Source organism: Actinophytocola sp. (assembly GCF_009379765.1).
Lineage (GTDB): Bacteria > Actinomycetota > Actinomycetes > Mycobacteriales > Pseudonocardiaceae > Actinophytocola.
Genome location: NZ_WHTD01000034.1, coordinates 1 through 55,938 on the forward strand (window position 1 = coordinate 1; position 55,938 = coordinate 55,938).

At 72.0% G+C, this 55,938-nt stretch carries 60 protein-coding genes, 1 pseudogene and 1 riboswitch (1 of these 62 only partly in view); of the genes and pseudogenes, 23 read left to right on the forward strand and 38 right to left on the reverse strand.

The annotated features are described in order from the left end of the window. Positions 1–453, reverse strand: a pseudogene (locus GEV28_RS12960) (AraC family transcriptional regulator); the annotation flags it as partial. An 89-nt stretch (positions 454–542) separates the two neighbouring features. Between GEV28_RS12960 and GEV28_RS12965 the strand changes: the two are divergent. From GEV28_RS12965 to GEV28_RS13000, 9 genes are all read left to right on the forward strand, one after another. Continuing rightward, positions 543–998: an SRPBCC family protein gene (locus GEV28_RS12965; protein WP_291412028.1), complete on the forward strand. Its 456-nt coding sequence runs from the start codon at positions 543–545 to the stop codon at positions 996–998. 5 nt (positions 999–1,003) lie between these two features. Beyond that, positions 1,004–1,093, forward strand: a complete 90-nt coding sequence (locus GEV28_RS42280) for a putative leader peptide (RefSeq protein WP_367115096.1) — start codon at positions 1,004–1,006, stop codon at positions 1,091–1,093. A gap of 113 nt (positions 1,094–1,206) precedes the next feature. Beyond that, positions 1,207–2,910 carry a nitrite/sulfite reductase gene (locus GEV28_RS12970; protein ID WP_291412030.1) on the forward strand — a complete coding sequence of 568 codons (1,704 nt, stop codon included), beginning with the start codon at positions 1,207–1,209 and terminating at the stop codon, positions 2,908–2,910. 34 nt (positions 2,911–2,944) lie between these two features. After that, positions 2,945–3,115 (forward strand): Insertion element protein, encoded by a 171-nt coding sequence (locus GEV28_RS12975; protein ID WP_291412032.1) that lies wholly within the window; start codon positions 2,945–2,947, stop codon positions 3,113–3,115. Continuing rightward, positions 3,112–3,810 (forward strand): phosphoadenylyl-sulfate reductase, encoded by a 699-nt coding sequence (locus tag GEV28_RS12980; protein ID WP_291412034.1) that lies wholly within the window; start codon positions 3,112–3,114, stop codon positions 3,808–3,810. The genes GEV28_RS12975 and GEV28_RS12980 overlap by 4 nt, the downstream gene beginning before the upstream one ends. Further along, positions 3,807–4,736, forward strand: coding sequence for a sulfate adenylyltransferase subunit CysD (gene cysD / locus GEV28_RS12985; protein ID WP_291412036.1), 930 nt, complete (start codon positions 3,807–3,809; stop codon positions 4,734–4,736). Before GEV28_RS12980 ends, cysD begins: the two co-directional genes overlap by 4 nt. Continuing rightward, positions 4,736–6,010, forward strand: a complete 1,275-nt coding sequence (locus tag GEV28_RS12990) for a GTP-binding protein (RefSeq protein ID WP_291412038.1) — start codon at positions 4,736–4,738, stop codon at positions 6,008–6,010. Before cysD ends, GEV28_RS12990 begins: the two co-directional genes overlap by 1 nt. Further along, a complete protein-coding gene (locus GEV28_RS12995; protein WP_291412040.1) occupies positions 6,010–6,762 on the forward strand; it encodes a sirohydrochlorin chelatase in 753 nt (250 codons plus the stop codon). Before GEV28_RS12990 ends, GEV28_RS12995 begins: the two co-directional genes overlap by 1 nt. 171 nt (positions 6,763–6,933) lie before the next feature. Further along, entirely contained in the window at positions 6,934–7,563 is a 630-nt protein-coding gene (locus GEV28_RS13000; protein WP_291412042.1) for a cyclase, read from the forward strand. Between the two features lie 321 nt (positions 7,564–7,884). Here GEV28_RS13000 and GEV28_RS13005 read toward each other — a convergent pair whose 3' ends face one another. Continuing rightward, a complete protein-coding gene (locus GEV28_RS13005; RefSeq protein WP_291412045.1) occupies positions 7,885–8,934 on the reverse strand; it encodes an aldo/keto reductase in 1,050 nt (349 codons plus the stop codon). 58 nt (positions 8,935–8,992) lie between these two features. Between GEV28_RS13005 and GEV28_RS13010 the strand changes: the two genes are divergently transcribed. Then, positions 8,993–9,772: an enoyl-CoA hydratase-related protein gene (locus GEV28_RS13010; protein WP_291412047.1), complete on the forward strand. Its 780-nt coding sequence runs from the start codon at positions 8,993–8,995 to the stop codon at positions 9,770–9,772. Here GEV28_RS13010 and GEV28_RS13015 read toward each other — a convergent pair. From GEV28_RS13015 to GEV28_RS13025, 3 genes are read right to left on the reverse strand one after another with little or no spacing between them, the layout of a single operon-like run. Continuing rightward, positions 9,759–10,040 (reverse strand): barstar family protein, encoded by a 282-nt coding sequence (locus GEV28_RS13015; protein WP_367115097.1) that lies wholly within the window; start codon positions 10,038–10,040, stop codon positions 9,759–9,761. The two genes, GEV28_RS13010 and GEV28_RS13015, sit on opposite strands and share 14 nt — an antisense overlap. A 5-nt stretch (positions 10,041–10,045) precedes the next feature. Next, entirely contained in the window at positions 10,046–10,453 is a 408-nt protein-coding gene (locus tag GEV28_RS13020; protein ID WP_291412051.1) for a ribonuclease domain-containing protein, read from the reverse strand. A gap of 17 nt (positions 10,454–10,470) precedes the next feature. After that, positions 10,471–10,842 carry a hypothetical protein gene (locus tag GEV28_RS13025; RefSeq protein ID WP_291412052.1) on the reverse strand — a complete coding sequence of 124 codons (372 nt, stop codon included), beginning with the start codon at positions 10,840–10,842 and terminating at the stop codon, positions 10,471–10,473. Positions 10,843–10,910: 68 nt separating this feature from the next. On the opposite strand from GEV28_RS13025, the gene GEV28_RS13030 reads away from it, so the two are divergent. Together GEV28_RS13030 and GEV28_RS13035 are read left to right on the forward strand one after the other, a co-directional pair. Beyond that, positions 10,911–11,888 (forward strand): zinc-binding dehydrogenase, encoded by a 978-nt coding sequence (locus tag GEV28_RS13030; RefSeq protein ID WP_291412054.1) that lies wholly within the window; start codon positions 10,911–10,913, stop codon positions 11,886–11,888. Positions 11,889–11,894: 6 nt separating this feature from the next. Continuing rightward, the gene (locus GEV28_RS13035; protein WP_291412056.1) at positions 11,895–12,338 is read left to right on the forward strand and encodes an HD domain-containing protein; all 444 of its coding nucleotides are present in this window, start codon (positions 11,895–11,897) and stop codon (positions 12,336–12,338) included. Here GEV28_RS13035 and GEV28_RS13040 read toward each other — a convergent pair. The 5 genes from GEV28_RS13040 to GEV28_RS13060 all read right to left on the reverse strand — a co-directional run bounded on the left by GEV28_RS13040 (position 12,323) and on the right by GEV28_RS13060 (position 17,831). Next, positions 12,323–12,688, reverse strand: a complete 366-nt coding sequence (locus GEV28_RS13040; RefSeq protein WP_291412058.1) for an MmcQ/YjbR family DNA-binding protein — start codon at positions 12,686–12,688, stop codon at positions 12,323–12,325. The two genes, GEV28_RS13035 and GEV28_RS13040, sit on opposite strands and share 16 nt — an antisense overlap. 344 nt (positions 12,689–13,032) lie before the next feature. After that, a complete protein-coding gene (locus GEV28_RS13045; protein WP_291412060.1) occupies positions 13,033–13,608 on the reverse strand; it encodes a Uma2 family endonuclease in 576 nt (191 codons plus the stop codon). Between the two features lie 95 nt (positions 13,609–13,703). Further along, complete coding sequence (gene lepA, locus GEV28_RS13050; protein ID WP_291412062.1) at positions 13,704–15,563, reverse strand: translation elongation factor 4; 1,860 nt, start codon at positions 15,561–15,563, stop codon at positions 13,704–13,706. Positions 15,564–15,714: 151 nt separating this feature from the next. Beyond that, positions 15,715–16,209 (reverse strand): hypothetical protein, encoded by a 495-nt coding sequence (locus tag GEV28_RS13055; protein WP_291412064.1) that lies wholly within the window; start codon positions 16,207–16,209, stop codon positions 15,715–15,717. 215 nt (positions 16,210–16,424) lie between these two features. Then, entirely contained in the window at positions 16,425–17,831 is a 1,407-nt protein-coding gene (locus GEV28_RS13060) for a PLP-dependent aminotransferase family protein (protein ID WP_291412065.1), read from the reverse strand. Between the two features lie 46 nt (positions 17,832–17,877). Between GEV28_RS13060 and GEV28_RS13065 the strand changes: the two genes are divergently transcribed. Further along, on the forward strand, positions 17,878–19,224 hold the full coding sequence (locus GEV28_RS13065; protein WP_291412067.1) for an FAD-binding oxidoreductase: 1,347 nt from the start codon (positions 17,878–17,880) through the stop codon (positions 19,222–19,224). A gap of 4 nt (positions 19,225–19,228) precedes the next feature. On the opposite strand, the gene GEV28_RS13070 is transcribed toward GEV28_RS13065, so the two are convergent. From GEV28_RS13070 to GEV28_RS13120, 11 genes are all read right to left on the reverse strand, one after another. Beyond that, positions 19,229–19,864, reverse strand: coding sequence for a class I SAM-dependent methyltransferase (locus GEV28_RS13070; RefSeq protein ID WP_291412069.1), 636 nt, complete (start codon positions 19,862–19,864; stop codon positions 19,229–19,231). Continuing rightward, the gene (locus GEV28_RS13075) at positions 19,861–20,148 is read right to left on the reverse strand and encodes a helix-turn-helix transcriptional regulator (RefSeq protein WP_291412071.1); all 288 of its coding nucleotides are present in this window, start codon (positions 20,146–20,148) and stop codon (positions 19,861–19,863) included. Before GEV28_RS13075 ends, GEV28_RS13070 begins: the two co-directional genes overlap by 4 nt. Before the next feature lie 135 nt (positions 20,149–20,283). Then, the gene (locus GEV28_RS13080; protein ID WP_291412073.1) at positions 20,284–20,568 is read right to left on the reverse strand and encodes a hypothetical protein; all 285 of its coding nucleotides are present in this window, start codon (positions 20,566–20,568) and stop codon (positions 20,284–20,286) included. 72 nt (positions 20,569–20,640) lie between these two features. Continuing rightward, on the reverse strand, positions 20,641–21,177 hold the full coding sequence (locus tag GEV28_RS13085) for a hypothetical protein (RefSeq protein ID WP_291412075.1): 537 nt from the start codon (positions 21,175–21,177) through the stop codon (positions 20,641–20,643). 131 nt (positions 21,178–21,308) lie between these two features. Next, positions 21,309–22,151, reverse strand: a complete 843-nt coding sequence (locus GEV28_RS13090; RefSeq protein ID WP_291412077.1) for a transglutaminase family protein — start codon at positions 22,149–22,151, stop codon at positions 21,309–21,311. A gap of 73 nt (positions 22,152–22,224) precedes the next feature. Beyond that, positions 22,225–23,172: an alpha-E domain-containing protein gene (locus GEV28_RS13095; protein WP_291412078.1), complete on the reverse strand. Its 948-nt coding sequence runs from the start codon at positions 23,170–23,172 to the stop codon at positions 22,225–22,227. After that, complete coding sequence (locus GEV28_RS13100; protein ID WP_291412080.1) at positions 23,159–24,814, reverse strand: circularly permuted type 2 ATP-grasp protein; 1,656 nt, start codon at positions 24,812–24,814, stop codon at positions 23,159–23,161. The genes GEV28_RS13095 and GEV28_RS13100 overlap by 14 nt, the downstream gene beginning before the upstream one ends. A 66-nt stretch (positions 24,815–24,880) precedes the next feature. Next, positions 24,881–25,741: an EamA family transporter gene (locus GEV28_RS13105; RefSeq protein ID WP_291412082.1), complete on the reverse strand. Its 861-nt coding sequence runs from the start codon at positions 25,739–25,741 to the stop codon at positions 24,881–24,883. Positions 25,742–25,753: 12 nt separating this feature from the next. Next, positions 25,754–25,939, reverse strand: coding sequence for a hypothetical protein (locus tag GEV28_RS13110; RefSeq protein ID WP_291412083.1), 186 nt, complete (start codon positions 25,937–25,939; stop codon positions 25,754–25,756). A 1-nt stretch (position 25,940) separates the two neighbouring features. Then, the gene (locus GEV28_RS13115) at positions 25,941–27,488 is read right to left on the reverse strand and encodes a hypothetical protein (RefSeq protein WP_291412085.1); all 1,548 of its coding nucleotides are present in this window, start codon (positions 27,486–27,488) and stop codon (positions 25,941–25,943) included. Beyond that, positions 27,473–28,228 (reverse strand): ABC transporter ATP-binding protein, encoded by a 756-nt coding sequence (locus GEV28_RS13120; protein ID WP_291412088.1) that lies wholly within the window; start codon positions 28,226–28,228, stop codon positions 27,473–27,475. Before GEV28_RS13120 ends, GEV28_RS13115 begins: the two co-directional genes overlap by 16 nt. 60 nt (positions 28,229–28,288) lie before the next feature. Between GEV28_RS13120 and GEV28_RS13125 the strand changes: the two genes are divergently transcribed. From GEV28_RS13125 to rpsT, 4 genes are all read left to right on the forward strand, one after another. Further along, a complete protein-coding gene (locus tag GEV28_RS13125) occupies positions 28,289–29,224 on the forward strand; it encodes an SPFH domain-containing protein (protein WP_291412090.1) in 936 nt (311 codons plus the stop codon). Between the two features lie 6 nt (positions 29,225–29,230). Further along, positions 29,231–29,452: a hypothetical protein gene (locus GEV28_RS13130; RefSeq protein WP_291412092.1), complete on the forward strand. Its 222-nt coding sequence runs from the start codon at positions 29,231–29,233 to the stop codon at positions 29,450–29,452. 19 nt (positions 29,453–29,471) lie between these two features. Continuing rightward, positions 29,472–30,857, forward strand: coding sequence for an ATP-binding protein (locus tag GEV28_RS13135; RefSeq protein WP_291412094.1), 1,386 nt, complete (start codon positions 29,472–29,474; stop codon positions 30,855–30,857). A gap of 148 nt (positions 30,858–31,005) precedes the next feature. Next, positions 31,006–31,266 (forward strand): 30S ribosomal protein S20, encoded by a 261-nt coding sequence (gene rpsT / locus GEV28_RS13140; RefSeq protein WP_291412095.1) that lies wholly within the window; start codon positions 31,006–31,008, stop codon positions 31,264–31,266. 54 nt (positions 31,267–31,320) lie between these two features. On the opposite strand, the gene GEV28_RS13145 is transcribed toward rpsT, so the two are convergent. Together GEV28_RS13145 and holA are read right to left on the reverse strand one after the other, a co-directional pair. After that, positions 31,321–32,307, reverse strand: coding sequence for a hypothetical protein (locus GEV28_RS13145; protein ID WP_291412097.1), 987 nt, complete (start codon positions 32,305–32,307; stop codon positions 31,321–31,323). Between the two features lie 122 nt (positions 32,308–32,429). Then, positions 32,430–33,407 carry a DNA polymerase III subunit delta gene (holA, locus tag GEV28_RS13150; RefSeq protein WP_291412099.1) on the reverse strand — a complete coding sequence of 326 codons (978 nt, stop codon included), beginning with the start codon at positions 33,405–33,407 and terminating at the stop codon, positions 32,430–32,432. Positions 33,408–33,575: 168 nt separating this feature from the next. Continuing rightward, positions 33,576–33,702, forward strand: a riboswitch (SAM riboswitch). Between the two features lie 11 nt (positions 33,703–33,713). On the opposite strand from holA, the gene thrC reads away from it, so the two are divergent. Further along, on the forward strand, positions 33,714–34,967 hold the full coding sequence (gene thrC, locus GEV28_RS13155; protein ID WP_291412101.1) for a threonine synthase: 1,254 nt from the start codon (positions 33,714–33,716) through the stop codon (positions 34,965–34,967). 88 nt (positions 34,968–35,055) lie between these two features. On the opposite strand, the gene GEV28_RS13160 is transcribed toward thrC, so the two are convergent. After that, positions 35,056–35,670, reverse strand: a complete 615-nt coding sequence (locus GEV28_RS13160; RefSeq protein WP_291412103.1) for a hypothetical protein — start codon at positions 35,668–35,670, stop codon at positions 35,056–35,058. Between the two features lie 96 nt (positions 35,671–35,766). Between GEV28_RS13160 and GEV28_RS13165 the strand changes: the two genes are divergently transcribed. Next, positions 35,767–36,996 (forward strand): serine hydrolase, encoded by a 1,230-nt coding sequence (locus GEV28_RS13165; protein WP_291412105.1) that lies wholly within the window; start codon positions 35,767–35,769, stop codon positions 36,994–36,996. Between the two features lie 140 nt (positions 36,997–37,136). Here the strand turns inward: GEV28_RS13165 and GEV28_RS13170 are convergent, their stop codons facing one another. From GEV28_RS13170 to rsfS, 6 genes are all read right to left on the reverse strand, one after another. After that, complete coding sequence (locus tag GEV28_RS13170) at positions 37,137–39,464, reverse strand: ComEC/Rec2 family competence protein (protein ID WP_291412143.1); 2,328 nt, start codon at positions 39,462–39,464, stop codon at positions 37,137–37,139. An 83-nt stretch (positions 39,465–39,547) separates the two neighbouring features. Beyond that, positions 39,548–40,519 (reverse strand): ComEA family DNA-binding protein, encoded by a 972-nt coding sequence (locus GEV28_RS13175; protein ID WP_291412107.1) that lies wholly within the window; start codon positions 40,517–40,519, stop codon positions 39,548–39,550. A gap of 141 nt (positions 40,520–40,660) precedes the next feature. Then, on the reverse strand, positions 40,661–41,518 hold the full coding sequence (locus tag GEV28_RS13180; RefSeq protein ID WP_291412109.1) for a DegV family protein: 858 nt from the start codon (positions 41,516–41,518) through the stop codon (positions 40,661–40,663). A 6-nt stretch (positions 41,519–41,524) separates the two neighbouring features. Continuing rightward, positions 41,525–42,268, reverse strand: coding sequence for a diglucosylglycerate octanoyltransferase (gene octT / locus GEV28_RS13185; protein ID WP_291412111.1), 744 nt, complete (start codon positions 42,266–42,268; stop codon positions 41,525–41,527). Between the two features lie 4 nt (positions 42,269–42,272). After that, complete coding sequence (locus tag GEV28_RS13190; RefSeq protein ID WP_291412113.1) at positions 42,273–42,887, reverse strand: histidine phosphatase family protein; 615 nt, start codon at positions 42,885–42,887, stop codon at positions 42,273–42,275. Further along, a complete protein-coding gene (gene rsfS, locus GEV28_RS13195; protein WP_291412115.1) occupies positions 42,884–43,285 on the reverse strand; it encodes a ribosome silencing factor in 402 nt (133 codons plus the stop codon). The genes GEV28_RS13190 and rsfS overlap by 4 nt, the downstream gene beginning before the upstream one ends. Positions 43,286–43,416: 131 nt before the next feature. Here rsfS and GEV28_RS13200 point away from each other — a divergent pair, with 131 nt between their 5' ends. Further along, a complete protein-coding gene (locus GEV28_RS13200) occupies positions 43,417–44,163 on the forward strand; it encodes an SGNH/GDSL hydrolase family protein (protein ID WP_291412117.1) in 747 nt (248 codons plus the stop codon). A gap of 3 nt (positions 44,164–44,166) precedes the next feature. Here GEV28_RS13200 and nadD read toward each other — a convergent pair whose 3' ends face one another. Beyond that, positions 44,167–44,757: a nicotinate-nucleotide adenylyltransferase gene (gene nadD, locus GEV28_RS13205; RefSeq protein WP_291412119.1), complete on the reverse strand. Its 591-nt coding sequence runs from the start codon at positions 44,755–44,757 to the stop codon at positions 44,167–44,169. Positions 44,758–44,879: 122 nt separating this feature from the next. Between nadD and GEV28_RS13210 the strand changes: the two genes are divergently transcribed. Then, positions 44,880–46,985: an ATP-dependent DNA helicase RecQ gene (locus GEV28_RS13210; protein ID WP_291412121.1), complete on the forward strand. Its 2,106-nt coding sequence runs from the start codon at positions 44,880–44,882 to the stop codon at positions 46,983–46,985. A gap of 106 nt (positions 46,986–47,091) precedes the next feature. On the opposite strand, the gene GEV28_RS13215 is transcribed toward GEV28_RS13210, so the two are convergent. After that, entirely contained in the window at positions 47,092–48,138 is a 1,047-nt protein-coding gene (locus GEV28_RS13215; protein ID WP_291412123.1) for an FAD-dependent monooxygenase, read from the reverse strand. A gap of 10 nt (positions 48,139–48,148) precedes the next feature. On the opposite strand from GEV28_RS13215, the gene GEV28_RS13220 reads away from it, so the two are divergent. Next, positions 48,149–48,394: a hypothetical protein gene (locus GEV28_RS13220; protein ID WP_291412125.1), complete on the forward strand. Its 246-nt coding sequence runs from the start codon at positions 48,149–48,151 to the stop codon at positions 48,392–48,394. 10 nt (positions 48,395–48,404) lie between these two features. Here GEV28_RS13220 and GEV28_RS13225 read toward each other — a convergent pair whose 3' ends face one another. Then, positions 48,405–49,610 (reverse strand): NAD(P)/FAD-dependent oxidoreductase, encoded by a 1,206-nt coding sequence (locus tag GEV28_RS13225; protein WP_291412126.1) that lies wholly within the window; start codon positions 49,608–49,610, stop codon positions 48,405–48,407. A gap of 71 nt (positions 49,611–49,681) precedes the next feature. Here GEV28_RS13225 and GEV28_RS13230 point away from each other — a divergent pair, with 71 nt between their 5' ends. Continuing rightward, positions 49,682–50,281, forward strand: a complete 600-nt coding sequence (locus tag GEV28_RS13230; protein ID WP_291412129.1) for a TetR/AcrR family transcriptional regulator — start codon at positions 49,682–49,684, stop codon at positions 50,279–50,281. Positions 50,282–50,284: 3 nt separating this feature from the next. On the opposite strand, the gene proB is transcribed toward GEV28_RS13230, so the two are convergent. From proB to GEV28_RS13255, 5 genes are all read right to left on the reverse strand, one after another. Further along, positions 50,285–51,394, reverse strand: coding sequence for a glutamate 5-kinase (proB, locus tag GEV28_RS13235; protein WP_291412144.1), 1,110 nt, complete (start codon positions 51,392–51,394; stop codon positions 50,285–50,287). Positions 51,395–51,411: 17 nt separating this feature from the next. After that, positions 51,412–52,896 carry a GTPase ObgE gene (gene obgE / locus GEV28_RS13240; protein WP_291412131.1) on the reverse strand — a complete coding sequence of 495 codons (1,485 nt, stop codon included), beginning with the start codon at positions 52,894–52,896 and terminating at the stop codon, positions 51,412–51,414. 212 nt (positions 52,897–53,108) lie between these two features. Continuing rightward, positions 53,109–53,366, reverse strand: coding sequence for a 50S ribosomal protein L27 (gene rpmA, locus GEV28_RS13245; RefSeq protein ID WP_291412133.1), 258 nt, complete (start codon positions 53,364–53,366; stop codon positions 53,109–53,111). 13 nt (positions 53,367–53,379) lie between these two features. Next, complete coding sequence (gene rplU / locus GEV28_RS13250) at positions 53,380–53,691, reverse strand: 50S ribosomal protein L21 (protein ID WP_291412135.1); 312 nt, start codon at positions 53,689–53,691, stop codon at positions 53,380–53,382. 167 nt (positions 53,692–53,858) lie between these two features. Then, on the reverse strand, positions 53,859–55,938 hold the 3' portion of the coding sequence (locus GEV28_RS13255) for a translation initiation factor IF-2 N-terminal domain-containing protein (RefSeq protein ID WP_291412137.1). 917 nt of this gene lie beyond the right edge of the window; the window shows 2,080 of its 2,997 coding nt (coding positions 918–2,997); the start codon falls outside the window, past its right edge; the stop codon is at positions 53,859–53,861.

Genomic DNA, 55,938 nt, shown 5'->3' on the forward strand with positions numbered 1-55,938 from the left:
GGGGCGGGCCGGCGTGCGTCCCGGCGCCGGCGCGCCGGCCGTGGCCAGCGCGAGCAGCCCGAGCATCGCCTCGACCAGTGCGTAGTCGATGTCCGCGCCGGCGGCGAGCACCCGGCGGTGGGCCAGCTCCACCCGCGCGTCGACGTACACCGCCGGCCGCGACCCGCCGGCCAGCCGGGCGCCGAGGGCGGGCGACAGGGTGACCGAGGTGCACTCGTCCCCGCCCGCCGGATGGGCGAACCGCTCCTCCTCGCCCGGCGCGCCGAGGTAGCCGACGGCGGGCTCGAGGTCGACCGCCACGCCCGTGTGCCGGCGGAACCTGCCCCGCCGCACGAGGACCAGCCGGTAGTCCTCGCGCACCTCGGGCGCCGACCACCCGGTGTGGTCGTCCGCACAGCGCACGCCCCAGACCGAGAGGCCCGGTCGGGCGGCGAGGCCGACGGAGGTGAGCACGGCCGGGACGCTACGCCGGGGGTCCGACAAGGTCGGCCGCGAGCAAGGATGTTCAAGACGGGCCGGCCGCGGGCGGCGAGGCTGTCCCCATGGCATCACTGCGACAGGACATCGACCTCGACGCCCACCCCGACGACGTGTGGGCCGCCCTCCGCGACTTCGGCGCGTTGCACGAACGGCTCGTCCGCGGCTTCGTCGTCGACGCCGAGCTCGACGGCAGCGATCGGGTGATCACGTTTTTCAACGGCATGACGGCGCGTGAGCGGCTCGTCGGCGTCGACGAGGAGCACCGCCGTCTCGCGTACGCGATCCTCGACGGGTTCGACCATTACAACGGCTCCGCCGAAGTTCACCCGGACGGCGAACGCTGCCGGCTGGTGTGGGTGGTCGACGTGCTGCCCGACGACCGGGCGCCACAGGTCGGCGAGCTCATGGAACGTGGCGCCGAGGCGATGCGCCGCACGCTACAGCGCCGCATGACTCCCGTCACCGCGTCCCAGCATGCGGATCGCGGTGGACCAGTAGGTGGACACGTGGCACGCTGAATCACATGCTCACCGCGACCGAAGTCCTCCTCGTGGCCCGGCGCCACGTGGATTTCGTGCGCGTCTCCAGCGCGATGTGCCGACGGTTCGGGTAACCCGCCGCCGCGTGCGTTGATCATCCAGCCGGCGCCGGGTGCGCCGGCCGACTTCCGTGTTTCTCGGGGTTCACCGGCGCGCGCCGAAGCCAAGAACCTCGGAGGACTGACGGGTGTCATCTCCCACCACACCGCGCACGGCCCCTGCCGCGGCCGGCAAGCGGGCCCACGCACGGCGCGGTGAGGGGCAATGGGCGCTCGGCTACCGCGAGCCCCTCAACCCCAACGAGCGGAGCAAGAAGGACGACAACCCGCTCAACGTCCGCGACCGCATCGAGAACATCTACGCGCACACGGGCTTCGCCGGCATCGACCCGGCCGACCTGCGCGGCCGCTTCCGCTGGTTCGGCCTCTACACCCAGCGCAAGCCCGGCATCGACGGCGGGCGCACCGCCACGCTCGAGCCGGAGGAGCTCGACGACGAGTACTTCATGCTCCGCATCCGCATCGACGGCGGCGCGGTCACCACCGAGCAGCTCGCGGTCATCGGCGAGATCTCGCAGACCTACGCTCGGGACACCGCGGACATCACCGACCGGCAGAACATCCAGTACCACTGGATCCGCGTCGAGGACATGCCGACGATCTGGGCGAAGCTCGAGGGCGCCGGCCTCACCACGATGGAGGCCTGCGGCGACAGCCCGCGGGTGATCCTCGGCTCGCCGGTCGCCGGCATCGCCACCGACGAGGTCATCGACGGCACCCCCGCGATCGAGGAGATCAGGCGCCGCTACGTCGGCGACCCGTCGTTCGCGAACCTGCCGCGCAAGTTCAAGACGGCCGTCTCCGGGCTGCCGGACGTGGCCCACGAGGTGCACGACGTCGCGTTCGTGGGCGTCGACCACCCCGAGCACGGCCCCGGCTTCGACCTGTGGGTCGGCGGCGGGCTGTCCACGAACCCGATGATCGGCCAGCGGCTCGGCACCTGGGTGCCGAGCGACGAGGTGGCCGACGTGTGGGCGGGCGTCATCAGCATCTTCCGCGACTACGGCTACCGCAGGCTGCGCCACCGCGCGCGGATCAAGTTCCTGGTCAAGGACTGGGGCGCGGCGAGGTTCCGCGAGGTGCTGGAGACCGAGTACCTCGGGCGCCCGCTGCTCGACGGCCCGGCGCCCGAGGTGCCGGACCGGCAGCACGACCACGTCGGCGTCCACCCGCAGCGGGACGGCAAGTTCTACGTCGGCGCCGCGCCGATCGCCGGGCGGGTGTCCGGTTCGGCACTCGTCGCCGTCGCGAAGGCGGCCGAGCGGGTCGGGTCCGGCCGGGTCCGGTTCACCCCGCTGCAGAAGCTGATCGTGCTCGACGTGCCGAAGTCCGAGGTGGACGGTCTGCGGGCGGAGCTGACGAGGCTGGGGCTGCACACCGACCCGTCGCCGTGGCGGCGCGGCGTGATGGCCTGCACCGGCCTCGAGTTCTGCAAGCTCGCGATCGTCGAGACCAAGGCCCGCGCGGTCGAGCTGGTGTCCGCCCTGGAGGAGCGGCTCGCCGACATCACCGGCGAGATCACCGCACCGATCAGCGTGCACATCAACGGCTGCCCCAACTCCTGCGCCCGGATCCAGACCGCGGACATCGGGCTCAAGGGCCAGATCGTCACCGACGCGGAGGGCAACCAGGTGGAGGGTTTCCAGGTGCACCTGGGCGGTGGGCTCGGCCTGGACGCCGGGTTCGGCCGCAAGCTCCGCGGGCACAAGGTCACCGCCGACCAGCTGACCGGCTACGTCGAGCGCGTGGTGCGCAACTTCGTCGTCCAGCGCGAGCCGGACGAGCGGTTCGCCCAGTGGGTCGGCCGCGCGGACGAGGGTGACCTGAAGTGACCCGGCCGACGTACTTCCCGCCGCGGAGGCTGCCATGACCGAGCGCGCGACGCCCTTCTACTGCCCCTACTGCGGCGACGAGGACCTTCGCCCGCGGGAGGAGCCGCACGCCGCCTGGCTGTGTACCGGCTGCCGGCGCGTGTTCACCGTCAAGTTCGTCGGCCTCGACCTGCAGGCATCCGAGCACGCGGAGGCAACCCAGTGACCACCACCACCCGAACCGGCCTCGAGTCGCTCGCCGAGCGCGCGTCCGCGGAGCTCGCCGACGCGAGCGCGGCCGAGGCCCTTGCCTGGACCGCCGAGACGTTCGGCGACTCCTGGATCGTGGCGTCCAACATGCAGGACGCCGTGCTGATCGACCTCGCCGTGCGCGCGAGGTCCGATGTGGACGTTCTGTTCCTGGAGACCGGCTACCACTTCGCCGAGACCATCGGCACCCGTGACGCGGTCGCGTTGACCTACCCGCGGATCCGGATCGTCGACGCGGCGGCCGAGCAGTCGGTGGCCGAGCAGGAGGCGGAGTTCGGGCTGCTGAACAAGACCGCCCCGGACCGCTGCTGCCACCTGCGCAAGGTGGTGCCGCTGCGGCGCACGCTCTCGCGCTACGAGGCCTGGGTCACCGGCGTGCGCCGGGTGGACGCGCCGACCCGGGCCGACACCCCGATCGTCCAGTGGGACGAGCGCAACGGGCTGGTGAAGGTCAACCCGATCGCGCCGTGGTCCGACGAGGAGCTCACCGGCTACATCGAGGCCAACGGGATCCTGGAGAACCCGTTGGTGAGTGAGGGTTACCTGTCGATCGGCTGTGCGCCGTGCACCGCGAAGCCGCTGCCGGGCGCCGACCCGCGCAGCGGCCGGTGGGCCGGCCTCGCCAAGACCGAATGTGGGTTGCACGGATGACCGCCACCATCGACGAGCCCGTCCGCACCCCCGCACCCCTGGACGCGCTGGGCCGCCTCGAGTCCGAGGCCGTGCACATCATGCGCGAGGTGGCCGGCGAGTTCGACCGGCCGGTGATCCTGTTCTCCGGCGGCAAGGACTCCACCCTGCTGCTGCACCTCGCGGTGAAGGCGTTCTGGCCCGCACCGGTGCCGTTCCCGCTGCTGCACGTGGACACCGGGCACAACTTCGGCGAGGTCATCGAGTTCCGCGACCGGATGGTCGAGCGGTACGGGCTGCGGCTGGTGGTCGCGCACGTGCAGGACTGGATCGACGACGGCCGGCTGACCGAACGCGGCGACGGCACCCGCAACCCGCTGCAGACCGTGCCGCTGCTCGACACGATCACCGAGCACAAGTTCGACGCCGTGTTCGGCGGCGGCCGCCGGGACGAGGAGCGGGCCAGGGCCAAGGAGCGGATCTTCAGCCTGCGCAACGCGTTCGGCCAGTGGGAGCCGCGCCGGCAGCGCCCGGAGCTGTGGAACCTCTACAACGGCCGGCACCGCCCCGGCGAGCACGTGCGGGTGTTCCCGCTGTCGAACTGGACCGAGCTGGACGTGTGGCGCTACATCGCGCGCGAGGACATCGACCTGCCGTCGATCTACTACGCGCACGAGCGGGACGTGTACTCCCGGGACGGGATGTGGCTCACCGAGGGTCCGTGGGGCGGGCCGAGGGACGGCGAGTCCTTGCTGCGCAAGACGATCCGCTACCGCACCGTCGGCGACGGCTCATGCACCGGCGCGGTGGAGTCCACCGCGACCACGCTGGCCGAGGTGATCGCCGAGGTCGGGGCGAGCAGACTCACCGAGCGCGGCGCCACCCGCGCGGACGACCGGCTGTCCGAGGCCGCCATGGAGGACCGCAAGCGCGTGGGCTACTTCTGATGTCGGACCTTCTGCGGTTGGCGACCGCCGGCTCGGTCGACGACGGCAAGTCCACATTGGTCGGACGGCTGCTGTACGACACCAAGTCGGTGCTCGCCGACCAGCTCGACGCCGTGCACCGCGCGAGCGTCGACAAGGGCCTGTCCACACCGGACTTGTCACTCCTCGTGGACGGGTTGCGCTCCGAGCGCGAGCAAGGCATCACCATCGACGTGGCGTACCGCTACTTCGCCACGCCCACGCGGACCTTCGTGCTGGCCGACACCCCGGGGCACGTGCAGTACACCCGCAACACGGTCACCGGCGCGTCCACCGCGCAGCTCGCGGTCCTCCTCGTGGACGCGCGCAAGGGCGTCGTCGAACAGACCCGCCGGCACGCCGCGGTGCTCGCGCTGCTGGCCGTGCCGCGGCTGGTGCTGGCGGTCAACAAGATCGACCTGGTGAACTACGACCAGGAGACGTTCGAGGTGATCGCCAAGGAGTTCGCCACGCACGCGGCCGCGCTCGGCTACCCGACCGGCTCGGTGCTGACGATCCCCGTGTCGGCGCTGCGCGGCGACAACGTGGTGGACTCCTCGGCGAACACCCCGTGGTACGCCGGGCCTACGCTGCTCGAGCACCTGGAGACCGTGCCGGTCGAGCCGGACCCGCACGAGGGGCCGCTGCGCTTCCCCGTGCAGTACGTGATCCGGCCGCGCACCGACGAGCACCCGGACTACCGCGGCTATGCGGGCCAGATCGCCGCGGGCAGCGTGCGGCCGGGTGACGAGGTCGTGGTGCTGCCGGCCGGCGTGCGCACGCGGGTCGAGCGGATCGACACCCCGGACGGCTCGCTGTCCGAGGCCACCGCGGGCCGGTCGGTGACGCTGCTGCTGGCCGACGACATCGACGTCTCCCGCGGCGACCTGGTGGCCGGCGCGGCCGACCCGCCGGTGATCACCGACGAGCTGGACGCGACGCTGGCCTGGCTCGCCGACAAGCCGCTGCGCGCGGGTGCCCGGGTGCTGGTGAAGCACGGCGCCCGCACGGTCCAGGCGATCGTGGGCGAGCTGCGCACCCGGTTCGACGAGCAGAAGCTGTCGACGACGGACGCCCCGGAGTCGTTGGAGCTCAACGAGATCGGCCAGGTCACCCTGCGCACGGCGGAGCCGGTCCCGGTCGACGACTACCGCACGCACGGCCGCACCGGCGCGTTCCTGGTGATCGACCCTGGTGACGGGACGACACTCGCCGCGGGGCTCGTCGGCGCACCGCTTCCGTTGCTGGAGCGTTGATGGCGCCACCACTCGTCGTCGTCGCGCACGGCAGCCGGGACCCGCGCAGCGCCGCCACGGTGTCCGCGCTGGTGGACGTGGTCCGTGCGGTGGAGCCGGCGCTGGACGTGCGCACCGCGTTCCTGGACCTGTCCGCGCCCCGGCTGCCGGACGTGCTGACCGCGCTGCACGGCGCCGGTCACCGGGACGTGGTGGTGGTGCCCTTGTTGCTGGGCAACGCTTTCCACGCGCGGGTCGACCTGCCGTCGATGGTCGCCGATGCGACCGCTCGGCTGCCCAGGCTCTCGGTCTCGGTGTCCGGCGTGCTCGGCCCGGACCCCCGGCTGCCCGCACTGGCGTTGCGCCGGCTGGTCGCGGCCGGCGCGCGGGTGGGTGACCCGGACCTCGGCGTTATCCTCGCCGGGGCGGGGTCATCGCACGCGCCGGCCAACGCGGCAGTGTCCACTGTGGCCGGTGAGTGGGCGCGGTCGCTCGGCTGGGCGGGTGCGGTGGCCGCGTTCGCGAGCGCCGCGCGGCCGGACGTGCCGGCCGCAGCGGCACTGCTGCGCGCCCGCGGCGCGCGGCGGCTCGCGGTGGCGTCGTGGTTCCTGGCACCCGGACGGCTCCCGGACCGGATCACGTCGCTGGCCAGGGCCGGCGACCCGGCGGCGATCGTGGCCGACCCGCTCGGGCACTCGCCGGAGCTCGCGTCGCTCGTGCTGGACCGCTACGCCGACGCGGCGGTGGTCCACTCGGGTGTTCGTTACGCCTGAACGGTCACGTGGCGTTAGTCCGTTCGGCCGTTCGTGGGAAAGCAACCAAATGTCCCCACCCGGCAAACGTGAATGCTTGACGGTGATGCTACTCGGGAGTAGGAACAGAAGGGCCGCGGCGTTACTGGTTCCGGAACCTCTTGCCCTGCAAGCAAACTTGAGGTGAGGACAATGAAGTCTGCCCTGCTCCGCGCGGGTACCGGCATGCTCGCTGCCGCCGCGCTGGCGGTCGCCATGGCGCCACCGGCGTCCGCGGCCGCGTTCGACATCGTCTACGACTGCCAGGCCGACACCCCGCTCGGCGCCGAGAACCTGACCTTGAACCAAGCCGTCGACGCGACCGCGCCGGCCACGGTGGCGCCCGGTGGGGCGCTGGACGTCGTGGTCGACCCCGGTCCCAACCAGGTGCCGGCCGAGGCCGCCGGCTACGACGTCAAGGAGGTCCACACGTTCGCCCTGAAGGTGCCGGTGCCGTCCAACGCGACGCTCACCGGTGTCGACCTGACCGGCGGCTCCGGCCTCGGTCCGACCCCGCCGGCTTGGTCGGAGGACGGCGGGATCGTGACCGTGACCTTCGCCGGTCCGATCGCCGGCGGCGCGACCTTCGAGCTGCCGACCGTGACCGCGCACCTGACCGCGGGCACGTCCGGCACGGTCGACTCGACGCTGTACGGCTCGAGCTACGACGACGCCGGCCTCACCTTCACCGCCGTCGTGTCGACGTTCCTCGGTGACATCTCGGCGCCGACGGCGTGCTTCCCCAACCCCAACCCGGTACTGACGTCGACGACCATCGGCTGACCTGACCGGGCGCGAACGGCACTCCCCACAACGGCGTGGGGAGTGCCGTTGCGTTGCCTGCGTCGGCCGCCGGCCCCCGGTACCAACTCTACCGGCGACCACCGACGCTCCAGGCTGACCCGAATCCTCTGTGGACAACGTGCCCGACCCCACCGCCTGTCCACAGACCACCACCGACGACGCCCGGAACTGTCGGCACCGGCCCGTAGACTGGATACCCGGGGGGCGGCGGCCGACAGGAGGCCCCGACCAGGAGACCTACGGGTGGGACGCGCCGGACGAGTACGACCACGTGCCGATCCACCGCGACCAGCCGCGCGCCTAGCCGGCCGCGCGCTCGGCCACCGGGCGGCGGCGCCGGGTCGGCTCTGCCAGCGAGGGTGGCAGCGAGGCGCCGTCCGCGCGGTAGAGGTCGGTGCCCGGCGGGACGATCTCGTCGATGCGGTCCAGCGTGGCGTCGTCGAGGGTCAGGCCGGCGCCCTTCAGCGTCGCCTCCAGGTGGTCCATCGTGCGCGGGCCGACGATCACCGACGTGACCCCGGGGTGCGTCGCGCTGAACGCGACCGCGAGCTCGGGCAGCGTGGCGCCGATGTCCGACGCCAGCTCGACGAGCTGCTCCAGCGCGTCGAACTTGGCGGCGTTGCCGGGGATCGACTCGTCGAAGCGGCCCGGGGTCAGCCCGGCCCGACCGCTCGTGAGGTCGACCGGTTGGCCGCGGCGAACCTTGCCGGACAGGAACCCGGACGCGAGCGGGCTCCACACCAGCACGCCCATGCCCAGCCGCTGGCAGGTCGGCAGCACGCCGCGCTCGATCCCCCTGGCCAGCAGCGAGTACGGCGGCTGCTCGGTGCGGAACCGGTAGAGGCCACGGTTCAGCGACACGTGGTGGGCCTCGACGATGTCCTCGGGCGGGAACGTCGAGTGGCCGAACGCGCGGATCTTCCCCTGCCGCACCAGGTCGGTCAGCACCGACAGGGTCTCCTCGATGTCGGTCGTGTGGTCCGGCCGGTGGATCTGGTAGAGGTCGATCCGGTCGGTGCGCAGCCGGCGCAGGCTCTCCTCGACCTCGCGGACGATCCAGCGGCGCGAGTTGCCGCCGAGGTTCGGCCCGTCGCCGATCGGGAAGTGGACCTTGGTCGCGAGCACGACGTCGTCGCGGCGACCCTCGAGAGCCTTGCCGACGATCTCCTCGGACTCGCCCGCGGAGTACATGTCGGCCGTGTCGACGAAGTTGATGCCCGCGTCGAGCGCGGTGTGGATGATCCGGACGCAGTCGTCGTGGTCGGGGTTGCCGACCGAGCCGAACATCATGGCGCCCAAGCAGTGGACGCTTACCTCGATCCCGGTCCCACCAAGTGTGCGGTAGCGCATGCGGGCCAACGTACGTGCTGGAGCAAGCTCCAGGTCAAGACCCGTTAGGGTCGCTGGCATGGCTGAGCTGGTGCACTACGTGTCAACAGACAACGGCGTCGCGACGATCACGCTGGACTCCCCGCACAACCGCAACGCGCTGTCCGCGCAGCTTCGCCGCGAGCTGCGCGACCACCTGGCCACCGCTGCCGGCGACGACGCGGTCCGGGTGATCGTGCTCGACCACACCGGCCCGGTGTTCTGCGCGGGCATGGACCTCAAGGAGGCCGGCGGCGCCGGCTCCAGCACCGACGGCGTCAACGAGTTCCCCGAGATCCTCACCCGGATCTGGACCAGTGAGAAGCCGGTCGTCGCCAAGCTCGCCGGCCCGGCCCGCGCGGGTGGCGTCGGCATGGTCGCGGCCGCCGACATCGCGGTCGCGGTCACCGACGCCACGTTCGCGTTCACCGAGGTCCGGCTCGGCCTCGTGCCCGCGGTCATCTCGGTGACCGTGCTGCCCCGGCTGCTCCCCCGCGCGGCGCACGAGCTGTTCCTCACCGGCGAGAAGTTCACCGCCGAGCGGGCCGTCGCGATCGGGCTGCTCAACGCGGCGGTGCCGGCCGACCAGCTCGACGCCGAGGTGAACCGCTACACCGGCATGCTCGCGCTCGGCGGCCCGACCGCGCTCGCGGCCACCAAGGAGATGCTGCGCCGGGCCCGCTCCGCCGACCTGGCCGACGACTTCGCCGACATGCTCGAGCTCTCCGCGGGGTTCTTCGCCGGCGCGGAGGGCCAGGAGGGCATCGCGGCGTTCGCACAGAAGCGGGCGCCCACGTGGGTGCCGGTCAGCGAGGGCTGAGCTCGAAGGTGAACCGGCCCGGCTCGCTCGCGTCGCGCAGGACGTCGACGATCGTCTGGTAGGCACGCGGGTCCGCGGCCTGGAGCACCTCGGGTGCCGACCACACCAGCACGTGCTCGCCCGCGGGCAGCCAGGACAGGTCACGAAGACTGTCGTACAGCGCGTCGAGGTTGCGGCCGAACCAGTCCGGGAAGGACATCGCCGCCGCGATCGCGTCGAGCGCCTCCACCTTGCCGCGGACACCCGTGCCGTCGACCTCGTGCCGCACGCCGCTCACCGCTGCGGGTCCACGACGACGAACGACGTGTAGTGGTCCTCGGTGTAGTACAGCTCGCCGTCCGAACCGGTGACCATCCGGCGCTGGCCGCGGTCGTCGCTGCCCGGGGTCTCCACCGTGTACTCGTGGTAGTACCCGGTCTTCTCCGTGGGCAGCAGCCGCTCGCGGTTGCCGAAGGTCGCGCCGTCCTGCTCGTGCGGGTACGGGCCGCCCCGCTCGATCAGCCGCCAGGTGCCGTCCGCCTCGTCCGGCAGGTCGGACAGCGCGCGGACCGGCAGCCCCGAGTCGGCGCCGGGCACCGCCGCGGTGTCGTCCCCGCTCGTGACGTCGCGGACGAACCAGCCGGCGAGCACGAGCACGACGAGCCCGACGAGGGCGACCGTGATACGACGTGACGAACCCACCCGCTCAGCCTAGGAACTCATCGGCCGCTGGATTCGGCGGGCACCCGCTCGCCGCGGGCCGGTGGCGCCGCGGCGACCTCCGTGTCGGCGCCGGCCTCGATGTCGGCGTCGGTCCTGGCGTCGGCGTCGGTCCTGGCGTCGGGCGTGGCGTCGACATTCGGGTCGGGCTCGGCCTCCTCGGCCGTCTCCGCGACCGAGTCGGTGCCGAGCGGACGCTCATCGCCGCCCGACGGACCGAACAGGGCCGCCGCGTGGTCGACGATCCGGTCGATCAGCCACGCGACGACCAGGCATATCGGTGCCAGCACGGTGATCACGAGCGCGAACTGCAGGGGGAACGCCAGGCCGCTCACCCACAGCTCGACGCCGTTCCACCAGTCCGACAGCATGACTTCGAGAGTAGACCTACGCCACTCCGCCGGTCCGCCGGATGGGGAACGTAGGTAAGTTGCGAAGCATGTTCGCCGTGTACGCCGCCGAGCCCAACCCCGACAAGCCGCTCGAGGCGCTGCGGGTGGGCGAGCGACCAGATCCCGAGACGCCGGCCGGCTGGGTGGCGGTGACCGTGCGTGCCGCGAGCCTGAACATGCACGACCTGTGGACACTGCGCGGCGTCGGCATCAAGTCCGAGCAGTTCCCGATGATCCTGGGATGCGACGGCGCCGGCGTGCTGGCCAGTGGCCCGGATGCCGGGTCCGAGGTCGTCCTGCACGGCGTCGTCGGCGACGCGTCGGCCTACGGTGACGAGACGCTCGACCCGAGGCGCACCCTGCTCACCGAGAAACACCAGGGCACGTTCGCCGACTCGGTGATCGTGCCGGCGCGCAACGTGCTGCCCAAGCCGACCGGGCTGTCGTTCAGCGAGGCCGCGTGCATGGGGACCGCCTGGCTCACCGCGTACCGGATGCTGTTCGCGAAGTCGAGCCTGCGACCAGGTCAGACGATGCTCGTACAGGGCGCGTCCGGCGGTGTGTCGACCGCGCTGGTCGCGCTGGGCAAGGCGGCCGGCATGCGGGTGTGGGTCACCGGGCGGACCGAGGAGAAGCGGGCGCTCGCGTCGCGGCTCGGCGCGCACGCGACGTTCGAGTCCGGCGCGCGGCTGCCCGAGCGGGTCGACGCCGTGTTCGAGACCGTCGGCAAGGCCACCTGGGCGCATTCCATGAAGTCGGTCCGACCGGGCGGCACGATCGTGGTGTCCGGTTCCACCAGCGGCCCGGACCCGAGCGCCGACCTGCAGCGGCTGTTCTTCCTGCAGATCCGGGTGGTCGGCTCGATGATGGGTACCCGGGACGAGCTGGCCGGCCTGCTGAAGTTCTGCGCGCTGACCGGCATCCGGCCGCAGATCGGGAGCGAGCTGCCGATGACCGATGCGGCCGACGGGTTCGGCCAGATGCTTGCCGGCGAGACCGCCGGCAAGATCGTCTTCACTCGATGAGGTCCCATGCCGCGTACGTTCACGCTCGATGACGCAATCCAGCTCGCCCGCCGTGCCCACGAGGGGCAGCTGGACAAGTCGGGCCGGCCATACATCGCGCACCCACTGCGCGTGATGGGGCAGGTCAGAGGCGATCACGAACGGATGACCGCCGTGCTGCACGACGTGGTCGAGGACACCGGCGTGACGCTCGACGACCTCACCGCCGTCGGCTGCCCGCCCGAGGTGCTCGACGCCGTCGCGGCCATCAGCAAGCGTCCCGACGAGCCGCAGGCCGACTACCTGACGCGGGTGATGGCCAACCCGATCGCGCTGGTGGTGAAGCGGGCGGACATCGCGGACAACATGTCCGAGGACCGCATGGGCCGCCTCGACGCGCCGACCCAGGAGCGGCTGCGGGTGAAGTACGAGGCGGCGTTGCGGCAGCTCAACGGTCACTCCCCGAGCTGAGCGACGAGCTTCCTGGGCGCCACCGCGCGGTAGGCGTCCTGCACGATCTCGGCGATCTCGGTCCAGTCGACCGGCACGTCGAGGTACACGCCGAGCCAGCCGCGGTGGCCAACGTACGGCGGGCGGAAGAACCGCTCGGGCTCCTCGCCGACGAGCTCCTCCTGGACCCCCGGCGGCGCCGCGCACCAGAACCCGAGCCGGTCGTCGTGGTGGTGGTTGGCGTACATGACGAACGTCTTGCGGATGAACCAGGTCGGCTCGCCGTGGCTCAGCTTCTCGGTGACCTCCGGGAGCGCGAGGCACAGCGCCCGCAGGCGCGGCAGCGGGTCGGGCACAAGGTCGTCCGCCATGCCTCGGCACCTTAGACGGTCCCGCCCGGCCACCGCTTGGACGAATGAGAACGCCCCGCAGCCACCCGTCGCCCGCGTCGCCCTGTGGCGTAGCCGTGTCACCCCGTGACATCGCCATGCCGACCCGTGGCGGCGCCGTGCCGACCCGTGGCGGCGCCGTGTCGTCGTCTGGCGGCGCCATGCCGACCCGTGGCGATCACAGCAGGTGGTGACGCCACGCTCATCCAACCCGGCCGGACGACGACGCCAGACGACGACACAGCCACGCCACAGGACGACACGACCACGCCAGACGACGATACGGCGACGCCACCGGACGACACGGCTGTGGCTTGGTGGGCTGGCTATTTCCCGGCTAGCTTGCCCAGCAGCTCCACCGGCACGACCCGCACGGGGAACGGCCGCGTCGCCTCGAACGCGTCGGCCCCCTTGACCTCCGCCACCTGCTGGTAGACGCCCGCGTCATCGAGCTCGAACACGGTGAGGGTCGGATCCTCGGGATCGATCGCCCAGTAGCTCAGCACGCCGAGCCGCTGATAGGCGGCCTTCTTGTTGTTGAGGTCGTTGAGCACGCTGCTCGGTGAGAAGATCTCGACCGCCAGCACCGGCGCGACTGGGAGGAGCTTGTCGGTGAAGTCCTCGTCGCGGCCGACCAGTACATCCGGCTGCAGCTCGGTGGTCCGTGACGGACGTACCGAAAAGGGCGCGCCCAGCACGTCGAACTCGTCCGGGCATGCCTGTTCGAGCACGTTGTAGAGGCGATAGGCGACCTTCTGATGGCGCCGCCCAGGTGCCGGACTCACGATGAGCATCCCGTCGAGGAGCTCGTACCGGTTGCCGTCATCCGGCATCGCCTCCAGGTCGTCCACGGTGAACGGGCGTCCGTGGGCGAGCCGAACCGAACCGGCTTCCGCTGTCATGGCCCCCATGGTGCCCCCCTTTCTGTCGAGAGCCAACTCAACCATGGGTAACCGACAATTCACGGAAGGTCAGTCACGAGCCGTAGCGAAGGGGGCTACTTCTTCGCCTTGGTCTTGTCCGGAGTCTCGTCGGTGGAGAGCGCTGCGACGAAGGCCTCTTGCGGCACCTCGACCCGGCCCACCATCTTCATCCGCTTCTTGCCTTCCTTCTGCTTCTCCAGCAGCTTGCGCTTGCGGGTGATGTCACCGCCGTAGCACTTCGCGAGCACGTCCTTGCGCATCGCGCGCACGGTCTCGCGGGCGATCACCCGGGCGCCGATGGCCGCCTGGATCGGGACCTCGAACTGCTGGCGCGGGATCAGGGTGCGCAGCTTCGCGGCCATCTTGGTGCCGTAGCCGTACGCGGACTCGCGGTGCACGATCGCGGAGAACGCGTCCACCGGCTCGCCCTGCAGCAGGATGTCGACCTTGACCAGGTCCGCGGACAGCTCGCCCGCTGGCTCGTAGTCCAGCGACGCGTAGCCGCGGGTGCGCGACTTCAGCGTGTCGAAGAAGTCGAAGATGATCTCACCGAGCGGCATGGTGTAGCGAAGCTCCACCCGGTCGGTGGACAGGTAGTCCATGCCGCCGAGCACGCCGCGCCGGCTCTGGCACAGCTCCATGATCGCGCCGATGTAGTCGCTCGGCGCGATCACCGTGCACTTGACCACCGGCTCGAACACCTCGCCGACCTTGCCTTCCGGCCAGTCCGACGGGTTGGTGACGGTCACCTCGCCGCCAGACCCGTCGTTGCTGTCCAGCTCGACCCGGTAGACGACGTTGGGCGCGGTGGAGATCAGGTCCAGGCCGGCCTCGCGCTCCAGCCGCTCGCGCACGATCTCGAGGTGCAGCAGACCCAGGAAGCCGCACCGGAAGCCGAAGCCGAGCGCCGCCGACGTCTCCGGCTCGTAGCTGAGCGCGGCGTCGTTGAGCCGCAGCTTGTCCAGCGCCTCACGGAGATCCGCGTAGTCCGAACCGTCCACCGGGAACAGTCCCGAGTAGACCATCGGGCGCGGCTCGCGGTAGCCGGCAAGGGGTTCCGTGGCGCCGCGCCGCTCGCTGGTGACCGTGTCGCCGACCTTGGACTGGCGCACGTCCTTCACACCGGTGATCAGGTAGCCGACCTCGCCGACGCCCAGGCCGGCGCTCGGCTTGGGCTCCGGCGAGATGATGCCGACCTCGAGCAGCTCGTGGGTGGCGCCGGTGGACATCATCTTGATCCGCTGCCGTGGGGTGATCTTGCCGTCCACCACCCGGATGTAGGTGACCACGCCGCGGTAGGTGTCGTACACCGAGTCGAAGATCATCGCCCGCGGTGCGACGTCGTCCCGCCCGGTCGGTGCCGGCACCAGGCGGACGATCTCGTTCAGCAGCTCACGCACGCCCTTGCCGGTCTTGGCCGACACCCGCATCACGTCGGACGGCTCGCAGCCGACGATGTGCGCGAGCTCGGCGGCGTACTTGTCCGGGTCGGCGGCCGGCAGGTCGATCTTGTTGAGCACCGGGATGATCGTGAGGTCGTTCTCCATCGCGAGGTACAGGTTCGCGAGCGTCTGCGCCTCGATCCCCTGCGCGGCGTCGACCAGCAGGACGGCGCCCTCGCAGGCCTCCAGCGCACGGGACACCTCGTAGGTGAAGTCCACGTGGCCGGGGGTGTCGATCATGTGCAGCACGTGGTTCTGCCCGCCGACCTGCCAGGGCAGCCGGACGTTCTGCGCCTTGATCGTGATGCCGCGCTCGCGCTCGATGTCCATCCGGTCGAGGTACTGAGCACGCATGGCCCGTCCCTCGACCACGCCGGTGAGCTGCAGCATGCGGTCGGCCAGGGTGGACTTGCCGTGGTCGATGTGCGCGATGATGCAGAAGTTCCTGATCAGCTCAGGATCTGTGAACGTCGTGTCGGCGAACGTAGTCACTCAGGTTCCTCGCGGTGTCATATGGATACGACACATCGTCCCATGCGCCCCGATCGCGCCCGTGTGAGCACGTCCACGGTGGGGAAGTAGGTGCGATACCGGGCCGCGTCCCGGGTGAGCAGCCTCAGCCTGCTGATCGCAGCATGTGCGCCTATGAAGACGTTCGGTAGTGGCGACCTCGCCGTCCCACCCCGCTTGCGATGGTCGAGGTGGCACTTGCCCGCGAGGAACGTGTCAGGCCACGGTACTGGTCGTCCGCCGCAGGCGGCCGGTCCAGGTCTGAGTCGGCGGTACCGGCGGCGGGCAGGTCACCCGCCGCCGGTGCGGCCCGGGAGCGCACGCGCCGGACGGCGACGAGCCCGGTGCCAAGCACCAGCACCACCGCGACCACGCCGATGAGCCACCAGTACCAGGTCGCCGCGGTGTGCCCGGAGACCGTGACGATCGCGCCCTCGCCCGGCACGGCGGTGATCTCCCGCGGCGCGAGGATCAGGTCGTCGGAGCCGAGCAGGTCGTTGTTCTCCCGGAAGTCGTCCAGGCCGCCGGCGTAGGTGGCGCCGGTGGCGTCGATCAGCTCGGCCGACTTGTCGGCCCTGTGTGCCACGTACAGGGTGATCAGCTCGAGCGAGCCGTCCTCGTGCTTCACCAGGACGGAGCGCTGGAAGATCTCCCCGCCGGACCCGGCGAAGTCCCGGGCCGCCTGCCTGGCCGCCCCGACCAGCTCGCAGTCGGCGCCGGGGTCGCACGGGGTGGCCGACAGCAGCTCGGTCTGCAGCTGCTCGGGGGAGTAGTGGGCGGCGAAGGTGGCGAGCCGGTCCGCGCTCGACGCGCCGTCGCCGGGTGGCCCGAAGCTGCCACCCGTCAGCCACGCAGCTCCGCCACCGCCGTGGCCAGCAGGTCGACCCCCTCCACGATGGTCCGTTCGCTCAGCGACGCGTAGCCGAAGATCAACCCGCCGCGGCCCGCCGACGACAGCCGGTACGGCGAGACCCCGTACACGCCGACGTCGTACCGGGCCGCCGCGGCCGTCACGGCCGCTTCCGAAAGGTCCGGCGGCAGCCACGCCACCAGGTGCTGCCCCGCCGCCCGACCGGTGGCCTCGAAGTCGGGAAGCTTCCGGTCCAACGCGAACAGCAGGGCGTCACGCCGGCGGCGGTAGAGCGGACGCATCCTGCGCAGGTGGCGGTCGAACTCGCCGCGGCGCACGAAGTCCGCGAACGCCAGCTGGTCGATCGCCGGCGAGCCGCGGTCCGCCGCGACCTTCGCCGCGGCCACCGCGGCGGACAGGTGCGCCGGCACCACCAGCCACCCGATCCGCAGGCCCGGCGCGAGCGTCTTGCTCGCCGACCCCGCGTACGCGACCAGGTCCGGCGCCAGCCCCTGGATCGCGCCGATCGGCGTCCGGTCGTAGCGGTACTCCGCGTCGTAGTCGTCCTCGATCACCAGGGCGCCGGACCGCCGCGCCCAGCGCAGCACCGCCACCCGTGACCGCGCGGTCAGCACGCCGCCGGTCGGCCACTGGTGCGACGGCGTGAGGATCACCGCGTCCGCGCCGGAACGCTCCAACGCGGCCGCCTGGATGCCGTCCGCGTCCACCGGCACACCGACCACCTCGAGCCCCAGCCCCTCGGCGACCGGACGCGCGTCGTCGCCCGACGACGGGTCCTCCACCGCCAGCCGCCGCGCCCCGGCCGCCGCCAGCACCTGGATCAGCAGCGCGCTTCCCTGCGCGTACCCGTTGCAGATCACCACGTTCTCCGGCCGGGCCGACGTCCCGCGCACCCGGTTCAGGTACTCCGCCAGCGCCTCCCGCAGCTCCGGCATCCCGTGCCCGGACAGGTAGCCGAACCGCTCGCTCGGCGCGTCGGTGAGCACCGTCCGGATCGACCTCAGCCAGGCCGCACGGGGGAAGTGCGTCACGTCGGCCCGCCCGTAGCCGAAGTCGATCCGTGGCTTACGCCGGACGGGCGGGGCGGGTGCGGCGGCGGCCTCGGCGCCCATCGCGACCTGGGTGTAGCCGCCGGTCCGGCTCGTCAGGTACCCCTCGGCGACCAGCTGCTGGTAGGCCTCGACCACCACACCGCGCGACACCCCGAGGTCCGCGGCGATCGCCCGGGTCGGCGGCATCGCGCTGCCCTGCCGCAGCCTCCCGGCGCGGATGCCGTCCCGGACGGCCGTCTCGATCTGCCGGTGCAGCGGTTCGCCGCCGTCCCGCCGCAGCTCGACCAGCAGCGCGGCGACCGGCGAATTGGTACTGGCGACGGTCATGGAATCGGACCTTAATCCATGGACCGATTCCTGTCACCGTTCTTCCATGACCACAACGACGAAACCAGCGGCGATGAACCTCGACGGACGACTCCTACTGCCGGGCGACGGCGGCTACGACCAGGCCCGCGCGGTCTGGAACGCGATGGTGGACCGGCGGCCGCGGATGATCGTGCGCTGCGCGAGCGTGACCGACGTGGTCACCGCCGTGCGCACCGCGCGCGAGCTGGACCTCGAGATCGGCGTCCGCTGCGGCGGGCACAGCGGCGTCGGCCACGCCGTGCCGGACGGCGGGCTGATGATCGACCTGACCCCGCTGAGCGACGTCGCGGTGGACCCGACCCGGCGGCGGGCACACGTGCGAGGCGGCGCCCTGCTCGGCGCGCTGGACCGGGCGTCCCAGGCGCACGGCCTCGCGACCACCGCGGGCAACGTCTCACACACCGGCGTCGGCGGCCTCACTCTCGGCGGCGGTATGGGCTGGCTCGCCCGCCAGTACGGGCTGGCCTGCGACAACGTCGAGTCCTACCAGGTCGTCACCGCGAGCGGCGAGGTCGTACGGGCCAGCCGCGACGAGCACCCGGACCTGTTCTGGGGCCTGCGCGGCGGCGGCGGGAACTTCGGCATCGTCACCGGGTTCGAGTTCCGGCTGCACGACACCGGCACCCGCACCCTGGTCGCGGCGTACGACTTCCCCCTCGACCGGGCCTTCGCCGCGCTGAGGGCGTGGCGCGACCTCAACGCCGAGGCGCCGCGGCAGGCGACGTCCACCGCGTCGGTCGGCCGCGACGGGCTCACGACGCTCGGGTTCGTCTGGGTCGGCGACCCCGCGGCGGGCCGGGCGTACCTGCCGGCGCTGCGCGCGCTGGGCCGCCCGGTGGCCGAGCGGGTCACCGAGCCGTCCTATGTGGAGCTCCAGACCCGCGAGGACTCGGTGCAGGGCCACACGTACCGCCGCTACGCCAAGGGCCACTACCTGCGCTCGTTCCCGGACGAGGCGATCGAGGCGTTCCTGTTGCGTGGCACCGGGAACGGGCACGGCGCGTACCTGCCGAACGCCGGCCTGCAGGCCTACGGCGGCGCGATCGACGAGGTCCCGGACGAGGACGCCGCGTTCAGCCACCGGGGCACCCTATTCGAGTGGGGCACCGGCACCCGGTGGACCGACCCGGGCGAGGACGACGCGCGGATGGCGGCGTCCCGGCAGGCCGCGGCCACGCTCGCGCCGCACGCCAGCGGCGTGTACGTCAACGCGCTGAGCGACGAGGGTGCCGAGGGCGTGCGGCGGGCCTACCCGCCGGCCAAGCTCGCGAAGCTGACCGCGGTCAAGGACCGCTACGACCCGGACAACGTGTTCCACCTGAACCAGAACATCCGCCCGAGCGGCCGGTGACGGCTCACCGGGTGGCGGCGAAGTGCGCGACCGCGCCCGAGACCTCGAGGCGGTCGACCCGCAGGCCGGCCTCCTCGAGCCAGGTTCGGAGGTCGGCGGCCGTGCCGCCGGCCCCGAACAGCCCGGCCCGCCGGAACAGCGAGATCGCGACGTCCTGGCGCAGCCCGGCCCGCACGACGATGGCGTCGCCGACGAGCCGGCCGCCCGGCTTCAGGCAGCGGGCCAGCTCGCCGACGGCCGCGGCCGGGTCGGGCAGGCAGTGCAGGCCGTTGAAGCACACGCAGACGTCGAACTCCGCGTCGGTGAGGGGAAGGCGGGTGATGTCCGCCTCGACGGTCTCGATCCGCCGCCCGAGCCGCGCCGCCCGCCTGCGGGTCCGGCCGAGCATCGCGGGCGAGAGGTCCGCGGCGACGTACCGGACACCCGGACGCATCCCGCGCAGCACGACCCCGCCGCCGCACGGCACGTCGAGCACCGCGGCGCCGTCGGGCAGGTCGCCGAGCGCGCGGATCTCGCGGTACAGCAAGGATATGTCGGTGCCCCAGAGCACCCAGCCGGTGGGGCGGGCGAGCCACTCCCGCTCGACGCCGAAGTCGTAGAACGCGCCGCCGAGCCACCCGATCGGGTCGGTCCACCTCATCCGGCCGCCGCCACCGCACCGAGCGCCGTCACGAGCGCGACCACGTCGGGCGAGGCGAGCCGGTAGCGGACCACCCGCCCCTCCCGCCCGGAGTCGACGAGCCCCGCCGAGCGCAGCACGGCCAGGTGGTTGGACACATTGGGCTGGCTCGCCCCGGTGCGCGACACCAGCTCGCCGACCGATGCGGCACCCGTGGCCAGCGTGCGCAGCACGGCCAGCCGCACCCGGCAGCTCAGGGCGCGACCCACGTCGTGGAGCCGGTCGTCCAGCTCGTTGCCATCCATCAGTCCCCGATGATACGTTGCCGCTGGCACATCAGCGATCAATGATGTATCGGAGTCGGCCATGACGATGGTGTGGAGCCACGTGGACGACGTGCCGACCCGGTCGCTCGGCGAGGGCTGCCGCCTGTTCGTCTGCTACCCCGAGGGCTGACGCTCGACCGACGCGACCGCGTCGAGCGCCCGCAACAGCGCCACGACGTGCAGCGAGGCGAGCCGCACCCGGCCCGCCAAGCCGGTGTCGACCAGCCCGGCCGCGCGCAGCACGGTGAGGTGACCCGGCACCGTGCCACCCATCCGCTCGACCAGGTCGGCCACCGGCACGTCGCCGGCCGCGAGCGCGCACAGCACGGCGAGCCGCACCCGGTTGTCCAGCGCGCGGCTCACGTCGAACCGCCGCTCGGCCACCTCGTCGTGGTCCATGGCGCCGTCCAAGGGCTGAGCCCCGGGCGACGCGGTGCCTGTGCGTCGCCCGGGGCGGTCCGGTTACGGGGGTTACTTCCAGCCCAGATCGGTGATGTCGACGACGACGGTCGCGGCCGGCTTGTCGCCGCCGTCCTTCGAGACCACCACGACCTGCTCGTCCGTGGCCACCGAGTCGATCTTCTCGGCGCCGTTGACCTTGGTCTCAGCGTTCACCGTGTAGCTCTTCGCGTAGCCGTCGGCGCTCTTCACCGCGATCGAGCCGCCGTCGACGGAGGTCACCGCGCCCTTCTGGACGAGGACGGTCTGCGAGCCGCCGCCCTCCTTGGCGAGCACCACCTCGGCGTGCGAGATGTCGGCGATGTCCATGTCGCCGAACGCCTCGAACACGCCGAACGGGCCGCCGCCACCCCAGTGGCCGCCACCCCAGTCACCGTCGGACCACGGCGGGCCGCCGTGCTCCTCGGCGGGCGGCGCGGGCTCGGCGGAGGGCTGCCCGGACGTCGCCGCCGCGATGCCGATCGCTCCGGCGCTCGCGAGGCCGACCACCGCCACGCCCACCCCGACGCGCCATCCGAACCGGCGCTTGCTGGCAGGACTGTCGCTCATCGTTCGCTCCCATCGGTATCGGTGCCACCCATGGTCGCGAGAAACGGCACGGAAAACGTCGGACGGGCGACTGGACCTCGGCTACGCGCGCGGCGGTACCCAGTCGGGGTGGGACTACTCCCCGGGGAGTATCAGGCGAGTCTCGTGACGTCCACGGAGACCTCGATCGCGGTCGCCGCGCCGCCGGAGTAGGTGCCCTTGAGCGGCGACACGTCCGCGTAGTCCCGGCCGATCGCGACCCAGATGTGCCGCGGCCCGATCTCCACGTCGTTGGTCGGGTCGAAGCCCCACCAGCCGCCGGTCCAGGCCTCGATCCACGCGTGGCTCTCCCCGCGCACGGTCTCGCCGATGGTCGCCTTCGGCTTGGTGTGCAGGTATCCCGACACGTACCGGCACGGGATCCCGATGGACCGCAGCATCGCCAGCGTCAGGTGCGCGTAGTCCTGGCACACACCCTCGCGGGCGTGCCACGCGTCGACCGCGGAGGAGTGCACGCCGGTGGTGCCGCGCTGGTAGGTGAGCTTGTCGTGCACCCACTCCGACACCGCGAGCACCGCGTCCACGGGGCGGCGGCCCTTGCGCAGCTCGCGGGCGATCGCGCCGAGCTCGCGGTTCTTGGGCACGTAGCCGGTCCACTCCAGGAACTCCGCGTACCGGTCGACGAGCTCCGGCGAGCGCAGGTCCGTCCAGGCCGCGCCGTTCACCGGCATGGCCACCTCGCCGGTCTCGACCACCGACGAGGACACGATCTTCAGCTCGGTGTGCGGCGCGTGCAGGTCGAACGCGGTGACCTCGGTGCCCCAGTAGTCGGTGTAGCGGTAGGACCGCGTCGCCGGCGTGGTCTCCACCCGGCTCACCACGAGGTTCTGCCGCCGGTCGCTGCGCGGGGTCAGCCGGGCCTCGTTGTAGGACTGGGTGACCGGCGCGGCGTAGCGGTACCCGGTCGTGTGCACCACCCTGATCCGCCAGTTCACGACGCCCCCTCGCAAGCTCCGGGGCACCGATCACGGTCGCCCTGTGTCTGATGGTTCGCTCCGCGGGCTCCGCTCACAACGACACCCCGGCGTTCGTCCACGCCACCCACGGCACCGAGTGGAAGTACTGCAGCGCAACGGCTTCGCCCACGTCCCGCACGGTCTTCTGCAGCGCCGCGAGCCGGTCGGTGAGGTCGTCGAGCAGCTCGTCGTCGCGCAGGAACTCCAGGTCGCTGCGGGCCTTGCCGAGCAGCCGGATCGCCTCGCCCTTCGCGCCGACCCGCGCGGTCGGGCGCAGGTCCAGCTGCTCCAGCACGGCCTCGGCCTGGCGCAGCGCGTAGAACACCGAGCGCGGGAAGAGCCGGTCCAGCAACAGGAACTGCACCACCCGGCCGGAGTCCAGCGCGCCGCGGTAGGTGCGCAGGTAGGTGTCGTGGGCGCCGGCCGAGCGGAGCACGGTGACCCAGCCCGGCGAGGACGGCTTGTCCCCCGCCCGCGACATCAGCAGGCGCACGACCATGTCGACGCGCTCCACCGAGCGGCCGAGCACGAGGAACCGCCAGCCGTCGTCGCGGCTCATCGTGGAGTCCGCGAGCCCGGCGAACATCGCCGCGCGCTCCTCGACGAAGGAGAAGAACTCGTGCGGCCCGAGGCGTTTCGCCGCCCGCTGCCGCTCCGGCACCGCGTTCCACATCGCGTTGACGCACTCCCACAGCTCGGTCGAGACGACCTCACGCGCGACCCTGGCGTTCTCCCGGGCGCTGGAGATCGACGACACGATCGAGCCGGCGTGCTCGCGGGAGAACGCCACCAGGTCGGTGAGCGGCCGCACGTCCAGCGCGGTGCCCTTCGGCGGGGTGATGCCGAGGACGCCGAGCAGCTGGCGGCTGGTGGCGTCCGGGTCGACGGTGGCGTCCTCGAGCAGGTGGTGCACGGACACGTCGAGGATCCGCGCGGTGTCGTCGGCCCGCTCGACGTAGCGGCCGATCCAGTACAGCGACTCGGCGTTACGCGCCAGCATCGAGCACCCCCTGCTGCTGTTGCTGTTGCTGCTGGCCCAGGGTCAGCTCCGGGCCGCGCTCCGGCGCGATGTCCTCCATGCCCTGCCCGGCGCCGCCCGCGAGGCCGGGACCGGCGAGCTCCGCGTCCGCCGTGGACGACCGGGCGGCGAGCACCCAGGTGTCCTTGGACCCGCCGCCCTGCGAGGAGTTCACGATCAGGCTCCCCTCCGGCAGCGCGACCCGGGTGAGCCCGCCGGGGAGCACGAACACCGACCTGCCGTCGTTGACCGCGAACGGCCGCAGGTCGACGTGCCGGGGCTTGAGCCGCTGCCCCACCTTCGTCGGCACGGTCGACAGCTGCACCACGGGCTGGGCGATCCAGCCGCGCGGGTTGTTGCGGATCCGCCTGCGCAGCATCGCGAGCTCGCGCTGGTTGGCCGACGGGCCGAACACGATGCCGTAGCCGCCCGAGCCCTCGACGGGCTTGACCACAAGCTCGTCGAGGCGGTCGAGCACCTGGGTCTGCTCGTCGGGCAGCCAGCAGCGGAACGTGTCCACATTGGGCAGCAGCAGCGACTCGCCGAGGTAGTACTTCAGGATGTCCGGCAGGTAGGTGTAGACGAGCTTGTCGTCGGCGACGCCGTTGCCGACCGCGTTCGCGATCACTACGTTGCCCGCGCGGGCGGCGTTGAGCAGCCCGGCGACGCCGAGCACGGAGTCCGGCTTGAAGTGCACGGGGTCCAGGAACTCGTCGTCGATGCGCCGGTAGACCACGTCGACCGCCCGCTCGCCCTGGGTGGTGCGCATGTAGACGGCGTTGTCCCGGCAGAACAGGTCGCGGCCCTCGACGAGCTCGACGCCCATCAGCCGGGCGAGCAGCGAGTGCTCGAAGTAGGCGGAGTTGTGCACGCCCGGGGTGAGCACGACGACGTTCGGGTCCGCGACATTGGCCGCGGCGGCCGCCCGCAGCGCGCGCAGCAGGTGCACCGCGTAGTCCCCGACCGCGCGGACCCGGTGCTTGGCGAACAGGTCCGGGAACACCCTGGCCATCGTGCGCCGGTTCTCCATCACGTAGGACACCCCGGACGGGCTGCGCAGGTTGTCCTCCAGCACCCGGAACACGCCGTCCTCGTCGCGCACGACATCGATGCCGGCGACGTGCACCCGCACCCCGTTGGGCGGCGTGAGCCGGGCGGCCTGGCGGTGGAAGTGGTCGCAGGAGGTGATCAGCCGCTTCGGCAGCACGCCGTCGCGAATGATCTGCTGGTCGCCGTAGACGTCGGCGAGGAACGCCTCCAGCGCCTTGACCCGTTGCACGATGCCGCGTTCGAGCCGGGCCCATTCCGACGCGGTGATCACCCGCGGGATGAGGTCGAGCGGGAACGGCCGCTCCTGGCCGGACAGAGAGAACGTGATGCCCTGGTCGACCAGCGCCCGGTCCAGTGCCTCGGCCCGCGCGCCCAGCTCGGCGGGCGCGGCCGGGGCGAGCGACTCGTGCAGCCGCCGGTAGGCCTGCCGCGGCGTCCGGTCCGGCGCGAACATCTCGTCGTAGGCGCCGGCGTACGGCCGCGTGGGATCGAGGTAGCCGTCGAACAGCCGGCCGTCCCGGCTCGCTGTCCTGGCACGTGCCGACGATCGGGCCGACGTCGCTGAGCGCTCCATCCGCGCATCCTTACCCACGACCGCCACGTCGCGCACTACTTGGCAGATCAACAACCGGTGACCCGGTCAGCCGGCGGCGATGGCCGCGACCCCCGCGAGGACGATCACCGCGCCGGTCAGGCGGCGCGGTGCGTTGGGCTCGCCGAGCAGGAGCCAGGCGCCGACGCTGCCGATCACGATGGACAGCTCCCTGGCCGGCGCGACCAGGCTGACCGGCGCGTGCCGCAGCGCGAACAGCACGAGCACGTAAGCGACCGGCGACAGCACGGCCACCGCGAGGATCGGCGTCCGATGCGCCCGCCACAGGTCCCCGAGCTCACCACGGTGGGCCAGCGCGTACGGGCCGAGCAGCACGGTCTCGGTGAGCGCGGAGCCGGCCATGAGGATCAGCGGCGGCACCGCGAGCGTCGTGACCGCGTGCGCGTCCCACAGCGTGTAGGCGGCGATCGTCACGCCGCAGACGAGCCCATACCCCACCCCGGCGGCCCAGGAGCTGGACCCCGACGAGCCGAGCCCGCCGATCACCCACACCCCGAGCACGACGGCCGCCGTGCCGGCGAGGGCAGCGAGCCCCGGTCGCTCGTCGAGCAGCCAGACCGCCGCGATGACCGACAGCATAGGCCCGGTGCCGCGGGCGAGCGGGTAGACCACGGACAGGTCGCCGACCGCGTATCCCCGTTGCAGGATCACGAAGTAGCCGGTGTGGATCATCCCGCTGACGAGCAGCGCGAGCCACCAGACGCCCGGCACCGACCCGCCGTTCGCGACGACCGTGCCGATGGCGAGCGGCAGCTGGAACAGCGCCGAGAACACCGCGGCGAGCCAGACGAACAAGGCGCCGCCGCCCGGGACCTGCTTGGCACACAGGTTCCACCCGGCATGCGCCACCGCGGCCCCGACCACGAGCGCGATGGCGGCGGGGTGCATGCCGCCACCTTGTCAGACAGCCGCCCCGCGCCGGTCGGGCCTGCTCGCCAGCACGGCCAGCAATGCCGACCCCCACGTGCCGAACCAGTCGAGCGCGCTGCGGGCGCCGACCCCCAACCCCACCGGCACCCCGGCCACCACCGCCGCGAGCACCACCACGGCGAGGACCAGCGCGAGGACCACCACCCGGGGTCCCATGTCAGACCGGCTTCGCGATCTCGGCGAGCAGCTCCGGCCCTCGGCGGTCCAGCCGATGCCGGGCGATGCCGCCCCACCACCACCAGCACAGCACGCCCAGGCCGATCCCGACCGGCACGCCGAGCCACTCGAGCGCGGGCGCCAACCACACGAGCAGCGCCACCGGCGCGGCCACGACGGCCAGCAGCAGCGCGATGGCGATCTGCAGCAGCACACGCAGGAGGCCCGGGTTCCCGCCGGAGGAGAACGGGTTGGCCCGCTGCGCGGGCATCGGGTAGGCGACGAACACCGACAGCAGCACCACCAGCCCCGCGCCGGCGCCGAGCAGCGCCGGCGTGAGGCCGAGCACCAGCGGGTACGTGCCCGGGTCGGTGATGCCGGGCAGCACGACGGCGAGTACGAGCACGACCGGCCCCATCAGCAGCAGCCAGGCCAGCTGCCGGCCGCGGACGTCGGCCGCCGCCGCACCGGGGACCACCAGCGTGTGCCACAGGGCACTGCCGTCCATGCCGTAGAGGTTGCCCGCGAACACGGCTCCGATCGCGACCAGGACCAGACCGGAGGTCGGGACCGCGCCGGTGCCGCCGCCGTTGGCCACGGGCGCCACGGTGACGATCACCGCCGTGATCACGGCCGAGAGCAACGCTACCCGGCGGCGGGCGTCGCGGCCCCAGGTGCGCAGCTCCTTGCCCACGACCGCGCCCACCGGTGTGGCGGGCAGCCTGCTCCCGAGTGGGGTCCGCCCCGCCCGCGTTCTGACCGGGCCGCTGGCCGGGACCCTGGTGGTGCGCCGGACCAGGAGTACGCCCCAGACCGCGAGCAGCGCGGCGATCACGGCGACCAGCCCCGCCAGCGCGCCGGCCGCGACGAGCCAGTCACCGTGCCCGGCCGCGTCGACCGCGGTGACCCCCCAGCCGGACGGCAGCGCCCGCAGCACGGTGGACAGCACCGCGGACCGGCCCTCGACCAGCACCGGCCCGACCGCGCGCCCGACGACCTGGAACAGGAAGCCGGACAGGCCGACGAGCGCGACGAGCAGGACGCCGAGGTCGCGGCCGCGCCGGGACTGCATGGCCGCGCCGAGCCCGGCCATCACGACCCGGGACAGCACGACCACGAACGTGAGCTGCAACGGCACGGCGAGCACCGCGACCACCACGGCGGCGGCACCCGAGGCCTGCACGACCAGGCCCCAGGACGCCAGGAACGTGACGATCGCGGGCACCCCGACGAACGCGGCGCCCAGCAGGCCCGCGGCGAGCCGGCGCGGCGGGATCGGCAGCAGCGCGAAGTGCTCCGGGCGCAGCGTCTCGTCCCCACCACCGGTGAGCACCGGCCCGAGCAGCCAGCCGATCGTCCACAGCAGGTAGACCGCGGCGAGCAGGTCGACCGCCGCGCCGGGCCGGTCGAGCGACACGGTGGTGGCGAGGACGGTGCCGAGCGCGGCCAGCAGCCCGAACACCGCGCCGCCCGCGGTGAGCGCGGCCTGCTTGCCGCGCAACGAGTGCCGCAGCACCCGCCACTTCATCCGGATCAGGACGCCAACCACGACAACCCCTCCGCACCGCCGGTACGCCCGCCGACGATGTGCACGAACGCCTCCTCGAGGCTCGTGCCGCCACGCACCTGCGCCACCTCACCCGCGGCCACCACGCGGCCGCGGGTGATCACCGCGACATGCGTGCACAGCTGCTCGACCAGCGCCATCACGTGACTGGACAGGACGACCGCGCCGCCGGAGGCCACGAACCGCAGCAGGATCGTGCGGATCGTCGCCGCCGACACCGGGTCGACGGCCTCGAACGGCTCGTCGAGCACGAGCAGCCGCGGCGCGTGCAGGAGTGCGACCGCGAGGCCGATCTTCTTGCGCATGCCCGCGGAGTAGTCGATGACGAGCTTGTTGCGCGCGTCGTCGAGCTCCAGCACGGCGAGCAGCTCGTCGACCCGCTGCGCCACCGTCACCTTGTCCAGTCCGCGCAGCAGGCCCATGTAGGTCAGGAGCTCCGCGCCGGTCAGCCGCTCGGGCAGCGACAGCCCGTCCGGCAGCACGCCGACCAACGCCTTGGCCCGCACGGGATCGGCCCACACGTCGACGCCGAAGATCGTGGCCGTGCCGCCGTCGGGCCGCAGCAGGCCCACGGCCATCGACAGCGACGTGGTCTTGCCCGCGCCGTTCGGCCCGACGAGGCCGAAGAACGAGCCGGCGGGCACCGCCAGGTCGACGTGGTCGACCGCGATCGTGTGCCCGAACCGCTTGAACAACCTGGACAACCCCAGAGCCTCGGTCATGGCGCCAGACTACTATAAAGTGATATCACTTTGATAGTCACTACGAGCCGAGGAGACGCCATGGCCGAGATACTCGAGTCGCCGATGCCGGAACCCCACCTGCGGGAGCGGGTCGCGTTCGGCACCCATGGGATGCCCGTGCTCGCCGTCGCGGTGGTGCTGACCCTCGCCGGGGTGGCGATGCTGCTCGTCGGGGTCCTCCGGCTGGCGACGAACAGAGACGACTCCGCGGTGGGGATGGTCGTGCTGGTGGTCGCCAGCAGCGTGGTGATCGCGGCCGGCGCCATCACCGGCGGCGGGCTGATGATGGTGGCGCCCGGCGAGGCGCGGGTGGTCCAGTTCCTCGGCCGCTACGTCGGCACCGTGCGCGAGGACGGGCTGCGCTGGGTCAACCCGTTCACGGTGCGGCGCAAGATCTCCACCCGGATCCGCAACCACGAGACCGCGGTGACCAAGGTCAACGACGCGGACGGCAGCCCGATCGTGATCGCGGCGGTGGTGGTCTGGCGGGTCACCGACACGGCGCGCGCGCTGTTCGAGGTGGACGACTACCACGAGTTCGTGAACATCCAGACCGAGACCGCGGTCCGGCACATCGCGACCACCTATCCCTACGACGCGCACGGCGACGAGCAGCTCTCGCTCCGGCAGAACACCACGGAGATCACCGACCAGCTGTCCGCGGAGATCGGCGCCAGGGTCGAGGCGGCGGGGGTCGAGGTGATCGAGTCGCGGCTCACGCATCTCGCCTATGCCCAGGAGATCGCCGGCGCCATGCTGCGCCGCCAGCAGGCGGGGGCGGTCGTCGCGGCGCGGCACCGGATCGTCGAGGGCGCGGTCGGCATGGTGCAGATGGCACTCGACAAGCTGGCCGAGCAGCAGGTGGTGGACCTCGACGAGGAGCGCAAGGCCACGATGGTGAGCAACCTGCTCGTCGTGCTGTGCGGCGACCGGGACACCCAACCCGTGGTCAACGCCGGCTCCCTCTACAACTGAGGCCCCGTGCCCGAGCGCAAGAAGCTGTTGCTGCGCCTGGATCCCGCGATCCACGACGCGGTCGCCAGGTGGGCGGGTGACGAGCTGCGCAGCACCAACGCGCAGATCGAGTTCGTGCTGCGCCGGGCATTGGCGCAGTCCGGTCGGCTGCCGGACAACGCCGGGCGGCCGGCCCGGCGCGGCCGCCCGCCAAAGGATCAGCCGTCCGAGCCCGACGCCGAAGCGTGATTTCTGGCACGTTGGTGAGGTGACCCTGCCCCCCGAGGACGCCCGCGGGCTGGCCCGCGCGTTGACCGAGCTGCTCAACGTCAGCCACCAGACCCTGGTGGACTCCGGCTCGCCGCTGTCCGCCAAAGTCACCGAGCACGTCGGCTGCCCGCTCGCCGAGATCCCGAACGTGGCCGAGCACATGCCGAGCTGGGACCACGCCAACCTGCAGCGCGGCGTCGACGCCTACCTGGCCCGCCACTCGCCGGACGCGGCGTGGTTCGGCATCGCCGGCAGCCGGCATTTCTCGTCCGTGATCGACATGCTGACCTCGGCGGACACCAACAGCGCCCACCGGCTCGGCGCGGTGGACTACACGACCGTCGCGACCGGGCCGTCCTCGTCCAGCGAGGCGGTGCAGCTCGGTCTCGTCTGCACGGTGGCGCCGGACGGCATGCCGGTGGTGCTGGCGATCCAGGGCGCCGAGGAGGACCGCGGCGAGGAGCTTTGCCACCTGCAGGTGCTCGCCGCGGACCGGCACACCGGCGCCACGGTGCGCGAGGAGATCCTGGGGCTCGTGCGCGAGCACGACGTGTTCCGAGGGCAGCTGCTGTCGTTCGGGATGAGCGAGCACCGCGGCAACCGGCTGCTGTCGTTCCTGCCCCGGCCGTCGATGCGGGCCGACCAGGTGGTGCTGCCGGACGGGGTGCTCGCGTCGATCGAGCGGCACGTGGTGCGCTCGGCGGAGCAGACGCGGGCGCTGCGGGCGCACGGGCAGCACCTCAAGCGTGGGCTGCTGCTGTACGGGCCGCCGGGGACGGGCAAGACGCACACGGTCCGGTACCTGCTGAGCAGGTTGCCCTCGTGCACGGTGTTCGTGCTGTCCGGGATGGCGATGATCCGGTGGCTGCGGACCACGGCGGCGCTGGCCAGGCGGCTCGAGCCGTCGGTGGTCGTCGTCGAGGACGTGGACCTCATCGCGGAGGACCGCGCGCGGTCGATGTCCGGCAACCCGGTGCTGTTCGAGCTCCTCGACGAGATGGACGGGATCGGCTCCGAGGCGGACGTCACGTTCGTGCTGACCACCAACCGGGTGAACGCGATGGAGGAGGCGCTCGCGCAGCGGCCCGGCCGGGTCGACCTCGCCGTCGAGGTGCCAAGGCCCGACGCCGAGTGTCGCGAGCGGCTGCTGCGGCTCTACGCCGGGGCCGCGCTTCGGACGCCGGACGTGAGCGACCTGGTGGCGGCCACCGACGGCGTGACCGCGTCGTTCGTCAAGGAGTGGGTCCGGCGCGCGGTCCTGCGCTCGCTCGACGACGGCGTCGGCGACGGTCGCGGGCTGGACGAGCCGGCGCTGCGGGTGTCGCTGGACGAGCTGCTGTCCCAGCAGCAGGCACTCACCCGCAGCATGCTGGGTGGCCGCTGACCGGGCCGCGGTGACGCGCTGTTATCCTCAGTCCTCGTGCCGTGTGGCATTCCGTCATGGAGGAAGCTCACCGGTGTTTCGTATCGGCCTCGGTGGGGCCACCTGAACGCGGCGCAGACTTCCGTGATCGACATCGAGGAGCACACGCGTGGCGAACATCAAGTCCCAGATCAAGCGGATCACGACGAACGAGAAGGCGCGGCTGCGCAACAAGTCCGTCAAGTCCTCGGTGAAGACCGCGATTCGCAAGTTCCGCGAGGCGGCCGACGCCGGTGAGAAGGACAAGGCGATCGAGCTGCTGCAGGACGCCAGCCGCAAGCTCGACAAGGCGGCCGGCAAGGGCGTGATCCACGCCAACCAGGCGGCGAACAAGAAGTCCGCCATGGCCAAGCGCGCCAACCAGATCTGAGCGTTCTCCCCGGCAGGTGCCGGCCGCCCACTCCGGGCGGCCGGCACCTGTCTTTCAGCCGACGTCCACCCGCGGGCCCGCGTGGTTCAGCCACGTGTGGTCGTCGGGCGCGCCGGACGAGTCGATGGCGAACACCTCCACCCGGTAGCGCCCGGCCGCGACCCCTTCGAGTACGGCGGTGAAGCCGTGCGCGGCGCCGTACCGCGGGTGGGTCCGGGCGATGTCGGCGCGGTCCTCCTGGGCCGGCAGGTTCGCGACCAGGGTGCGGCCGCCTGCCGGCGCGGTGAGGTACACGTGCACGGACGTGCTGGTCGTGGGGGTGTCCGGGTCGGCCGCCCAGCCCCGGACGGTGATCATCCCCTCGCCACCGGTGAGTTTGTCGACGTCGCCCACCGGCTGTGCGACGTCGGCCGGGGCACCCGTCAGGTCGACGACGACGTCGTAGCGGTAGGGCAGGTACTCGCGGCTGTCGCCGTCACGTTCCACCCGGTAGACGCCGTATTTCACGGATCCGTCGCCGTGGTCGTACGCCCAGTAGGTGGTCATGGTCGCGTCCGCCCACCTGTCGAAGATCGCGACGTGGCCGTACCGGTGGCCGGCATCCTTCCGCGCGAGCAGGATGTCGCCGCGCCGCAGCTCGGCGAGGGAGCCCAGCGGGTGGGAGACCTCGGGCAGCGTGCCGGTCGAGTAGCTGAGGGGCAGCCGCCATGCCATGGAGACGAGGCCGGAGCAGTCCGACCGGTAGCCCTTGCCGTCCGGGTCGGGCGGGTAGACGCGGAGGTCGCGGACGAAGCCGGGGTCGCTGTTGCTCGCCTCGTACCAGAACCGCGCGCGGGCCATGATCTCGTCCCGGCTGACCGAGGGCAGCGCCGTGTCGGCGGAGAGCAGCCGAGCCTCGCCCTCGTTCTGGCTGTCCTCGGCGACCGCGTGTCGCTCGCCACCCACCTGGTCACCCGTGGGAAGCGCGACCACCGCCCCGACGACCACCGCGCATGCCACCGCGAGTTCGATCTTGTTCCTGCCGGTGCGCAGGATGGACATGGCAGCTCCTCGAATCGCCCGCACGTCGCCGCTCGGACGATCTCCGGAGCACCCCGCGTTCCGCCGGCCGGCCCAACCGTCGCGGATGCGAACATCCGGCCCAGCGGACAGCCGGTCCGCGGTCAGCTGCGGCGGCGGGCCTCGGCCAGCCGGAGCACCGCGCGCTGCAGCGCGTAGTCCGCGTCCGCCGCGACGCCCTTGACGTCCGCGTTCACCTCGGCGACCACCTGCATCGCGACGACCAGCCCCTCCGGGTGCCAGCCGCGGGACTGGGACAGCGCCTTGCGCACCTTCCACGTGGGCATGCCGAGCTCGGTTGACAGCCGGTACGGGTCGACGCGGCCGGCGCCGGCGACCCGGGCGACCGTACGCACGGCGTCCGCGAGAGCGTCGGCGACCAGCACGTGCGGGACGCCGAGCTGCATCGCCCAGCGCAGCATCTCCAGCGCGCCGGGCACGTCGCCGGTGACGGCCTTCTCGGCCACCGCGAACCCGGTGACGTCGGCACGGCCGCGGTGGTAGCGGCGCACCTCGTCGGCGGTGACCTGCCCGCCGGTGTCCGCGACGAGCTGCGCGGCGGCCGACGCCAGCTCACGCAGGTCCGAGCCGACCGAGTCGATCAGCACGGCCACCGCTTCCGCGTCGGACTTGCCACCCGCGCGGCGAATCTCGTTGCGCACGAACGCCTCGCGGTCCGCGGGCTTGGTGATCTTGGGGCAGTCGACGACATCCGCGTCGGCCGAGCGGAGCGCGGTGATCAGGTCCTTGGCGGGCTTGCGGCCACCGCCGGTGTGCAGCACGACGAGCTGCACACTTTCGGCGGGCTCGCGCAGGTAGGAGGTGATCGCGGCGGCGATGTCCTTGCCGGCGTCGTGCGCGCCCTCCAGGACGATCACCCGACGCTCGGCGAACAGCGACGGGCTCACCAGCTCGGCGAGCTCGGGCGGGCTCAGGTCGGACACCTTGACCCGGGTCAGCTCGGCGGTCGGGTCGGCGAGCCGGGCGGCGTCCACCGCGGCCCGGACCGCGCGTTCCATCAGCAGCTCCTCCTCGCCGAGCACGAGCTGGAGGGCCGGCGGTGTCACGGCGGGTGACTTCACGCCGCCATCCTCGCACCATCGGCGCGGGCGCGCCGCCGAGACCCGCCGGACCCGTTCGACGCGGGACGCCCTGGCACCAACTCGGCTGAAGGCTCTCTCGAATGGTGGACCTCACATTGGCCGAGCGACCGGATCGTGCCGTAACGTGTTCGACAGACAACTGAATACAGCTCATCCAGAGGGGCAGAGGGATCGGCCCGAAGAAGCCCCGGCAACCGGCGTCAGCCATTCGCTTTCCGCGAGGACGGCTACGACCACGGTGCCAATTCCGACCCGCTCGCGGGACAGATGAGGAGATACCTCGCGATGACGATTACTGCCGCCGGCACCACACTCGACCTCGGGCCCGCACGCGCCCTGACCTGTCGGGAGTGTGGCAACCAGGTGCCACTCGCCGCCGAGTTCGCGTGTGCCGAGTGTTTCGGTCCGCTCGAGGTCGCCTACGACTTCGGCGACATCACCCGGGCGGACATCGAGTCCGGCCCCCGCTCGATCTGGCGCTACCGCCGCCTGCTGCCCGTACCGTCCGATGTGGACAAACACCCGAACACCGAGCCCGGCCTGACCCGCCTCGTGAAGGCCGACCGGCTGGCCGCTGTGCTCGGCGTGAAGTCGTTGTGGGTCAAGGACGACACCGGCAACCCGACGCACTCGTTCAAGGACCGGGTCGTGGCCGTGGCGCTGGCCGCCGCCCGTCAGCTCGGTTTCACCGTGCTGGCCTGCCCGTCCACCGGCAACCTGGCCAACGCCGTCGCCGCGGCCGCCGCCCGCGCCGGTTGGAGGTCGGTGGTGCTCATCCCGTCGTCGCTGGAGCGGGCAAAGATCCTGACGACAGCCGTGTACGACGGCGCGCTGATCGCCGTCGACGGCAACTACGACGACGTCAACCGGCTCGCCACCGAGCTCGCGGCGGAGCACGAGGACTGGGCGTTCGTGAACGTCAACGTGCGGCCGTACTACGCCGAGGGTTCGAAGACGCTCGGCTACGAGGTGGCCGAGCAGCTGGGGTGGCGCCTGCCCGACCAGGTGGTCGTCCCGGTCGCGTCCGGCGCCCAGCTCACCAAGGTGGACAAGGGTTTCCGCGAGCTCACCGAGCTGGGCCTCGTGGAAGGCAAGCCGTACCGGGTGTTCGGTGCCCAGGCCACGGGCTGCTCCCCCGTGTCGGCCGCGTTCAAGGCGGGCCTGGACGTCGTGCGCCCGGTGAAGCCCGACACGATCGCCCGCTCCCTGGCCATCGGCGCCCCCGCGGACGGGCCGTACGTGCTCGACGCCGTCCGCCGCACGAACGGCGCGGTGGAAGATGTGTCCGATGACGAGGTGGTGGAAGGAATCCGCCTGCTGGCCCGCACAGAAGGCATCTTCGCCGAAACCGCGGGCGGCGTGACCGTGGCAACGGCCAAGAAGCTCATCGACACGGGCCAACTGGACCCCGAAGCCGAGACCGTACTGCTGATCACCGGCGACGGCCTCAAGACCCTGGACGCGGTCCAGGACAAGATCGGCCCGAAGGCCACGGTTCCCCCGTCGGCAGCCGCGGTCCGCGCGGCCCTGGAGTCCTAACCGGACGGACACCCCGGCCGGCCGGGTCTGCCCGCCACGCCCGCGACCATCCACCGGTGGTCGCGGGCGCGCGAGCCGCGATCCGCGGTCAGGGCAGGTTGGCGAGCAGGTTGCGGATGAAGCCGGGTGCGCCGACGCCCAGCACCATCCCCAGCGCCACCCCCACGCTCGCGTCGGTGGCGTCCGCGGATGGCTGGTACACCGCGGACATCGAGCGACCGTGGTCGGATGTGGACAGACGGGCCACCGGTCGGCCGTCGCGTTCCAGGCGGGCTCGCCAGCGGCGTTCGTGGCGCAGCAGGTACTCCCGACCGGCGATCGTCGCTCGGGCGTCGTAGGTCGCCCGGCGCATCGCGCGGCGGCCACAGTCCAAGGGCGCCTGCCGGCCGTCGACGTCCAGCCGCACGGCGTCGCGCCTCATCGGCGTGATCCGCGGCGGTGGGACGTTCCAGATCAGTCGCCGCTTCAGCGCGTTCGGCAGTGCGAGCACCGAGCTCAGGGTCAGCACGGCCCGCCACGGCCCGGTGATCGTCACCACCCGCGGATCCCATTCGCCTGTCACGGTGAACATGCCGAACCGCTGGTCTGGCAGCCGGATCAGCACGGGCTCGGTGGGGATGTCGGCGCCGATCACCGTCTTGCGCAGCCTGTCGAACACGAGCCGGCACGCTATCGGCTCGCCGCCGATCGGTCCAACCGACATGTGTGACAAACCCCGAGGAAATGTCAGGGTGCACCAGGGTCGAACCCGGGCGATCACCCGATGCCCGCGATGATCACCGCCAGCACGCTCATCCACATGACATCGACCAACCGCAAGACCTCCCGCCGGGTGGCACTGGTGACCTCGACCGTGACGGTCGCGTTGGCCGTCGGCCTCGGCGCCGCCACACCGGCCGTAGCCGCGCCGGCCGCGCCCCACGCGCCACTCGAGTCCGCCCAGGCCGACGAGTCCCTGCCGCCGCTGGATCCCGAGCTCTTCCGCAAAGCGATCGGTGGCCTGCCGGACGACGAGGTGACCGGCGCGCTCGTGCAGGTCCGCGGTTCGGCCGGCGAGTGGGAGGGCACCTCCGGGGTCGGCAACATCCACACCGGTCGGCCGGTACCGCAGAACGCCCGGTTCCGCATCGGCAGCGTCACCAAGACGTTCACCGCGACGGCCGTGCTGCGGCTCGCCGGCCAGGGCAAGATCGACCTTGACCGCCCGGTGCAGGACTACCTGCCGGGTGTGCTCCCCGCCGACTACCCACCGGTGCCGCTGCGCACGCTGCTCAACCACACCAACGGCCTGCCCGGCCTCGAGATCCCGCACAAGGACCCGACGTGGTTCCTCGCGCACCGGTTCGACACGTGGACTCCCGACCAGCTCGTACGCGGCGCCACCCAGGGTGTGCCGATCCGCTTCGCGCCGGGCACCAAGCAGGAGTACGGCAACGTCGGCCTGCACGTCGCCGGCATGCTGATCGAGAAGGTCACCGGCCGCCCGTACGCCGACGCGATCCGGAACGGCATCATTCGTCCACTACACCTGACCAACACCTTCCTTCCTGGGGCGGACGTGAGGATCCCCGGCCCGGTCTCCCGCGGCTACGAGGCCATGGACATCGGTGGGCACACCGTCTACGTCGACGTCACCGAGGCCAACCCCACGCTCCAGTGGTCCGCGTCGGAGATGATCTCCAACGCGCCCGACCTGGACCGTTTCGCCGTGGCCCTGCTCGGCGGTCGGCTGACGAAGCCCGAGCAGACCGCCGAGCTGTTCACCGTCCCCGACGTCCCGATGTACGACGGCGACGACGATCCGTCCAACGACCAGCCCGCGGTGTACAGCGTCGGCATCACCCGCTACCACGTCGGCCCGTACGAGTTCTGGGGCAAGACCGGCGACCGGCCCGGCTTCGCGTGCGCCTTCGGCGCGACCCGCGACCTCGCCCGCCGCGTGGTGTTCTCCGCGAACAAGATCCACATGGCGGCCGACCAGCCCGCGATCGCCGAGCGCATCATCGCGGCGTCGGCCGGCATCGGCTGACCCACGGCCGACCCACGGACCGACCCGCGGAGCCACGGGGATCACCGCACAGCCGGTGGTCCCCGTCGGCGCGTGCCTCCTGGTTCGAACCCGCCCAGCCACAGGCCCACATCGCCGAGCCGAGGTTCTCGCACCCGTCCTCACGGTCGGCCGGCACCGGGTGGGCCTCTGGCCGCGCCGCGGGTGACCGCACGTGGGCCGGAGTCGCCCGGCACGATTGCCGCGTCGCCGCCCGTGTCGGTGCGGATCACCAGCGTCCCCAAGTGGCCGAGCGCCCGCAGTGTGATCGGGCTGGGGTGGCCGTACCGGTTGCCGGCACCCACACTCACCACCGCGATCCGGGGCCGGATCGCCTCGAACAGCTCCGGCGTCGTGTGCCGGCTGCCGTGGTGCGGGACCTTGACCACCTCCGCGGACAGGTCCGCCCGCGAGCTCAGCAAGTGCGCCTGCGCCGCCAGCTCGACATCGCCGCTGAGCAGGATCCGCCCCGCCGGCGTGGCGGCCCGGATGACCACCGACGCGTTGTTGATCTCGGTGCCATCGGCCTCGGCCGCCGGCATCACCTCCTTTCCTCCTGGTGCCAACACCTCGAGCGAGAGCCCTGGCCAGTCCAGTCGCCGCCCGGCATCCAGCTGCACGATCGGCACGCCGGCCTCGGCGGCCTTCGCTCGCACCTCCTTCCAAGCCCAGTCCGGCGCCCGCGCAGGGCCCACACCCACCGCGCCGACCGCCCGGTCGTCCAGCACCGCGTCGAGCCCACCGACGTGGTCGGCGTGCAGGTGGGTGAGCACCACGAGCGGCACCCGCGACACGTCGAGCCGTTCGAGGCACCCGGCCAGCGGACCCGGCTCCGGACCGGTGTCCACCACCACCGCACGGCCTTCGTCGGCCGTCGCAAGCACCAGAGCGTCACCCTGGCCGACGTCGCAAGCGACCATCGCCCACCCGGGCGGCGGCCACCCGGGAGCGATCACCCGCACCGGGATGACCACGACGAGCAGGCCGGCCAACGCCGCCCCGACCAGCACCCGCAGCCGCCGGTGACGCAACGCGGCCACGAGCAACACCACGCAGGCCACCAGCAGCAGCCCGCCCCACCACCCGTCCGGCCAGTCGATCACGGCGCCCGGGACACGCGACGCCTGCCGGCCGACCAGGATCAGCCAGTCGGCCTCCGGCCCGGCAAGCCGAACCAGCAGCTCGGCCAACCACGGCATCACCGGCGCGGCCACAGCCGCCAGCACACCCAGCACCGTGGCCGGCGCGACAACCGGCGCGGCCGCGAGGTTGGCGACCACTGCCACGAGGCTGACCTGCCCGGCCATCCCGGCCACCACGGGCGCGGTGACCAGGTGCGCGGCCGCCGGCACCGCGAGCGCCTCGGCAAGCCCACGCGGCACTCCCCGCGCGGCCAGCCGATCGGCCCACCGCGGCGCGAGCAACACCAGCCCGGCCGTGGCCAGCACCGACAGCGCGAACCCGAAGCTGACCGCCATCGCCGGGTCCCACAGCACCAGCAGCACCACCGCCGTACCGAGTGCTGGCAGCGCCGCGCGCTCTCGTCCGATGGCCAGGGCCAGCAGTCCCACCGCGCCCATCACGCCGGCCCGCAGCACGCTCGGCTCGGGCCCGGCCAGCACGACGAACCCGATCAGTGCCAGCATGGCGCCCGCCGCAGCGCCCCGAGGCCCGACCCGCAGCGCCCGCAGCAGCAACAGCACCGCCACGCACACGATCGCGAGGTTCGCGCCGCTGACCGCCAGCAGATGTGTCAGGCCCGCGGTCCGGAACTCCTCCTCGACCTGCCGCGACAGCCGGTCGGTGTCGCCGACGACCAGACCGGGCAAGAGCCCGGCGGGCTCCGGATCGAGCACGCCGGCGGCGTCTCGCAGCCCGGACCGTAACTCCTGCGCGACGCGCTGCCAGACGGCCGCCCCGGTGACCTCGTCCGGCGGCCCGCGGACCCGCAACATCGCCACGGTGAGCTCGCCGGTCCGCGCGGGCGCCAGCCGCGCGGTGGCGGTGACGTCCTGCCCGGGGAGCAGCGACGACCACCCGTCCGCCGGCGCGATCAGCACCACCCGGCCGGTGGTCGCCACCGCCGCCCGGCCGACCATCGCGTCCCGCACCCGCGCCGGCAGCACGACCGCACGCACCCCGCCCTGCTGCCCACCGAACCCGGCGGAGAACACCGGCCGGGGGCGCTCGGTGATCGTCACCCGGAACACTCCCGACGCGCCGCCATCGGCATGGGCCCGCAACGCGTCGTCCGCGGCGTCCCGCAACCGGCCGGTGTTGCCTACGGCCACCAGAAGCCCGCAGATGACCAGTGACCAACCCACCCCGAGGCGCCACCACCGCACCACGGGCGGCCGCCCCCGCGCGGCCCGCAACACGACCGTCCCGCAGGCGATGGCGACGACACCGACGGTCGCGACCCACCACCAGCCCACCAGCAGCCCGAGCATCGTCGCGAGCCACACCGCCAGCGCCGCCGGCACGAGCCGCCAGTCCGGTCCCGCGGCGAGGTCGAGATCGCGGTCCACGAGACTCACCGGGCCACCACCATGTCCTTGAGCTTGGCGAACCGGGACGGGCCGATCCCGTCGATCTCGCGGAGCTGCTCGACCGAGGAGAACCGGCCGTGCTCGGTGCGCCAGTCGACGATCCGCTGCGCGGTCACCGGTCCCACCCCGGGCAACGTGTCCAGGGACATCAGGGACGCGGAGTTGAGGTCGACACGCTCGGCCCCCGGCCGGCCGTTGCCGGAGGCCGCGCCCGGCGGCTCGGCGTTGGGCGGGGTCGGGACGCCGACATAGATCTGCTCGCCGTCGGTGAGGCGCCGGGCGAGGTTGAGACCGCTCAGGTTCACCCCCGCGGCCGGACCACCGGCCGCCTTCAGCGCGTCGGCGACCCGCGCGCCGCCCGGCAACGTGACCAGACCGGGCGAGGCCACCCGGCCGACCACGCTGATGACGATCGACCCGCCGGCATCGGGTGGCGACGCGACGCTCGACGCCAGGCCCTCGCTGACCGCCGCGGCCGGCAGGGCGGGCGGCACCTCGGTTTCGTAGCCGCGACCGGACATCACCAGCCCGACCGCGACCGCGATCCCGAGCAGGACGGCACCGACCGTGGCCGCGACGGCGAGTCGCCTGCGCGGGCGCGCCGCCGCACGGTCGGGCAACCAGCGCTCGAGCGCCCGGTCCACCTGCCTGCGCCACCACGGTTCCGCGGCGGGCAAGGGTGCGCCGAGCAACACGCGCTCGGCCTCCACCGGCTCGGCGCCGTCCGATGGCGGTGGGTCGGCTCCGGTGTCGGGCGGCGGAGGCGCCACCTCCGGCCGCCAGTCGGGCTCGGCACGCGGCGGGCGTGCGTCGAGCGAGACGTCGAGCCATGGCTGATCGGCGGGCAGCGCCACGGATTCCGCGGGGCGGTCGGCTCTGGCCTGGCTGATCAGCCGGTCGAGTCGGCCCCAGGCTCGGGCACTGCGTCGGTCGTGTCGGGAGGTTGTGTCGATCACGCCTTCGACGCTATGCCCGGTCACCCCCGCGCCGGGCCGGTCGCCGCTCCGCTGTGGACAAGTGAGTCGGGTGTGGACAACCGGCGCGGGAATCCTTGCTGTGCGGCGGAGTTGTCGGTCCGGTGTGCGAGGCTGGCGGGTTCATCGTTCGGCCGGGCACACCACGACGCCGAGCATCCCGGGACCGGTGTGCGCACCGATGGCCGCACCCAGCTCGGACACCACACAGCCCGACGCGGGCGAGATCCGCTCGTCGAGCAGCGTGGCCAGCTCCGCGGCCCGCTCATGGGCGGCGAGGTGGTGCACGGCGAGCTCGACGGCGGTCACACCTGTGGCCTGCGCGGCCTGCTCGGCGAGATCGACCAGCCGCAGCACGGCCCGATGCGTCGTCCGCACCTTCTCCAGCGGCACGATGCGCCCGTCCTCGACATGCAGCAGCGGCTTCACGGCGAGCGCGGTCCCAAGGAACGCGGCCGCCGGCCCGATCCGCCCGCCGCGCCGCAGGTACTCCAGCGTCTCCAACACGAAGAACGTCGTGGTCCGCCCCGCCGCCTCGACCGCCGCGTCCTCCACCGCCGCCCCCGTGGCGCCGCCGATCGCGGCCGTCGCCGCGCGCAACACCGAGAACCCGAGCCCCATCACGGTGGTCCGGGAGTCCACCACGCGGACGTGATCCACCCCGACCTCCTGCGCGGCCAGCCGCGCGGACTCCCAGGTTCCGGACAGCTCGCGGGACAGGTGCACCGACACGATGCCGTCGGCGCCGCGGTCGAGCAGCCGCCGGTAGAGGTCGAGGAACTCGTCCGGGTTTGGCCGCGACGTCGTGACCGCGCGCCGGCCGGTGAGCGCCGCGGCGATGTCCGCCGGGCCGATGTCCACGCCGTCCAACCCGGACTCGTCGTCGATGAGCACGTGCAGCGGCACGACGTGCACCTCGTGCCGGGCGGCGAAGCCGTCCGGCAGGTAGGCGCTGGAATCGGTGACCACGGCGACCGGCACGGTCGGTCAGCCTACGTGGTATTCGTCCGCTTTCCGGGCAAGCAACGGCCCGACCACGTCGGCCAATGCCTTGCCGACCCGCTCGTGTCCCTCCCAGCCCCAGTGCATCCCATCAGGGTTGCCGCGCCCGCTCAGCACGTGTTCTCCGACCAGATCCGCGAGATCGAGCAGCGGCACCCCGGCACCGTCGCCCCAGGCGCGGATCACGCGCGTGGCGTCGGTCCGACCGGTGTGCACCAGCCCGTAGGACGCCGCGCGATGCACCGGCGGAAGGACTCCGACACACGGCAGGTCCGGCCGCAGTGCGCGGATCGAGGCGAGGGTTCGGTCCAGGTAGCGGACGGTCAGCGCGGCCGGCAACGCCACCGGCCGGCCCCGGGTGGCCTTGGCGAGCCACGGCTGAGCGGCCAGGTAGCGGGCGCGGACGAACCTGCGCAACGCGTCCGGGCGCAGGTAGCGCAGGCCTTCTCGCAGGTAGGTGGGCAGCGGGGAGGGCAGCGTGTCCATGCTGCCGACCGCCAGCACCAGGACGTCCACCTTGGGCAGCAGCGACCACACCCGCGGGTCGCCGGCCAGTGCCCAGAACGCGTCGCGAGCGGTCCAGCCGAACCCGGCGAACAGCTCGGTCCGGCCACCGAGGGCCGCCGCGGCGAGGTTGGGCCACAGCCGCTCGTCGTCGGCCGGGTACGGCCCGTCGGGACCGTGGAAGCTGAGGGAGTCCCCGAACGTCAGCAGCGTCGGCGCGCCCATCGGCTCAGCCGGTGATCCCGGCGTTGTACACGCGCAACCGCCAGGCCAGGCCACTCGAACCGCGCCGGGCCAGCACCGTCCAGTGGCAGTTGCCGATGCCGCCCAGCTTCGCCCACGCGGTGATCGGCAGTTCCAGCAAGTGCCCGGTCAACGCGGTGATCAGGCCGCCGTGCGCGCACAGCACCGCGGTCTCCTCGTCCGACCCGTCGAGGTCGGCGACCACCTCGGAGGCCCGCGCGGCGACCTCCAGCCGCGACTCGCCGCCGGGCGGCGTCCAGGTCGAGTCGGTCTGCCAGATCTGCCGCGAGCCCGGCCACTGCTCGTCGATCTGGGCGCTCGACATGCCCTGCCAGAGTCCCAGGTTGGTCTCCCTCAGCCGCTTGTCCACCCGCAGCGTGACACCCGTGGTCTCGGTGAAGGTGGTGGCCGTGTCCATCGCCCGACGCAGGTCCGAGGTGACCACGATGTCCGGGGAGAACCGGGCGAGCGCGGGCACGGCGAAACGCGCCTGGTTGCGTCCCACGTCGGTGAGAACGGCGTCCAGGTGGCCCTGCATCCTGCCGGTCGCGTTGTAGTCGGTCTCGCCATGCCGCCACATCACGAGCCGGCCCAGGGTCACGTCGCCCCGCCGTCGGTGCCACCCGACTCGGCGACGACCGCGGCCGGGTCGAACTCGATCCGCGGGCAGTCCTTCCACAGCCGCTCCAGGCCGTAGAACGTCCGCTCATCGGCATGCTGGACGTGCACCACGACGTCCACGAAGTCCAGCAGCACCCACCGACCCTCGCGGGCACCCTCGCGGCGCACCGGCTTGGTGCCGGCGTCGCGCATCTTCTCCTCGACGTTGTCCACGATCGCCCCGACCTGCCGCTCGTTGGGCGCGGAGGCGATGACGAAGCAGTCAGTGATCACCAGTTGCTCGGAGACATCGAGCACGATCACATCGCTGGCCTTCTTGTCGGCGGCGGCGTTGGCCGCGACCAGTGCCAACTCGCGTGCGTCGTGCGTTGCGACCACGTCACTCCTCGATCGGTCGAACCTGCTCATTCCGGGCCGTGAACCCCACGAGAGTACCCGGGCCGGCCAGCTCACAGCGCATTCGCGTGGCGGTGCGACACGTCGGCACCGCGTCACGCGACGATACCGTCATGTTGAAGCGATTACTTCTCGTCCTCGCGGCGGCGTCCCTCACCACCGTCACGGTCGCCGCCGCGGCGGACTCGACGACGACCTCGGCCCAGAACGACACCTGGTGCACCGACCGGGACTCGATCGTCGTGCTGGGCGACTCCCTGTCCACCGGTCATGGCGCGAGCGACCCGGCCAACGCCTGGGTCCGGCGGACCCAGGCCGCCCTCCCCGACACCGATGTCACGAACCTGTCCGCCGACGGAGCACTGACCAGCGACTTCCTGCCCGCCGGGGTGGGAGTGCAGCGCCGTCCGGCGGGCAACCTCGTGCCGACCGCGGTGAGCCGGATCCAGACGATCCAGCCGTCGCTGGTGATCATCGAGGTCGGCGCGAACGAGTACGGCACCGACCGCGACCCGGTAACCACCTACCGGGCCAACCTCACGAACCTGACCGACCGCATCCAGGCGGCGAGCCCGGACTCGACCCTGCTGTACATGCACACCACTGGGTTCGACTACCGCTGGGCCACCCCGCCGATCGACCACGCGTGGACGGCCTACGACGCGGCGATGACCACGGTGGCCACCACCGAGTCGGCGCCGTACCTGGACCTCACCGAGTTCCTGCCGTGGGCCGACACCGACACCGCGGGGCTGTACGTGGAGAACGAGTTCGGCGCGGGCAACACGGTCCACTGGGCCGACGCCGGGCACGTGGCCACCGCCGGTGTGATCCAGCAGCAGCTGCTCATGTGTGGCTGACGGTCAGGACTCCCGGTAGAGATCCCTCTTGCTGATGTACTGCACGACGCCGTCGGGCACCAGGTACCAGACCGGCTGCCCGGCGGCGACCCGTGCCCTGCAGTCGGTCGAGGAGATGGCCATCGCGGGCACGTCGACCAGGCTCACCGAGCCGCTCGGCAGGTGCCCGCTGGCCAAGGGGTAGCCGGGCCGGGTCACGCCGACGAAGTGGGCCAGCGCGAACAGCTCCTCGGCCTGCCGCCAGGACAGGATCTGCTCCAGCGCGTCGGCCCCGGTGATGAAGAACAGGTCCGCGTCGGCGTGGGCGGTCCGCAGGTCGCGCAGCGTGTCGATGGTGTACGTGGGGCCGACGCGGTCGATGTCGGCCCGGCTCACCGAGAACCTCGGGTTGGACGCGGTCGCGACCACCGTCATCAGGTACCGGTCCTCGGCCGCGCTGACCACGCGACGGCTCTTCTGCCACGGCTGCCCGGTGGGCACGAAGATCACCTCGTGCAGGTCGAACCTCGCCTGGACCTCGCTCGCCGCCACGAGGTGTCCGTGGTGCACGGGATCGAACGTGCCACCCATGATCCCGATTCTTCGACCCGACATAGCTGGTCAGCGTACGTGAAGCCGGGTTCGTGATCTTGACGCGCCAGACTTTTTCCGTGCGAAAGGACCATTCGCACGGGTTCGTCCTGGCACGTGTCGGCGTCATAGGTCAGGGTGGAGACGTGGACCAGCAAGCCCTTCGAACCTCAGCCGAACAACGCCTCCGCGCCCTCGCCGGCGACGGTGCCGCTCTGCGCGAGGACCAGTGGACCGCCATCAAGGCCCTGGTCGTCGACCGCAGGCGGGCACTCGTCGTGCAGCGCACCGGGTGGGGCAAGTCAGCCGTCTACTTCATCGCCACCGCGCTCTTACGAGAGCTCGGCCAGGGTCCGACGGTCATCGTCTCGCCACTGCTCGCGCTGATGCGCAACCAGATCGAGGCGGCGGGCCGGGCCGGCGTGCACGCGGCCACCATCAACTCGGCCAACATCGACCAGTGGCACGAGGCCCAGGAGGACGTCCTCGCCGGCCGCACCGACGTGCTGCTGGTGAGCCCGGAACGGCTCAACAACCCCGAGTTCCGCGACACCGTGCTGCCCGAGCTCACCGCGTCGGCCGGCATGCTGGTGGTCGACGAGGCGCACTGCATCTCCGACTGGGGCCACGACTTCCGGCCGGACTACCGCAGGCTCCGCACGCTGCTGGGCGAGCTCCCCTCGGGTGTGCCGGTGCTCGCCACCACGGCCACGGCCAACGACCGGGTCGTGCGTGATGTCGCCGACCAGCTCGACCTCGGGGCGCGGGACACGTTGGTGCTGCGCGGCGAGCTCGACCGAGAGAGCCTTCACCTGGGTGTGCTGCGGCTGCCCACCGCGCAGGCCCGGTTCGCGTGGCTGGCCGAGAACCTGGGCAAGCTGCCCGGGTCGGGGATCATCTACACGCTCACGGTCGCCGCGGCCTCTGAGGTGTCCTCGTTCCTGCGCGACCACGGGTACTCGGTGTCGGCCTACTCCGGGAAGACCGATCCCACCGCCCGCGAACGCATCGAGCAGGACCTGTTGGCCAACCGGATCAAGGCGGTGGCGGCCACGTCGGCGCTCGGCATGGGTTTCGACAAGCCCGACCTGGGTTTCGTCATCCATCTCGGCGCGCCGCCGTCGCCGATCGCCTACTACCAGCAGATCGGCCGCGCGGGCCGCGGCGTGGAGCGCGCCGAGGTCCTGCTCCTGCCGGGCACGGAGGACCAGGACATCTGGGCCTACTTCGCGTCGCTGGCGTTCCCGGCGGAGCGGGTCGTGCGGCAGGTGCTCGACGTGCTGGCGGAGGCCGACCGGCCGCTGTCCACCGCGGCCATCGAACCGCGGTGCGACCTGTCCCGCAGCCGGCTCGAGATGGTGCTCAAGGTGCTGGACGTGGACGGCGCGGTGCACCGGGTCAAGGGCGGTTGGGTCGCGACCGGCCAGGGTTGGGTGTACGACGAGGAGCGATATCTCGGCATTGCCGGTGCCCGGAGGTCCGAGCAGCGGGCGATGCTCGAGTACCAGCGCACGGACGAGTGCCGGATGGAGTACCTGCTCCGCCAGCTCGACGACCCGCACGCGGTGCCGTGCGGGCGGTGTGACAACTGCGCCGGACCCCGGTGGAGTACGGAGGTCTCGGACCCCGCGGTCGCGAAGGCCCGGGAACGCTTACGCAGACCAGGGGTCGAGGTCGATCCTCGTCGTATGTGGCCAAGCGGTATGGCCGCGCTCGACGTTCCGCTGTCCGGAAAGCTCGGCGCTGGTGAGTTGGCCGAGTCGGGCCGGGCGCTGGGTCGGCTCACCGACATCGGCTGGGGCAACCGGTTGCGCGAGCTGTTCGCGCCCGGCGCGCCGGTCGACGGTCCGGTACCCGACGACATGGTCGACGGCTGTGTCGCGGTGCTGGCGTCGTGGGGCTGGGCGGCACGTCCCGTCGGCGTGGTCACCATGGGCTCGGTCAGCCGGCCGAAGCTGGTGGCGAGCCTGGGCGAACGGATCTCTGCCATCGGCAGGCTCCCGTTCCTCGGCGAGATCGGTGTCCGCGACTCGGGTGAGCGCCAGGCCAACAGCGCGCGCCGGCTGGCCCAGGTGTGGCGGTCCATCGAGATCGGTCCGGCCCTGGCGGCGAGTTTGTCCACTGTGGACGGACCGGTGCTGCTCGTGGACGACCGGGTGGACACCGGCTGGACGGCGACCGTGGCCACCAAGCTCTTACGCGACGCGGGCGCCGCCGCGGTCCTCCCGTTCGCCTTGGCCACCACCACCTGACCGCCCGCGGTGGTGCTTGGTCCGCCGCACCGGACCAAGCACCACAGGGACGATCATCAGGGCGATCATCAGGGCGACGGCGGCTGACGGTGGCCGACGGTGGCCGTCACTTGCTGCTCAGGTCGCTGAACACCTTGCGCTTGAGAGGAGGGATCACCGAGAACACACGCAGCGCTGCCTTGAACATCGAGCGGCCGACTCGGTTGGTGGAGATCGTCTGCTCGGCGGTACGGAGCGACCGGCGCACGGCGGCGAAGCCGTAGTCGATCATCCGGGTCTCGTAGTCGTGGATGCCGTCTAGGAGGTCGACCTCGCCTCGGGACGCGGCGATCAGGCTGCGGGCGAGCAGTTGGGCGTCGCGCAGGGCGGTGTTGGCGCCGATGCCGCGGAACGGCGTCATGCTGTGGATCGCGTCGCCCAGCAGGGTGATGTTCGACGTCTCCCACTGCCGCACCGCCACCGAGGTGCGGATCGGCAGCAGCGACACGCTCTGCGCGGGTGACTCGGCGACCAGTCGTCGCAGCGACGGGTGCCAGTCCGCGATGAGGGTGCCGACCATATCGCGCAGGCGTTCACCGCCCATGTCGGACAGTTCGGCGTCGCCGTGCGGGTACTTGGCGCTGGAGGCGGTGTAGGCCCACATGACGTAGCTGCCGGTGTTGTCGAACAGCACGGCATCCCGCGCCGCGGTCTCGTCGTTGCCGCCGATGCCGCGCTCGGTCGGCGCGTAGTTCGCGCCGAGCTCGTGCGGGGCGATGAACATGCCACACCCGGACGGCGGGAGCACGCTGTGCGGCCCGTCCTGCAAGCGGGTCGGCAAGCGGCGCTTGGTCTCCTCGGTCAGCGGGTACTTGCCGGCGATCGCGCGGATGCCGGTGTCCACCCGCGTGGCGTCCGGCAGGTACTGGCGGCACACCCGCGAGTTGGCGCCGTCCGCGGCCACCAGCACGTCGGCCGTCGCGGTGGTGCCGTCGACGAAGTGGAGGGTGACCGTGCCGTCGGCGGCGCGCGCGTAGCGCTCGAACTCCTTGCCGTGGTGCAGCGCACCCTCCAGGCCGGCGGACAGCACCTGGTGCAGGGTGATCCGGCTGACCGAGTGGTGCGCTCCGGTCGGGTCGCGCTCGGTGCCCGACGTGAGCTCGTCCTCGACCACCAGCAGCTCCGTGAGCTGGTCGGTGACGAAGCCGAACGCGGATCTGCGGCGGCGTCAGCAGGTCGGCGAACTACCCGCCGACCTGGACCCGGCGTGCTTGCTGCTGGCCCTGTTCGCCGCGGCCAGTGCGACGGTCACGCTGCCGCGGATCGCGACGGCGATCTGCGACGAGGATGTCGAGTCGGAGGAGTTCACCCGGCGCTACGCCGACCAGCTGGCGAAACTGGTTCGCCACCTCGCCCACGGTCAGGCGTAGGCGTAGTCGCTCACCGGGAAGCGGCCGGCGGCGCGCCGGGCGTTGATCGTCGACGTGGGGTGTAGCAGGGCGGCCTCGCCGTGCGGGTTGAAGTAGTAGCTGTGCGAGGTCGCGCAGCTACCCAGCTCGAACACCCAAGTCGCCCAGCCGGTCGGTCATCTCGGCGAGGAACTCGTCGTTGGCGGCCGACGTCACCTCGAACGTCGTCGCGCCGCGGTGGCGGAGCTCGCCGAACAGCCACGCCATGTGCCGCATCTGCGCCTCGATCGTGGTGAAGTACGACAGTCCGCTGTAGGAGCACGGACTGTTGAGGCTGATCAGGTTCGGGAAGTGCGGGAACCCCGTGGCGAGCAGCAGGGTGTCGATCTCGGTTCGGCGGCCGTCGACGGTGACGATGCCGTTCGGCTCGACACGCTCGATCGGCCTCGTCTCCAACCGCACGGTTGGTCAGTCGCGCCTGCCGGTAGTGCAGCACACCGGTGACCATGATCGCTTCGAGTGCGGCCGAGTTGACCAGGCGCGCGGCGCGCTGGGCGAGCGGCATCCGCGCGACGAGTCGCTGCACCGGGCGTGGGATCGGTCCGTCGAGCTTGGGCGTCACCCAGATCGGCGTGCGTTGGTACACGGTCAGCTCCGCGACTTTCCTGGCCACCTCGGGCACCAGCTGCACGGCCGTCGCGCCGGTGCCGATGACCGCGGCGCGGCGGGCGGTGAGGTCGTAGCCGTCGTCCCAGGCCGTGGAGTGGATGACCTTGCCGGCGAAGCCGTCGATGCCCGGGATGTTCGGCATCCGCGGCTGCGACAGGAACCCCGTGGCGGTCACCAGGTACCGGGCGGTGACCGGCGCGCTGCCGCGAACGCGGACGGTCCAGACCCGCTCGGCATCGTCCCATCGCGCGCCGTCGACGACCGTGCCGAAGCGCATGTAGCGGCGCAGGTCGTACTTGTCCGCGACGTGCTCGGCGTAGCGCTTGAGCTCCGCGCCCGGCGCGAACATCCGCGACCAGTACGGGTTCGGCTCGAACGAGTAGGAGTAGGTGACCGACGCGATGTCCACCGCCAGGCCCGGGTACCGGTTGACGTGCCAGGTCCCGCCGAGGTCGTCCGCACGCTCGAGGATCGCGAGGTTGTCGACGCCGAGCCGGTTGAGCTGGATCGCGGCCCCCATGCCGCCGAAGCCGGCGCCCACGATGATCGCGTCGTAGTCGGGTGTCACGTCAGACCTCTCATTCGACATACTCTTGGTATTTAAATTCTGTAGGGATGCCAAGGGCTACGCTGGCCGCCATGACGCGACTCAGCCGCGCGGAGAGCCAGGCCCGCACCCGGACGCGGCTGCTGCGGACCGCCCGCGAGCTGTTCCTGCACGACGGCTACCAGGCCACGTCGCTGGACAAGGTCGCCGAGGCCGCGGGTTTCTCCAAGGGCGCGGTGTACTCCAACTTCCGCAGCAAGAACGAGCTGTGCCTCGCCGTGCTGGACGAGATCCGCGCCGGGCGCACGGGTGAGATCACCGACCTGCTGCGGGCGCCGACCACCGAGGAGCGGCTGCGCCGGTTCGAGAAGTGGGCGGAGCGGGTGATCGGCGATCGTGAGTGGACGGCGTTGGAGTTCGAGTTCGCGGTCCAAGCCCGGCGCGACGAGGAGCTTCGGCTGGCGATGGCCGATCGGATCGCCGCGGTGAGCCGGGGCATGGAGTCGGCGGTGGCAGGCGTCGCGGACGGCGACGACGCGCTGCCGCCGATGGCGTCCGGCGAGGCGGCGGTCGCGCTGCTCTGCCTCGGTGTCGGCCTGGGCCTGTTCCGATCCATCGACCCGCGGATGCCGGTCAGCGCCTTGGTGAACACCGTGCGCGTGCTGACCGGCGTACCCGCGGCCGGCGACTAGAGATCACTGGCGGAGGGGGACCAGGTCGTCCGCGTGGACCACCTCTCTGCGGTGTTCCGGGGGGAGGTCCCTGGTCTTGCGGCCGATGAGGGTTGGTAGCTCCGCGGCGTCGAAGGCGACCACTCCCCTCGCCACCGTGCGGCCGCTCGCGTCGGCCAGCTCGACCACGTCGCCCGCTTCGAAGTCGCCTGTCGTCTCGGTGATTCCGGCGGCGAGGAGGGATCGGCGGCGGCCCACCACCGCAGCCACCGCGCCGTCGTCCAGGTGCAGTCTGCCCTTCGGATCGGCGGCATATGCCAGCCAGAAACGGCGTGGGGTCAGGCGGCGGGGGCTCGCCGCGAACGCTGTACCGACATCCGCGGGGCCGAGAGCCTGGGCAGCGTCGGCCGCCGCGGCGATGAGTACCGGCACGCCCGCCGTCGAGGCCAGGCGGGCCGAGGCCAGCTTCGACGCCATGCCGCCGGTGCCCAGGTCGCCCGTCGGCTCGTCGGCCTGGATGTGTGCCACGTCGGACTCGTCGGCCACCTCGTCGATTCGTCTTGCGTTGCCCCGTCTCGGGTCGCCGTCGTACAGACCGTCCACATCGGACAGGAGGACCAGGGCGTCGGCACCGACGAGGTACGCGACCAGGGCGGCCAGGCGGTCGTTGTCGCCGAAGCGGATCTCCTCCGTGGCCACCGTGTCGTTCTCGTTCACCACCGGCACCACGCCCAGGGCCAACAACCTGGACAGCGTCCGCTGGGCGTTGCGGTAGTGGGCCCGGCGAACGACGTCGTCCGAGGTGAGGAGGACCTGGCCGACGTTCAGGTCGTGGCGGGCGAACGACGACACGTACGCGTGGCCCAGGACCAACTGGCCCACGCTCGCCGACGCCTGCTGGGTCGCGAGGTCACGGGGGCGGCGGCCCAGCCCCAGCGGCGCCAGACCGGACGCGATGGCGCCCGAGGAGACCAGGACCACCTGGCTGCCGGCGGTTCTGCGGGCGGCGAGGGCGTCGACGAGGGCGTCGAGCCGGGCCGGGTCCAGGCCGCCCTCGGCGGTGGTCAGCGACGACGAGCCGACCTTCACGACCACTCGCCGGGCCGCCGCTATCCGGGCTCGGCTGTCGGACAGCACGGCCGCCTGGTCGGTCACGAGGGCTCCTCGTCGACCGTGACGTCACCTGCCTCGGGCGAGGACGACGGCGGCGCGTCGACCAGGCCGCGGCGGGTGCGTTTGGCCGCCTTCCGCTCGGCGGCGCCGACGCGGTCGTTGTGGTCCAGCCGAGGGTCGTGGCCACGCTCGTACAGCAACACGTCGACCCCCGCGGGCGTGGACGGCTCCCAGTCGAACGTCACGCCGCCGATCGTCACCGGGCAGCCGGGCTTCGCGCCCGCATCGGCCAGGGCCTGCTCCACGCCGAGCCTGGCCAGGCGGTCGCCCAGGTAGCCGACCGCCTCGTCGTTGTCGAACGCGGTCTGCCGGACCCAGCGCTCGGGCCGCTCGCCCCGGATGATGAAACCGCCCGGCTCCTCGGGGTCCTCGAGCACCGTGAAGCCCGCCTCGTCCACCGCCTGCGGGCGGAGCACGATCCGCGACGCGCCCAGCCTCGGCCGGGTCGCGCGGTCCTCCTCGACGATCTTGGCCAGCGCGAACGACAGCTCGCGCAGCCCCTCGTGGCTGGCCGTCGACACGGCGACCACGGGCAACCCGCGGGCCTCCAGGTCCGGGCCCACGAGCTCCGCCAGGTCGCGGGCGTCCGGCACGTCGATCTTGTTCAGCACCACGACCCGCGGCCGGTCGGCCAGGCTGCCGCCCAGACCTGGCGTGTACCGGGTGAGCTCGGCCTCCAGGGCGTCCACATCGGACACCGGGTCGCGGCCGGGCTCGTAGGTGGCGCAGTCGACCACGTGCACCAGCACCGCGCAGCGTTCGATGTGGCGCAGGAAGTCCAGGCCCAGGCCCTTGCCCTGCGACGCACCCGGGATGAGACCCGGCACGTCGGCGACCGTGTAGGTCGACTCCCCCGCGGTGACCACGCCGAGGTTCGGCACCAGCGTGGTGAACGGGTACTCGGCGATCTTCGGCCGGGCCGAGGACAGCACGGAGATCAGCGACGACTTGCCGGCCGAGGGGAACCCGACCAGCCCCACGTCGGCCACCGAGCGCAGCTCGAGCACCAGATCCCGGGCCTCGCCGGGCTCGCCGAGCAGCGCGAACCCGGGTGCCTTGCGCGCCTTGGACGAGAGCGCGGCGTTGCCGAGCCCACCGCGACCGCCGCGGGCGGCGGCGAACCGGGTGCCGTTGCCGATGAGGTCCCTGAGCACCTCGCCGTCCTCGTCGAGCACGACCGTGCCGTCGGGCACCCGCAGCTCCAGCGGCGCACCGGCGGCACCGTCGCGGTTGCTGCCCTGGCCCTGCTTGCCGTTGGTGGCGTGCGCGTGCGGCCGGAAGTGGAAGTCGAGCAGGGTGTGCACACCGGAGTCGACGACGAGCACGATGTCCCCGCCGTCCCCGCCGTTGCCGCCGTCGGGGCCGCCGAGTGGCTTGAACTTCTCGCGGTGTACCGAGGCGCACCCGTTACCGCCGCTGCCCGCGGACACGTGGATCACGACGCGATCAACAAAACGAGACACAAAACCACCCTACGGACCAACAGAAGTTGGTTGTTGCACAGCAAGCCATGCTACGGACCAGCGAGTTGGTTGGTTGCCACGCAACAAACCACGCTGGGTCGACAGGAACACGCACCGTAGGGGGTCTGGGGGTTCGGCCCCCCAACATCACAGCGAAGCGACCCGGGCGAGCGCCATCTGCGAGCAGACCTTCCACCCGTCGCGCAGCGCCGTCAGCCCTCGACCGGGACGATGTTCACGGTCTTGCGACCGCGCTTCTCGCCGAACTGGACCGCACCCGCGGCCAGCGCGAACAGCGTGTCGTCGCCGCCACGACCGACGTTGACGCCGGGGTGGAACTTGGTGCCCCGCTGGCGGACCAGGATCTCGCCGGCGTTCACTGACTGGCCGCCGTACCGCTTCACGCCGAGGCGCTGGGCATTCGAGTCGCGCCCGTTGCGGGAGCTGGACGCACCCTTCTTGTGTGCCATTGCTGTTCAGCTCCTACTTGGTCTTGATGCCGGTGACCTCGACGCGGGTCAGCTTCTGCCGGTGACCCTGCCGCTTGTGGTAGCCGGTCTTGTTCTTGAACTTGTGGATGCGGATCTTCGGGCCCTTGGTCTGCTCGACGACCTTGCCGGTGACCGACACCTCGGCCAGCGCGGCCACGTCGGTGGTGACGTCGTCGCCGTCGACGACGAGCAGCGCGGGGAACGAGAGCTCGGCTCCCGGCTCACCGTCGAGCTTCTCGACCTCGACGATGTCGCCGACGGCGACCTTGTACTGCTTGCCGCCGGTCTTGACGATCGCGTACATCGGGACGGGACTCTCCTGCTACTCGATGATCTCGAAACTGAGGGCTCCGCGGCGCCGTTCCCCTGGCCAACTTCAACAGGTCGGTCCGGTTCGCGCACCAGTCGGCCCACCAACCGGCGGGCCGACCTACAGGTTACGTGGCCGCCAAATCGCGGGTCAAGCCGGGGTCAGCCATCGTGCGTGGCCGACACCGGCGGGCCCGCCGGCCGGGAAGCGCCCCTGCGCACCGGCCGCCGCGGCGGCGAGGTGACGGCCGCGACCGGCGCCTCCGGCTGCTGCGAACGATCCACCTCGACGGACTGTTCCACCTGGTCGGAGCGCTGCTCGTCGACGAAAGAGGCATCGGTGGCCCGGTCGGTGTCCCGCGTGGCGGGCTCGGCCTCGTGGGCCCTGCCGTTGGCGTGCTCGGAACCACCGTTGCGCTCGCTGTCCGAGTCACCGCCGTGGTCGCCGGACTGGGCCGCGCCGTCCGAGCCCGCGGCGGGTGCGGGCTCGGTCTCCTCGACGGCCGCGCCAGCCGGGCCACCCGCATTGCGGCGGGAGCGGCGACGGGTCCGCGGCTCGGGCGCCGAGCGCGCCTCCTCGAAAGGTTCGGCGGACGCCGAACCGGCATCGGCCGTCACGGTGTCGACGTCGATGTCGGAGTCGGAGTCGGGGTACGGGTCGCCGTTGACCTTGGTCGTGGCCTTGGCGATGTCCCGCACGGCCTTGGCGGCCTCCTTCGCGGCTGCCTCCTTGGCCGCCGACTCCTTCGCTGCTTCCTTGGCGGCGTCCTTCGACGAGGCGTCCTTCGACGAGGAGACCTTCGCGGGGACGTCCTTCGCGGAGTCGTCCCGGCCGCGCGCGCGCCGCCCACCACCGCCGCCGTGCTGGGCGCCGGACTGGCCGTTGGCACCGCCGTTCGCCTTGCCCACCGGCTCGGTCGACACGATCACGCCCCGGCCCTTGCAGTGCTCACACGTGGTGCCGAAGGCCTCCAGCAGGCCCGTGCCGACCCGCTTGCGGGTCATCTGCACCAGGCCGAGCGACGTGACCTCGGCCACCTGGTGGCGGGTGCGGTCCCGGCCGAGACACTCGGTGAGCCGGCGCAGGACCAGGTCGCGGTTGGACTCCAGAACCATGTCGATGAAGTCGATCACGATGATGCCGCCGATGTCGCGCAGCCGCAGCTGGCGCACGATCTCCTCGGCCGACTCCAGGTTGTTGCGGGTGACCGTCTCCTCGAGGTTGCCGCCCGACCCGGTGAACTTGCCGGTGTTGACGTCGATGACGGTCATCGCCTCGGTGCGGTCGATCACCAGGTAGCCGCCCGAGGGCAGCCATACCTTGCGGTCGAGCGCCTTCAGCAGCTGCTCCTCGATGCGGTACTCGGCGAACACGTCGTTGGTGCCGACGTGCTTGCGGACCCGGTCGGCCAGCTCCGGCGCCACGTGCCGGACGTAGGCGTCGACCGTCTCCCAGGCACCCGCACCCTCGATGACCAGGGCCGAGAAGTCCTCGGTGAACAGGTCGCGGACGACCTTGACCAGCAGGTCGGGCTCCTCGTAGACCAGTGCGGGCGCGCCGACCTTCTTGGCGCCGCCGGCGCCCTTGGTCTTGTCCTGGATGACCTGCCACTGCGCCTGGAGCCGGCGCACGTCGCGACCGAGCTCCTCCTCGCTGATGCCCTCGGAGGCGGTGCGGATGATCACGCCGGCGTCCTCCGGGACGACCCGCTTGAGCACGTCCTTGAGCCGGCGCCGCTCGTTCTCCGGCAGCTTGCGCGAGATGCCGGTGGCGCCGCCGCCCGGCACGTAGACGAGGAACCGGCCGGGCAGGGAGATCTGCGTGGTCAGCCGCGCGCCCTTGTGCCCGACGGGGTCCTTGGTGACCTGCACCAGCACGCTGTCGCCGGTGGACAGCGCCTGCTCGATCTTGCGGGCCTTGCCCTCCAGGCCGGCCGCGTCCCAGTCGACCTCGCCCGCGTAGAGCACGGCGTTGCGGCCACGGCCGATGTCGACGAACGCCGCCTCCATCGACGGCAGCACGTTCTGGACCCGGCCGAGGTAGACGTTGCCGACGAGCGAGCCGGTGCCCGACGAGGTGACGAAGTGCTCGACCAGCACACCGTCCTCGAGCACGCCGATCTGCACCCGGTCGCCGCGCTCGCGGACGACCATCGCGCGGTCGACCGCCTCGCGCCGGGCCAGGAACTCGGCCTCGGACAGGATCGGTGCCCGCCGCCGGCCCGCCTCCCGGCCGTCCCGG

Bases quoted from the DNA above. Each gene is read 5' to 3' on its own strand.
- GEV28_RS12965 (WP_291412028.1), top strand. From the start codon at position 543: ATGGCATCACTGCGACAGGACATCGACCTCGACGCCCACCCCGACGAC.
- GEV28_RS42280 (WP_367115096.1), top strand. From the start codon at position 1,004: ATGCTCACCGCGACCGAAGTCCTCCTCGTGGCCCGGCGCCACGTGGAT.
- GEV28_RS12975 (WP_291412032.1), top strand. From the start codon at position 2,945: ATGACCGAGCGCGCGACGCCCTTCTACTGCCCCTACTGCGGCGACGAG.
- cysD (WP_291412036.1), top strand. From the start codon at position 3,807: ATGACCGCCACCATCGACGAGCCCGTCCGCACCCCCGCACCCCTGGAC.
- GEV28_RS12990 (WP_291412038.1), top strand. From the start codon at position 4,736: ATGTCGGACCTTCTGCGGTTGGCGACCGCCGGCTCGGTCGACGACGGC.
- GEV28_RS12995 (WP_291412040.1), top strand. From the start codon at position 6,010: ATGGCGCCACCACTCGTCGTCGTCGCGCACGGCAGCCGGGACCCGCGC.
- GEV28_RS13000 (WP_291412042.1), top strand. From the start codon at position 6,934: ATGAAGTCTGCCCTGCTCCGCGCGGGTACCGGCATGCTCGCTGCCGCC.
- GEV28_RS13005 (WP_291412045.1), bottom strand. From the start codon at position 8,934: ATGCGCTACCGCACACTTGGTGGGACCGGGATCGAGGTAAGCGTCCAC.
- GEV28_RS13010 (WP_291412047.1), top strand. From the start codon at position 8,993: ATGGCTGAGCTGGTGCACTACGTGTCAACAGACAACGGCGTCGCGACG.
- GEV28_RS13025 (WP_291412052.1), bottom strand. From the start codon at position 10,842: ATGCTGTCGGACTGGTGGAACGGCGTCGAGCTGTGGGTGAGCGGCCTG.
- GEV28_RS13030 (WP_291412054.1), top strand. From the start codon at position 10,911: ATGTTCGCCGTGTACGCCGCCGAGCCCAACCCCGACAAGCCGCTCGAG.
- GEV28_RS13035 (WP_291412056.1), top strand. From the start codon at position 11,895: ATGCCGCGTACGTTCACGCTCGATGACGCAATCCAGCTCGCCCGCCGT.
- GEV28_RS13040 (WP_291412058.1), bottom strand. From the start codon at position 12,688: ATGGCGGACGACCTTGTGCCCGACCCGCTGCCGCGCCTGCGGGCGCTG.
- GEV28_RS13045 (WP_291412060.1), bottom strand. From the start codon at position 13,608: ATGACAGCGGAAGCCGGTTCGGTTCGGCTCGCCCACGGACGCCCGTTC.
- GEV28_RS13060 (WP_291412065.1), bottom strand. From the start codon at position 17,831: ATGACCGTCGCCAGTACCAATTCGCCGGTCGCCGCGCTGCTGGTCGAG.
- GEV28_RS13065 (WP_291412067.1), top strand. From the start codon at position 17,878: ATGACCACAACGACGAAACCAGCGGCGATGAACCTCGACGGACGACTC.
- GEV28_RS13070 (WP_291412069.1), bottom strand. From the start codon at position 19,864: ATGAGGTGGACCGACCCGATCGGGTGGCTCGGCGGCGCGTTCTACGAC.
- GEV28_RS13075 (WP_291412071.1), bottom strand. From the start codon at position 20,148: ATGGATGGCAACGAGCTGGACGACCGGCTCCACGACGTGGGTCGCGCC.
- GEV28_RS13080 (WP_291412073.1), bottom strand. From the start codon at position 20,568: ATGGACCACGACGAGGTGGCCGAGCGGCGGTTCGACGTGAGCCGCGCG.
- GEV28_RS13085 (WP_291412075.1), bottom strand. From the start codon at position 21,177: ATGAGCGACAGTCCTGCCAGCAAGCGCCGGTTCGGATGGCGCGTCGGG.
- GEV28_RS13095 (WP_291412078.1), bottom strand. From the start codon at position 23,172: ATGCTGGCGCGTAACGCCGAGTCGCTGTACTGGATCGGCCGCTACGTC.
- GEV28_RS13100 (WP_291412080.1), bottom strand. From the start codon at position 24,814: ATGGAGCGCTCAGCGACGTCGGCCCGATCGTCGGCACGTGCCAGGACA.
- GEV28_RS13105 (WP_291412082.1), bottom strand. From the start codon at position 25,741: ATGCACCCCGCCGCCATCGCGCTCGTGGTCGGGGCCGCGGTGGCGCAT.
- GEV28_RS13110 (WP_291412083.1), bottom strand. From the start codon at position 25,939: ATGGGACCCCGGGTGGTGGTCCTCGCGCTGGTCCTCGCCGTGGTGGTG.
- GEV28_RS13120 (WP_291412088.1), bottom strand. From the start codon at position 28,228: ATGACCGAGGCTCTGGGGTTGTCCAGGTTGTTCAAGCGGTTCGGGCAC.
- GEV28_RS13125 (WP_291412090.1), top strand. From the start codon at position 28,289: ATGGCCGAGATACTCGAGTCGCCGATGCCGGAACCCCACCTGCGGGAG.
- GEV28_RS13145 (WP_291412097.1), bottom strand. From the start codon at position 32,307: ATGTCCATCCTGCGCACCGGCAGGAACAAGATCGAACTCGCGGTGGCA.
- thrC (WP_291412101.1), top strand. From the start codon at position 33,714: ATGACGATTACTGCCGCCGGCACCACACTCGACCTCGGGCCCGCACGC.
- GEV28_RS13160 (WP_291412103.1), bottom strand. From the start codon at position 35,670: ATGTCGGTTGGACCGATCGGCGGCGAGCCGATAGCGTGCCGGCTCGTG.
- GEV28_RS13165 (WP_291412105.1), top strand. From the start codon at position 35,767: ATGACATCGACCAACCGCAAGACCTCCCGCCGGGTGGCACTGGTGACC.
- GEV28_RS13170 (WP_291412143.1), bottom strand. From the start codon at position 39,464: ATGCTCGGGCTGCTGGTGGGCTGGTGGTGGGTCGCGACCGTCGGTGTC.
- octT (WP_291412111.1), bottom strand. From the start codon at position 42,268: ATGGGCGCGCCGACGCTGCTGACGTTCGGGGACTCCCTCAGCTTCCAC.
- GEV28_RS13200 (WP_291412117.1), top strand. From the start codon at position 43,417: ATGTTGAAGCGATTACTTCTCGTCCTCGCGGCGGCGTCCCTCACCACC.
- nadD (WP_291412119.1), bottom strand. From the start codon at position 44,757: ATGTCGGGTCGAAGAATCGGGATCATGGGTGGCACGTTCGATCCCGTG.
- GEV28_RS13230 (WP_291412129.1), top strand. From the start codon at position 49,682: ATGACGCGACTCAGCCGCGCGGAGAGCCAGGCCCGCACCCGGACGCGG.
- rpmA (WP_291412133.1), bottom strand. From the start codon at position 53,366: ATGGCACACAAGAAGGGTGCGTCCAGCTCCCGCAACGGGCGCGACTCG.
- rplU (WP_291412135.1), bottom strand. From the start codon at position 53,691: ATGTACGCGATCGTCAAGACCGGCGGCAAGCAGTACAAGGTCGCCGTC.